This is a genomic window from Salinicola sp. CPA57 (assembly GCF_003206035.1).
GTDB lineage: Bacteria > Pseudomonadota > Gammaproteobacteria > Pseudomonadales > Halomonadaceae > Salinicola > Salinicola socius.
Genome location: NZ_PZJR01000005.1, coordinates 1 through 55,474, shown reverse-complemented (window position 1 = coordinate 55,474; position 55,474 = coordinate 1). Strand labels below are relative to the sequence as shown.

Annotated in this window: 53 protein-coding genes, 1 other RNA gene and 1 pseudogene (1 of these 55 cut by a window edge); 36 read left to right on the top strand and 19 right to left on the bottom strand. The window is 63.0% G+C overall.

Going from position 1 to position 55,474, the window contains the following annotated elements; translation table 11 throughout:
* A protein-coding gene (locus DOM36_RS06705) for a TIGR02444 family protein (protein WP_075568484.1) crosses the window boundary here: on the bottom strand, nt 1-307 show its 5' portion. 206 nt of this gene lie to the left of the window's left edge; only the first 307 of its 513 coding nucleotides appear in the window; the start codon lies at nt 305-307; its stop codon lies beyond the left edge, outside the window.
* Between the two features lie 67 nt (nt 308-374).
* On the opposite strand from DOM36_RS06705, the gene DOM36_RS06700 reads away from it, so the two are divergent.
* Entirely contained in the window at nt 375-2,303 is a 1,929-nt protein-coding gene (locus DOM36_RS06700) for an ATP-binding cassette domain-containing protein (RefSeq protein ID WP_075568485.1), read from the top strand.
* Nucleotides 2,304-2,369: 66 nt separating this feature from the next.
* Nucleotides 2,370-2,600: a ChaB family protein gene (locus DOM36_RS06695; protein ID WP_075568486.1), complete on the top strand. Its 231-nt coding sequence runs from the start codon at nt 2,370-2,372 to the stop codon at nt 2,598-2,600.
* 168 nt (nt 2,601-2,768) lie between these two features.
* Here the strand turns inward: DOM36_RS06695 and DOM36_RS06690 are convergent, their stop codons facing one another.
* On the bottom strand, nt 2,769-3,545 hold the full coding sequence (locus DOM36_RS06690) for an SDR family oxidoreductase (protein ID WP_075568487.1): 777 nt from the start codon (nt 3,543-3,545) through the stop codon (nt 2,769-2,771).
* A 202-nt stretch (nt 3,546-3,747) separates the two neighbouring features.
* A complete protein-coding gene (dtd, locus tag DOM36_RS06685) occupies nt 3,748-4,185 on the bottom strand; it encodes a D-aminoacyl-tRNA deacylase (RefSeq protein WP_075568488.1) in 438 nt (145 codons plus the stop codon).
* On the opposite strand from dtd, the gene DOM36_RS20015 reads away from it, so the two are divergent.
* The 5 genes from DOM36_RS20015 (at nt 4,184) to ehuA (ending at nt 7,857) form a co-directional block, all read left to right on the top strand.
* On the top strand, nt 4,184-4,627 hold the full coding sequence (locus tag DOM36_RS20015; protein ID WP_157958580.1) for a hypothetical protein: 444 nt from the start codon (nt 4,184-4,186) through the stop codon (nt 4,625-4,627). The two genes, dtd and DOM36_RS20015, sit on opposite strands and share 2 nt — an antisense overlap.
* 43 nt (nt 4,628-4,670) lie before the next feature.
* A complete protein-coding gene (gene ehuB / locus DOM36_RS06680; protein WP_075568489.1) occupies nt 4,671-5,555 on the top strand; it encodes an ectoine/hydroxyectoine ABC transporter substrate-binding protein EhuB in 885 nt (294 codons plus the stop codon).
* Between the two features lie 140 nt (nt 5,556-5,695).
* Nucleotides 5,696-6,367, top strand: coding sequence for an ectoine/hydroxyectoine ABC transporter permease subunit EhuC (gene ehuC, locus DOM36_RS06675; protein ID WP_075568490.1), 672 nt, complete (start codon nt 5,696-5,698; stop codon nt 6,365-6,367).
* Between the two features lie 3 nt (nt 6,368-6,370).
* On the top strand, nt 6,371-7,063 hold the full coding sequence (gene ehuD / locus DOM36_RS06670; RefSeq protein WP_075568491.1) for an ectoine/hydroxyectoine ABC transporter permease subunit EhuD: 693 nt from the start codon (nt 6,371-6,373) through the stop codon (nt 7,061-7,063).
* Nucleotides 7,060-7,857: an ectoine/hydroxyectoine ABC transporter ATP-binding protein EhuA gene (gene ehuA / locus DOM36_RS06665; protein ID WP_075568492.1), complete on the top strand. Its 798-nt coding sequence runs from the start codon at nt 7,060-7,062 to the stop codon at nt 7,855-7,857. Before ehuD ends, ehuA begins: the two co-directional genes overlap by 4 nt.
* 12 nt (nt 7,858-7,869) lie before the next feature.
* Here ehuA and DOM36_RS06660 read toward each other — a convergent pair whose 3' ends face one another.
* A complete protein-coding gene (locus DOM36_RS06660; protein WP_110642109.1) occupies nt 7,870-9,111 on the bottom strand; it encodes a cation:proton antiporter in 1,242 nt (413 codons plus the stop codon).
* A 172-nt stretch (nt 9,112-9,283) separates the two neighbouring features.
* Nucleotides 9,284-10,114 (bottom strand): bifunctional hydroxymethylpyrimidine kinase/phosphomethylpyrimidine kinase, encoded by an 831-nt coding sequence (gene thiD, locus DOM36_RS06655; RefSeq protein WP_110642107.1) that lies wholly within the window; start codon nt 10,112-10,114, stop codon nt 9,284-9,286.
* 343 nt (nt 10,115-10,457) lie between these two features.
* Between thiD and ndhC the strand changes: the two genes are divergently transcribed.
* The 14 genes from ndhC to nuoN all read left to right on the top strand — a co-directional run bounded on the left by ndhC (nt 10,458) and on the right by nuoN (nt 25,992).
* Entirely contained in the window at nt 10,458-10,913 is a 456-nt protein-coding gene (ndhC, locus tag DOM36_RS06650) for an NADH-quinone oxidoreductase subunit A (protein WP_075568495.1), read from the top strand.
* Nucleotides 10,903-11,106 (top strand): hypothetical protein, encoded by a 204-nt coding sequence (locus tag DOM36_RS20275; protein ID WP_162618355.1) that lies wholly within the window; start codon nt 10,903-10,905, stop codon nt 11,104-11,106. The genes ndhC and DOM36_RS20275 overlap by 11 nt, the downstream gene beginning before the upstream one ends.
* Nucleotides 11,060-11,737, top strand: a complete 678-nt coding sequence (locus DOM36_RS06645) for an NADH-quinone oxidoreductase subunit B (RefSeq protein WP_075568496.1) — start codon at nt 11,060-11,062, stop codon at nt 11,735-11,737. Before DOM36_RS20275 ends, DOM36_RS06645 begins: the two co-directional genes overlap by 47 nt.
* Nucleotides 11,738-11,821: 84 nt before the next feature.
* Nucleotides 11,822-13,612, top strand: a complete 1,791-nt coding sequence (gene nuoC / locus DOM36_RS06640) for an NADH-quinone oxidoreductase subunit C/D (RefSeq protein WP_075568497.1) — start codon at nt 11,822-11,824, stop codon at nt 13,610-13,612.
* 30 nt (nt 13,613-13,642) lie between these two features.
* Nucleotides 13,643-14,161: an NADH-quinone oxidoreductase subunit NuoE gene (gene nuoE, locus DOM36_RS06635; protein ID WP_075568498.1), complete on the top strand. Its 519-nt coding sequence runs from the start codon at nt 13,643-13,645 to the stop codon at nt 14,159-14,161.
* A 31-nt stretch (nt 14,162-14,192) separates the two neighbouring features.
* Nucleotides 14,193-15,533, top strand: coding sequence for an NADH-quinone oxidoreductase subunit NuoF (gene nuoF / locus DOM36_RS06630; protein ID WP_110642105.1), 1,341 nt, complete (start codon nt 14,193-14,195; stop codon nt 15,531-15,533).
* 14 nt (nt 15,534-15,547) lie between these two features.
* The gene (gene nuoG / locus DOM36_RS06625) at nt 15,548-18,337 is read left to right on the top strand and encodes an NADH-quinone oxidoreductase subunit NuoG (protein ID WP_110642103.1); all 2,790 of its coding nucleotides are present in this window, start codon (nt 15,548-15,550) and stop codon (nt 18,335-18,337) included.
* Entirely contained in the window at nt 18,334-19,317 is a 984-nt protein-coding gene (gene nuoH / locus DOM36_RS06620) for an NADH-quinone oxidoreductase subunit NuoH (RefSeq protein ID WP_075568501.1), read from the top strand. Before nuoG ends, nuoH begins: the two co-directional genes overlap by 4 nt.
* Nucleotides 19,318-19,328: 11 nt before the next feature.
* Nucleotides 19,329-19,877, top strand: coding sequence for an NADH-quinone oxidoreductase subunit NuoI (gene nuoI / locus DOM36_RS06615; RefSeq protein ID WP_075568502.1), 549 nt, complete (start codon nt 19,329-19,331; stop codon nt 19,875-19,877).
* A 247-nt stretch (nt 19,878-20,124) separates the two neighbouring features.
* The gene (gene nuoJ, locus DOM36_RS06610) at nt 20,125-20,751 is read left to right on the top strand and encodes an NADH-quinone oxidoreductase subunit J (RefSeq protein ID WP_110642101.1); all 627 of its coding nucleotides are present in this window, start codon (nt 20,125-20,127) and stop codon (nt 20,749-20,751) included.
* Entirely contained in the window at nt 20,748-21,056 is a 309-nt protein-coding gene (nuoK, locus tag DOM36_RS06605) for an NADH-quinone oxidoreductase subunit NuoK (RefSeq protein ID WP_075568504.1), read from the top strand. Before nuoJ ends, nuoK begins: the two co-directional genes overlap by 4 nt.
* Complete coding sequence (nuoL, locus tag DOM36_RS06600) at nt 21,053-22,918, top strand: NADH-quinone oxidoreductase subunit L (protein ID WP_110642099.1); 1,866 nt, start codon at nt 21,053-21,055, stop codon at nt 22,916-22,918. Before nuoK ends, nuoL begins: the two co-directional genes overlap by 4 nt.
* Before the next feature lie 90 nt (nt 22,919-23,008).
* Complete coding sequence (gene nuoM, locus DOM36_RS06595; protein ID WP_110642097.1) at nt 23,009-24,535, top strand: NADH-quinone oxidoreductase subunit M; 1,527 nt, start codon at nt 23,009-23,011, stop codon at nt 24,533-24,535.
* The gene (gene nuoN / locus DOM36_RS06590) at nt 24,532-25,992 is read left to right on the top strand and encodes an NADH-quinone oxidoreductase subunit NuoN (RefSeq protein WP_232823757.1); all 1,461 of its coding nucleotides are present in this window, start codon (nt 24,532-24,534) and stop codon (nt 25,990-25,992) included. The genes nuoM and nuoN overlap by 4 nt, the downstream gene beginning before the upstream one ends.
* 121 nt (nt 25,993-26,113) lie before the next feature.
* Here nuoN and DOM36_RS06585 read toward each other — a convergent pair whose 3' ends face one another.
* Both DOM36_RS06585 and DOM36_RS06580 read right to left on the bottom strand, forming a co-directional pair.
* Nucleotides 26,114-26,935, bottom strand: a complete 822-nt coding sequence (locus DOM36_RS06585; protein WP_110642095.1) for an endonuclease/exonuclease/phosphatase family protein — start codon at nt 26,933-26,935, stop codon at nt 26,114-26,116.
* Between the two features lie 4 nt (nt 26,936-26,939).
* The gene (locus DOM36_RS06580; RefSeq protein ID WP_110642093.1) at nt 26,940-27,578 is read right to left on the bottom strand and encodes a thiol:disulfide interchange protein DsbA/DsbL; all 639 of its coding nucleotides are present in this window, start codon (nt 27,576-27,578) and stop codon (nt 26,940-26,942) included.
* A 385-nt stretch (nt 27,579-27,963) separates the two neighbouring features.
* Here DOM36_RS06580 and yihA point away from each other — a divergent pair, with 385 nt between their 5' ends.
* Nucleotides 27,964-28,581: a ribosome biogenesis GTP-binding protein YihA/YsxC gene (gene yihA / locus DOM36_RS06575; protein WP_075568509.1), complete on the top strand. Its 618-nt coding sequence runs from the start codon at nt 27,964-27,966 to the stop codon at nt 28,579-28,581.
* Nucleotides 28,582-28,917: 336 nt separating this feature from the next.
* Here yihA and DOM36_RS06570 read toward each other — a convergent pair whose 3' ends face one another.
* From DOM36_RS06570 to argH, 7 genes and pseudogenes are all read right to left on the bottom strand, one after another.
* Nucleotides 28,918-29,652, bottom strand: coding sequence for an HAD family hydrolase (locus tag DOM36_RS06570; protein ID WP_110642092.1), 735 nt, complete (start codon nt 29,650-29,652; stop codon nt 28,918-28,920).
* 11 nt (nt 29,653-29,663) lie between these two features.
* Nucleotides 29,664-30,578, bottom strand: coding sequence for a tyrosine recombinase XerC (locus tag DOM36_RS06565; protein WP_110642090.1), 915 nt, complete (start codon nt 30,576-30,578; stop codon nt 29,664-29,666).
* On the bottom strand, nt 30,562-31,302 hold the full coding sequence (locus tag DOM36_RS06560) for a DUF484 family protein (RefSeq protein WP_110642088.1): 741 nt from the start codon (nt 31,300-31,302) through the stop codon (nt 30,562-30,564). The genes DOM36_RS06565 and DOM36_RS06560 overlap by 17 nt, the downstream gene beginning before the upstream one ends.
* A gap of 68 nt (nt 31,303-31,370) precedes the next feature.
* A complete protein-coding gene (gene dapF, locus DOM36_RS06555; RefSeq protein WP_110642086.1) occupies nt 31,371-32,204 on the bottom strand; it encodes a diaminopimelate epimerase in 834 nt (277 codons plus the stop codon).
* A complete protein-coding gene (gene lysA, locus DOM36_RS06550) occupies nt 32,204-33,466 on the bottom strand; it encodes a diaminopimelate decarboxylase (protein WP_075568514.1) in 1,263 nt (420 codons plus the stop codon). The genes dapF and lysA overlap by 1 nt, the downstream gene beginning before the upstream one ends.
* Before the next feature lie 155 nt (nt 33,467-33,621).
* Nucleotides 33,622-33,732: pseudogene (locus DOM36_RS20625) on the bottom strand (lipoprotein); the annotation flags it as partial.
* Nucleotides 33,722-35,134: an argininosuccinate lyase gene (argH, locus tag DOM36_RS06540; protein ID WP_075568516.1), complete on the bottom strand. Its 1,413-nt coding sequence runs from the start codon at nt 35,132-35,134 to the stop codon at nt 33,722-33,724. The pseudogene DOM36_RS20625 and the gene argH, both read right to left, overlap by 11 nt.
* A 363-nt stretch (nt 35,135-35,497) precedes the next feature.
* On the opposite strand from argH, the gene hemC reads away from it, so the two are divergent.
* The 5 genes from hemC to DOM36_RS06515 all read left to right on the top strand — a co-directional run bounded on the left by hemC (nt 35,498) and on the right by DOM36_RS06515 (nt 41,080).
* On the top strand, nt 35,498-36,448 hold the full coding sequence (gene hemC / locus DOM36_RS06535; RefSeq protein ID WP_075568517.1) for a hydroxymethylbilane synthase: 951 nt from the start codon (nt 35,498-35,500) through the stop codon (nt 36,446-36,448).
* Nucleotides 36,448-37,245, top strand: a complete 798-nt coding sequence (locus DOM36_RS06530; protein ID WP_075568518.1) for a uroporphyrinogen-III synthase — start codon at nt 36,448-36,450, stop codon at nt 37,243-37,245. The genes hemC and DOM36_RS06530 overlap by 1 nt, the downstream gene beginning before the upstream one ends.
* Nucleotides 37,242-38,846 (top strand): uroporphyrinogen-III C-methyltransferase, encoded by a 1,605-nt coding sequence (locus DOM36_RS06525; protein ID WP_110642084.1) that lies wholly within the window; start codon nt 37,242-37,244, stop codon nt 38,844-38,846. The genes DOM36_RS06530 and DOM36_RS06525 overlap by 4 nt, the downstream gene beginning before the upstream one ends.
* On the top strand, nt 38,843-40,066 hold the full coding sequence (locus tag DOM36_RS06520; protein ID WP_110642082.1) for a heme biosynthesis HemY N-terminal domain-containing protein: 1,224 nt from the start codon (nt 38,843-38,845) through the stop codon (nt 40,064-40,066). Before DOM36_RS06525 ends, DOM36_RS06520 begins: the two co-directional genes overlap by 4 nt.
* A 90-nt stretch (nt 40,067-40,156) precedes the next feature.
* Nucleotides 40,157-41,080: an ROK family protein gene (locus DOM36_RS06515; RefSeq protein ID WP_110642080.1), complete on the top strand. Its 924-nt coding sequence runs from the start codon at nt 40,157-40,159 to the stop codon at nt 41,078-41,080.
* Between the two features lie 67 nt (nt 41,081-41,147).
* Here DOM36_RS06515 and DOM36_RS06510 read toward each other — a convergent pair whose 3' ends face one another.
* Nucleotides 41,148-43,616, bottom strand: coding sequence for a mechanosensitive ion channel domain-containing protein (locus tag DOM36_RS06510; RefSeq protein ID WP_232823756.1), 2,469 nt, complete (start codon nt 43,614-43,616; stop codon nt 41,148-41,150).
* A 405-nt stretch (nt 43,617-44,021) separates the two neighbouring features.
* Between DOM36_RS06510 and DOM36_RS06505 the strand changes: the two genes are divergently transcribed.
* The 3 genes from DOM36_RS06505 to DOM36_RS06495 all read left to right on the top strand — a co-directional run bounded on the left by DOM36_RS06505 (nt 44,022) and on the right by DOM36_RS06495 (nt 46,450).
* Nucleotides 44,022-45,791: a hypothetical protein gene (locus DOM36_RS06505; protein ID WP_110642075.1), complete on the top strand. Its 1,770-nt coding sequence runs from the start codon at nt 44,022-44,024 to the stop codon at nt 45,789-45,791.
* A 193-nt stretch (nt 45,792-45,984) separates the two neighbouring features.
* Nucleotides 45,985-46,191: a hypothetical protein gene (locus DOM36_RS06500; protein WP_075568522.1), complete on the top strand. Its 207-nt coding sequence runs from the start codon at nt 45,985-45,987 to the stop codon at nt 46,189-46,191.
* Between the two features lie 67 nt (nt 46,192-46,258).
* Nucleotides 46,259-46,450 (top strand): hypothetical protein, encoded by a 192-nt coding sequence (locus tag DOM36_RS06495; RefSeq protein ID WP_110642074.1) that lies wholly within the window; start codon nt 46,259-46,261, stop codon nt 46,448-46,450.
* Between the two features lie 71 nt (nt 46,451-46,521).
* Here the strand turns inward: DOM36_RS06495 and ssrA are convergent.
* Nucleotides 46,522-46,901, bottom strand: a transfer-messenger RNA (tmRNA) gene (gene ssrA / locus DOM36_RS06490).
* A gap of 76 nt (nt 46,902-46,977) precedes the next feature.
* Nucleotides 46,978-47,457 (bottom strand): SsrA-binding protein SmpB, encoded by a 480-nt coding sequence (gene smpB / locus DOM36_RS06485; protein ID WP_075568524.1) that lies wholly within the window; start codon nt 47,455-47,457, stop codon nt 46,978-46,980.
* Nucleotides 47,458-47,670: 213 nt separating this feature from the next.
* Here smpB and DOM36_RS06480 point away from each other — a divergent pair, with 213 nt between their 5' ends.
* Both DOM36_RS06480 and DOM36_RS06475 read left to right on the top strand, forming a co-directional pair.
* On the top strand, nt 47,671-48,105 hold the full coding sequence (locus DOM36_RS06480) for a type II toxin-antitoxin system RatA family toxin (RefSeq protein WP_075568525.1): 435 nt from the start codon (nt 47,671-47,673) through the stop codon (nt 48,103-48,105).
* Between the two features lie 25 nt (nt 48,106-48,130).
* Nucleotides 48,131-48,427 carry an RnfH family protein gene (locus DOM36_RS06475; RefSeq protein WP_232823755.1) on the top strand — a complete coding sequence of 99 codons (297 nt, stop codon included), beginning with the start codon at nt 48,131-48,133 and terminating at the stop codon, nt 48,425-48,427.
* Nucleotides 48,428-48,465: 38 nt separating this feature from the next.
* On the opposite strand, the gene DOM36_RS06470 is transcribed toward DOM36_RS06475, so the two are convergent.
* A complete protein-coding gene (locus DOM36_RS06470) occupies nt 48,466-48,891 on the bottom strand; it encodes an outer membrane protein assembly factor BamE (RefSeq protein ID WP_075568527.1) in 426 nt (141 codons plus the stop codon).
* A 72-nt stretch (nt 48,892-48,963) separates the two neighbouring features.
* Between DOM36_RS06470 and fur the strand changes: the two genes are divergently transcribed.
* Entirely contained in the window at nt 48,964-49,413 is a 450-nt protein-coding gene (fur, locus tag DOM36_RS06465; protein ID WP_075568528.1) for a ferric iron uptake transcriptional regulator, read from the top strand.
* Nucleotides 49,414-49,575: 162 nt separating this feature from the next.
* Here fur and recN read toward each other — a convergent pair whose 3' ends face one another.
* Nucleotides 49,576-51,249 (bottom strand): DNA repair protein RecN, encoded by a 1,674-nt coding sequence (gene recN, locus DOM36_RS06460; RefSeq protein ID WP_075568529.1) that lies wholly within the window; start codon nt 51,247-51,249, stop codon nt 49,576-49,578.
* A gap of 217 nt (nt 51,250-51,466) precedes the next feature.
* Between recN and grpE the strand changes: the two genes are divergently transcribed.
* The 3 genes from grpE (at nt 51,467) to dnaJ (ending at nt 55,439) form a co-directional block, all read left to right on the top strand.
* Nucleotides 51,467-52,099, top strand: a complete 633-nt coding sequence (gene grpE, locus DOM36_RS06455; protein WP_075568530.1) for a nucleotide exchange factor GrpE — start codon at nt 51,467-51,469, stop codon at nt 52,097-52,099.
* 155 nt (nt 52,100-52,254) lie between these two features.
* Entirely contained in the window at nt 52,255-54,195 is a 1,941-nt protein-coding gene (gene dnaK / locus DOM36_RS06450; protein ID WP_075568531.1) for a molecular chaperone DnaK, read from the top strand.
* Between the two features lie 98 nt (nt 54,196-54,293).
* Nucleotides 54,294-55,439, top strand: a complete 1,146-nt coding sequence (gene dnaJ, locus DOM36_RS06445) for a molecular chaperone DnaJ (RefSeq protein ID WP_075568532.1) — start codon at nt 54,294-54,296, stop codon at nt 55,437-55,439.
* The last annotated feature ends 35 nt before the right edge of the window (nt 55,440-55,474 follow it).

The following is a 55,474-nucleotide window of genomic DNA, read 5'->3' as shown; positions in this document are numbered from 1 at the left end:
CCTGCTTCAGCGCCTGGCGCAACGACTCCAGCCGGGGCCGATGCTGCACCTCGATTTTCAGCGTTCGGCGGCGTTCGCGCAGCGGTAGGGTCATTTCCCGTTGCCAGCGTCTCGCGTCGGCCAGGGCGTGGTCGGCCTTGGGATCCGGGCGCTGGCGGCGTTCGCTCAGCCAGGCGATCCACAGCAATTCGCAGACATCCCAGCCGTGTTCATCCTGCAGCGTCAGGCATTCGGCTTCGACGCCGGGGCGGGCGTATCGCGACAGCGCGTAGGACCATAGCGAGGCAGCGGCGTCGGTGGCTGACATGGCATTCCAACCCGATGGCGGATGGCTGGTAGAATGAGCGCCCATTTGACGCGCCCTGGAGCCCGGCATGATCGCATTTCGCCAACTCGCCCTGCAACGCGGCACCCGACGACTGTTCGAAGGGGCCGATCTGGTGCTGCACGAGGGCCAGAAGGTCGGTATCGTCGGTGCCAACGGTGCCGGCAAGTCGAGCCTGTTCGCCCTGATCCGGGGTGAGCTCGGCGCCGATACCGGCAGCGTGGAGATTGCCGGCGGCAAGCGGATTGCCCACATGGCGCAGGAGGTCTCGGCCATCGAGCGCCCGCTGGTGGAGTACGTGCTCGATGGAGACGTCGCCCTGCGCGAGACCGAAGCGGCACTGGCCGAGGCACAGGCCAACGGCGAGATGCAGCGCGAGGCGGGTCTGCACGGCCAGATCGAGGCGCTCGACGGCTACACGGCACGGTCCCGCGCCGAGCAGCTGCTGGCCGGGCTGGGATTCGCCCAGGACGATCTCTACCGGCCGCTGGCGGCGTTCTCCGGCGGCTGGCGGATGCGTGTCGGTCTGGCCCGGACGCTGTTCACGCCATCGGAGATCATGCTGCTCGACGAGCCGACCAACCACCTGGATCTGGACGCGCTGCTGTGGCTCGAGCAGTGGCTGACGCGCTATCCCGGCACGCTGATGCTGATCTCTCACGACCGCGACTTTCTCGATGCCGTCTGCGATCACATCCTGCATATCGATCAAGGCCAGCTGGTGCTCTATCGCGGCCATTACAGCGCTTTCGAGCGCGCCCGTGCCGAGCGCCAGACACAGCAGCAGGCGGCGTTCGAGAAACAGCAGGCGAGGCGCGCCGAGATCGAAGGGTTCGTCGAGCGCTTTCGGGCCAAGGCGACCAAGGCGCGTCAGGCCCAGAGCCGGTTGAAGATGCTCGAGCGCATGGAGACCATTGCCGCGGCGCGGGTCGATTCGCCGTTTCGCTTTCAACTGCCGTGTGCCGACAAGACCTCGACGCCGCTGCTGTCGCTGGATCAGGCCGCGCTGGGGTATTCCGATCGCACCATTCTCGCGGGGGTGAAGGTATCGATTCTGCCCGGTGAGCGTATCGGTCTGCTGGGGCCCAACGGTGCGGGCAAATCGACGCTGATCAAGACATTGATCGGGGATCTGCAGCCCCTCTCCGGCACGCGTGTGCCGGGAGACAATCTGGTGGTCGGCTACTACGCCCAGCATCAGCTGGAGCACCTGGATATCGGTGCGACGCCGTTCACCCATGTGCAGCGGCTTTCCCCCACCGCCAGCGATCTGTCGATTCGCAATTTCCTGGGTGGATTCGGCTTCCGTGGCGACGACGTGTTCGGCGACGTGTCGCGGTTTTCCGGCGGCGAGAAGGCGCGTCTGGCACTATCTCTGGTCGCCTGGGAAAAGCCCAATCTGTTGCTGCTCGACGAACCGACCAACCACCTCGATCTGGACATGCGAGAGGCGCTGGCCGAGGCGCTGGCGGAGTATGAAGGTGCGGTGATCATCGTCTCCCACGACCGCCATCTACTGCGGGCCAGCGTCGATACCTTCTGGCGCGTCGCCGAAGGACGGGTCGAGCCGTTCGATGGCGATCTCGATGATTACCACCTGTGGCTCAAGTCCCGCGAGGCGGAACGTCGGCGCGACCTGAAGCAGGAAGCGCGCCAGGAAAAAGGCGCGGCGGATGGCGGCGATCGCAAGGCGGCCCGGCGCGCAGCCGCCGAACGGCGCGAGCAGATGAAGCCGCTGCGCAAGCAGCGCGATGCCGCGGAGAAGACGCTCGACAAGGCCCAGAGTGCACTGTCGGCGCTGGAAGCCCAGCTGGCGAATCCGGACCTCTATGAGGCCGGTCGCAAGGACGAGCTGGCACGACTGGTTCGCGAACAGGGCGAACGTCAGGCCGAGGTGGAGCGGCTCGAGAGCGAATGGATGGCGGCGGAAGAGGCGCTGGAAACGCTGGAGGCGGAGCTGATACAGGCGGAATCCTGACCCATTCCCGAGACCTGTCGCGACCGTCTACACTGGGGATGAACGTCGGACTCAAGGAGAGATTTCATGCCTTACGATTTCCGTGACGATATCCCCGACAGCGCGCGCAAGGTGCTGCCACCGCACGCTCGCACTATCTACAAGGAAGCGTTCAACAGCGCCTGGGAGCAGTACAAGAGCCCCGAGGCCCGGCGCGGCGACAGTTCTCGGGAGGAGGCCGCTCATGCCGTGGCCTGGAAAGCCGTCGAGGCGAAGTATCGAAAAGGCGACGACGGCAACTGGCATCCGAAGTCCTGAAGACGGGCTTCGATCACGCCCGCATTGGCGCCGTGGTCGATCAGCGCAGGCTTCGGGGCGCCGTGGTCGATCAGTGCCGGTTTCAGGGCGCCGTGGTCGATCAGCGCCGGCTTCGGGGCGCCGTAGAGAGCAACGCCGCCTGGATGAGCGCAATCCCTGCCGTCCAGCTCACTCGGCGTAGATCATCTTTTTGCTCATCCCTCCATCCACACTGATGTGCTGACCGGTGATGAATCCTGCCTTGTCGCTGGCGAGAAAGGCGACCGTGGCGGCAACGTCGGCCGGCTCGCCGACGCGTCCGACCGGATGCTGGTCTCGATCGATGGCGCGATGCGCTGGCGTATTGCGTTGGCTGGCCTTTTGCCAGGGACCGGTCTCGATCCAGCCCGGACAGATGGCGTTGACCCGGATATCCGGGCCCAGGCTCACCGCCAGCGCGTGGGTCATCGACAGCAGGCCACCCTTGGCGGCGGCGTAGGACTCGCAGTGGGGTTCCGACTGCAGCGCCCGGGTCGAGGCGATGTTGACGATGGCGCCGCGACGCTGGCGCAGGCCGGGAACGGCGGCGCGCGTGCACAGGAAAGCGCCGGTCAGGTGGCTCTCCTGCCAGATCCGCCAGTCCGCGAGCGCCAGCTCCTCGATCGGGCCGCAGACCGGATCGGCGACGCCGGCGTTGTTGACCAGCAGATCCACGCCCGTGGATTGATCGTTCTCCAGCTGCCAGTCCGACAGATGGAAAAAGGCCTCCTTGACCTGCAACTCGTCGCTGACGTCGACGACCATGGTCAGAAGCGTTGCCGCGGGATGGGTCTCGTCGAGTTCCGCCACGGCTTCCGCGTCGCGATCCAGGGCGGCGACTCGCCAGCCCTCTTTCAGCAGTAGCTCCGTCGTGGCACGTCCGATGCCCTGGGCACCGCCGGTGATGATGGCGAGGGGATGAGTCATGATCGTGATTCCTTTCGTCGCGGCTCGCGGCCGCTATTCCCTGTCGTATGTGGCGCCGCCCATTCTGGCGATCACCATTGCTGCCCGAGTCGCCTCAGAACCTACGCTCTGTCTGANNCTCGTAAACTGGTGCGCCAGCCCGGTCCGTTTTCGTCAATTTTTGCCTAGTCTGGTCATCGCTCGCCGATTTTTCAGACAGAGCTTAGGTCTCCAGCATGAAGGTCACCGGACCGTCGTTGATCAGCTCGATCTGCATGTCGGCGCCGAAGCGGCCGCTCGCCACCGCCGGCCATGCCTGCCCGGCCTGCGCCACCAGATAGTGAAACATCGCTTGAGCGTGATCTGGCGACGCGGCGCCGGAGAAACTGGGTCTCAAGCCTTTGTCGGTTGCCGCTACCAGCGTGAACTGGGATACCAGCAGCAGCCCGCCGTCGATCTGTTGCAGGTTGCAGTTCATCCGTGCCTCGCCATCGGCGAACACGCGGTAGTGCAGCAGCTTGTGAAGCATGCGATCGACATGGCTCCGGTCGTCCCCGGCGGAAATACCGATGAACGCGAGTAAGCCTTGATCGATGCTGCCGATCCTCTCCCCCTCGACGCTCACCGACGCCCGACTGACTCGCTGAATCAGAGCTCGCATGGCATTTTGGTCTCACCTGAAATCGGGTTGGACGGTGGGCGAAAGACTATCACGCCGAGCCGTTGATGGAATGATCGAGATTAATAGCCTGCAAAGCGTTATTGAAAGCAGACGCTACGAGAACGTATGTTTATGTTACCAGCGTTTCGGAGGATTTGGGGGTGGCCTGGTCGGGGTGACATTCGGTGGCATGACGAAGCTCGAGCCTGAACGGCGTGCGCCACAGACGGCGGGAAACCGCCCCAGGGCGAAATTGTCATGGTTCAATAAAGCCTTTGACGCCCGCCGCTTGGGTGGTGCTACTATCCTGAAGGATCGAGCTGCCATAAATTGTCATGGTTTAGGGGCGATGGATCATGACAATTCGCGGCATGGCCACGCCAGGCTGGGCGAGACGACAAGTGACAATGCGCCCGTCACCGAAAACTTGAGTGAATCGTGATTCGCCGAGGCGGGTCCGAACCTTGCAGACGGAGATTTGAACGATGCGATACAACATCAATAAAGACGTTATTCATAAAAGCGTTACGACACTGATTGCCGGTTCCGTGCTGTCCTGCCTGGCTGTCGGCGTTGCACAGGCGGCGTCGCTTCAGGAGATCAAGGATTCCGGTTCGATCAAGATCGCCGTCGCCAACGAAATCCCCTACGGCTACATGGACATGAGCGGTGAAGCCAAGGGCGCAGGACCCGACGTCATCCGCCATATCATGAACGAGATGGGCGTCGACGACATCGAGTGGGTCACGACCAACTTCAGCTCGCTGATTCCGGGGCTGCAGGCGAACCGTTTCGATATCGCCGCGGCAGAGATGGCGGTGCTGCCGGATCGCTGCCAGCAGGTGATCTACTCCGAGCCCAACTCATCCTACGGTGAAGGGCTGTTGGTCAAGGAGGGCAATCCGAAGGATCTGCATGCGTTCAGCGACTTCGTCGATGGCGACGCCAAGATCGCCATCATGGCCGGCGCTGACCAGCTCGACATGCTGCAGGCGCTCGGTGTGCCGCAGGAAAACATGGTCACCATTTCCAGCAATGCCGACGCAATCTCCACGGTTTCCACCGGTCGCGCCGATGCCTATGCGGCGACCAGCCTGACGGTCAGCGAACTGGCCAACAAGAGCGATGACGTCGAGTCCGCCGGCGACTTCAAGGACCCGGTCATCGATGGCGAAGAGGTGCGTAGCTGGGGCGCTTTCGCCTTCAACAGCGACAACACCGAACTGCGTGATGCGGTCAACGAGGCGCTGGCGAAGTACAAGCAGACCGACGACTGGAGCGAGACGCTGATGGGTTATGGCTTCAGCCAGGCCGATGTCGACGGCTCCAGCCATCACACCACGGAAGAACTCTGCACCGCGGATTCCTGAGTGTTCTTCTCGGGCGTCTAAACCCGATGTGATCGCGCATGTCCGCTCGATGGTTTCGACCTCGAGCGGGCATGTGCGCCGTCATTGAACGGTGTCGGTACTGCCGGTGTCGTTACATCAGCGAATGCGGAGTCTAGCCGATGGAATGGACGAGCTATCTCGCTCCCTTGTCCCAGGGTGCGTGGGTGACCGTGCAGCTCACGGTCTACTCGACGATTCTGGGCGGTCTTTGTGCCTTTGTCTTCGGTCTCGGCAAGCTCTCCCACAACCCCCTGCTCAAGGGGTTCAGCGTTGCCTATATCGAGATATTTCGCGGCACGTCACTGCTGGTACAGCTGTTCTGGATCTACTTCGCCCTGCCCATCATGGGACAGGCGATCGGGCTCGACCTACGCTTTCCGCCGGTGGTGGCGGGGGTCGTCGCGCTGGCACTGAACATTGGCGCCTACGGTGCCGAAGTCGTACGCGGTGCGGTACAAGCCGTTCCCAAGGAGCAGTACGAGGCGGCAACGGCGCTCAATTTTACCTCCCGCAAACGGCTGTGGCGCATCACGCTGCCGCAGGCGATCCCGGAAATGATGCCGACCTTCGGCAATCTCGCGGTTCAGAATCTCAAGGATACGGCGCTGGTATCGCTGATCTCGCTGGGCGATCTGGCCTTCCGTGCCGAGCAAATTCGCAACTTTACCCAGGACAGCGTGACGGTCTACACCCTGGTGCTGTTCATGTACTTCGGCATGGCGCTGGTCTTGACCGCGTGCATGAAACTGCTGGAACGCTACGTTGGCCGCTGGCGCGCGGCGGGGAGATAACGCATGTTTTTCGGCATCGAATGGGACACCAGTAGCCAGTGGGCCTTCGCAATCTCGATCTTTCCGATCCTGCTGCATGGCCTGGTGGTGACGCTGCAAGCGACCGTGGTCGGCTTTTTCATCGCCCTGGCTCTAGGGCTGGTGCTGGCGGCGCTGAAGAGCGCGCCGACCCGTATTATCCGTTGGCCGGCCAAGTTGGTGACGGAGTTCATCCGGGATACGCCACTGCTGATCCAGCTCTTCTTCCTGTTTTACGTTCTGCCCGAATTCGGGTTGACGCTGCCGGCGTTCCTGACCGGTGCGCTGGCGCTGGGTGTCCAGTACAGCGCCTACACCTCGGAGGTCTACCGCGCGGGTCTGGAGGCGGTGGCCAAGGGGCAGCGCGAAGCGGCGCGGGCGCTCAACCTGGCGTCGTCGCGAACCTTCACCCACATCATTCTGCCGCAGGCGATTCCGCGCATCATTCCCGCACTGGGCAACTATCTGGTCTCGATCATGAAAGACGTGCCTGTGCTGTCGGTCGTGACCGTGCTGGAAATGCTCGGCGTAGCCAAGATCATCGGCGACCGTACCGGTGGCTACCTGATCCCGCTTTCCATGGTGGGTGGCCTCTATCTGGTGATGACCCTCATCGCCTCCTTCGGTGTGCGCTATCTGGATACCCATCTGCCCAAGCGAGGCCTGTCTCTTAAATGAACGACGCCACGAATACTCGCGACCCCATCATCAAATTCGACAAGGTCGTCAAACGCTTCGGCGACCATGTGGTCCTCGACGAGCTCGACTTCGAGGTCCAGCGCGGCGAGAAGGTCACCATCATCGGCCCGTCCGGCTCGGGCAAGTCGACGGTGCTGCGCATCCTGATGACGCTGGAGGAGATCAACGACGGTGTCGTCTACGTCGGCGGCGAGCCTCTCTGGCACCAGCGCAAGGGTGACTCGCTCGCGCCGGCCAGCGAGCAGCATCTGCGCCAGATGCGCAGTCAGCTGGGCATGGTCTTCCAGCAGTTCAATCTGTTTCCGCACATGACGGTGCTGCGCAATCTGACCGAAGCGCCGGTGCAGGTGCTGGGCGTGAGCAAGGCCGAGGCAAGAAAGCGCGGCATGGAGCTGCTGGAGATGGTGGGACTGACCGATCAGGCCAACAAGTATCCTCACCAGCTTTCCGGCGGCCAGCAACAGCGCGTGGGCATCGCCCGAGCGCTGGCGATGCGGCCCAAGGTCATGCTCTTCGACGAGCCGACCTCGGCGCTGGATCCCGAGCTGGTGGGGGAAGTGCTGAACGTGATTCGCAGCCTGGCCGATGAGCACGACCTGACCATGCTGCTGGTGACCCACGAGATGCATTTCGCGCGTCAGGTTTCCGACCGCATCTGTTTTTTCGATCAGGGGCGGATCAAGGAGCAGGGCAAGCCGGAGGAGATCTTCACCGCGCCGAAGGAGGAGCGTACCAGGGCTTTCCTGAAGGCGGTACTCGACCCGGACGATTGATCGAGGCGCCGGTCATCGTCGCCGCCTCGCCAGCTCGCGGCGCCGATCCAGCCAGCTCATCGACAATCCCGATGTCATCCCGTGGAACAGGATCGAGACCAGCACGATGAAGCTGACCAGGGTCCAGGCGCTGTCGATCTGGCCGAAACTTTCCTGGTTGGTGGCATAGGCGAGATAGTAGAACGAACCCACGCCACGAATGCCGAACAGGCTGACGACCGCTCTTTCCCGCGATTTCATCTGCGAACCGATCAGCCCGATCATGCCGGTGAGCGGGCGAACCACGAACAGGATCGCCAGGCCGGCGAAAGCCATCGGCCAGCTCAATCCGTCGAGCAGGGGGCCGGCGAGGCTGCCGCCGAACAGCACCAGCAGCAGCATCATCAATAGCCGTTCGATCTCTTCGGTGAAGTCATGCAGGCGCACGTGATAATCGTGCACCTCTTTCTGTGTGCTGCGCAGCGCCAGCGCACCGACGAACACCGCAATGAAGCCGTAGCCGTGAATCGCCTCGGCGCCGGCATAGGTGATGAATGTGCCGCCCAGCGCCACGAAGCCCTGCCCGGTGCTGGCCAGCGACAGCTTTCCCGAATGAAACATGAACATCGCCAGCAGCCATCCCGTCAGCCATCCCGCGCCGGCACCGGCGACAATGCGCCAGAGTACGTCGACCAGCAACCAGTGCCAGGTCCACTCGCCCAGTTGAGTGCCGTGAATGGCAACGGCAATGGCGAGAAAGGTGAACGGGAACGCCAGCCCGTCGTTGAGCCCGGCTTCCGACGTCAGGCTCAAGCGGACCTTGTCGCTGGGCCCGGAGCGCGGCGGGCCGACCTGAACGTCGGCGGCCAGTACCGGGTCGGTAGGGGCGATCACCGCGCCCAGTAGAATCGCCGTCTCCCAGGGAAAGCCTAGCGCCAGCGCGCAGAGTGCCGCCGTGGCGGCGATGGTCAACGGCATGGTGATGCTGAGCAGGCGGCCGGTATCCGCCCACACGCGCCATTTCAGCGGATCGTCGATCCGCAGCCCGGCGCCGGCCAGCGAGATGATTACGGTCAGCTCGGTGAGGATTTCTGTCGTCTGGGGATAGTTGCGAGGCTGCAGCGCGCCTTCGCCAATCAGCAGGAAAAAGGCCATGCCAATGCCGATGCAGATGATCGGCAGCGACAGCGGCAGCCCCTTGATCAGGACCGGAACCCAGGCGACGAGTAGTATCAGCAGGCCGAAGCCGCCCAGGATTATGCTATGAGGATCCATCAGGCAGCGATCTCCCTTGCCCGTATGAGTGCCAGGCCACGCGTCGCACGTCGATTCACTCGCCGCGCGCCGATACTGGCCTTGACGTTGAAGGCATCCTTGCCTGACGGCATAGCTTAGAGGGAGCTCGGGAATCTAGCTGGAAAAATCGCCACTTTTCGCGCAACGAGGCTTACCACCAGGCGTGGAAGTGATGCGGCGGGCCTTTTCCCTGGCCGACATCGAGACGCTCGCTGGCCTCCAGTGCCCGGTGGAGCCAGCGTTTCGCCGCGTCGATGGCCATCTCGACCTCGGTCTGGGGCGATTGGGGGGACGCCAGATGGGCAAGATGCGCGGCAATCGCGGAGGATAGGGCACAGCCGGCCCCGTGAAGATTGCGCGTCGGCAGTCGCGGTGCGTCCAGCCAGCGCGTACCGCCCGGCATCCACAGCAGGTCCGGACAGCGATCCAGCGGCAGGTGGCCGCCTTTCAACAGGCCATAGGGAGCCCCCAGCGCCGCGAGATCGCCTACCATCGCTGCCATGTCGGCAAGGGTGACGGGCATGTCGGTGCCGAGCAGCGCGGCGGCCTCGGGCAGGTTGGGCGTGATCACGTCGGCCAGCGGCACCAGCACCTCTCGCACGGCGCGCAGACCGTCATCGTCCACCAACCGGTCGCCGCTCTTGGCGACCATGACCGGATCGAGAACGATCCAGCGCGGTCGACGTCGCGTGAGCGCTTCGGCAATCGTCTCCGCCACGTCCCGACTGGCGACCATGCCGATCTTGACCGCGTCGATCTCGACATCGTCGAGCAGATTGTCCAGCTGGGCGCGAATCATCGCCACCGAGACCGGTTCGACGGCTGCCACGCCACGGGTATTCTGGGCGATCACGGCCGTGATCACATTGGTGGCGTAGACGCCCAGGGCCGAGAATGTCTTGATATCGGCCTGAAGCCCCGCGCCGCCAGAAGGGTCGGATCCGGCGATCGTCAAGCCATTGGGAATCGAGCGAGAGACCATGAGGGCATTGCAAGCAGCGGGAAAGCGTCTAGCCTAAAACAAGACGTTGAAATTGCCTAACGACAAAGCGTGCAAAGACGTTTCACGTCACGGATTCACGGAGTAGAGTGCTGATAGGGTGAGCCGGGACAGGCTTCGACACGACTCCCTGGCATGGATTTGATAGGGGGAGTTGTTTGAAGGTTCTATAGACAGGCCGCCAGATTTGGCGACAGGCTGCAATAGGACTAATTAGCAGGCTTGTTACCGCCCCGTCATCATGTAGACTCGTAAACTTACGAACCTGTCGTTTTCGGTTCGTGATTTCGTCACATTCAGGTTTCATCACGTCTGCGAGGAAGGCATGTCCGATCCGGTCTCCGCATGGATTGCCAGCTACTGGGCTACCGGCCTGTTCGTGGTGGCCATCGTTGTGCTTTGCGGATTGATGATCGGCGCCGCCAGCCTGCTGGGCGGCCGCAGCCGCGGACCCAGCAAATCCCTCCCCTTCGAATCCGGAATCGTCGGCGCTGGCTCTGCGCGGCAACGGTTTTCGGTCAAGTTCTATCTCGTTGCCATGCTGTTCGTCATCTTCGATATCGAAGCCGTTTACCTGTTCGGCTGGGCCGTCTCCGTCCGTGAGGTGGGCTGGACGGGATTCGCGGCAGCGGCAGTGTTCATTCTGATTCTGCTGGCCGGCCTCGTCTATGACGCCCGTGTCGGTGCCCTCGATTGGGCGCCTCGCAAGCGGGGCCGCGAAGATGCGTCGAGAGCGCGCGAATTGGCCGCGGTGCCGGGAGTCGAACGCCATGTACGCTGACACGTACGATAAAGAGAAAAGGCGTTCTGAACTCGGCATGCTGGATCGTGCTGACGATCACCAAAAAGATAATGATGGAAGTCTGGCAGCCATGACCGGCCAGCACTTCCTCGACCGTTTTCCTATCTGGTTTGTTGAGGCCCACTATGCAGTACACCCTGACCCGTGCGGAGGGAGGCGATTCCGCGGCTGATCGTTATCCTCTCGGCCAACGCGAACTTGTCGATGACCCGATGAAGCAGCAAGTTCATCGCAATGTGTTCATGGGCAAGCTCGAGGACGTGCTTCATTCGACCGTTAACTGGGGTCGCAAGAATTCATTGTGGCCCTACAATTTCGGTCTCTCCTGCTGCTACGTGGAAATGACCACGGCGTTCACGTCGCCCCACGACGTCGCTCGTTTCGGGGCGGAAGTGATTCGGGCCTCCCCGCGCCAGGCCGATTTCATGGTCATCGCCGGCACCTGCTTCATCAAGATGGCACCCGTCATCCAGCAGCTCTACGACCAGATGCTCGAACCCAAGTGGGTGATCTCGATGGGATCGTGTGCCAATTCCGGCGGCATGTACGATATCTATTCGGTGGTTCAGGGTGTCGACAAGTTCCTGCCGGTGGATGTCTACGTGCCCGGTTGTCCGCCGCGCCCCGAAGCGTTTCTCCAAGGTCTTCAACTGCTGCAGGAGTCGATTCAGGAAGAGCGGCGCCCGCTCTCCTGGGTGGTCGGCGATCAGGGCGTCTATCGCGCCGAGATGCCGTCTCAGCGCGAAAAGCACCGTGATCGTCGCATCGCGGTCAAGGAGTTGCGCACCCCGGATGGCATCTAGTGCGATCGGTCATCTCGATCGCATCTGCCATTGATTCTTGTGGTCTTTCTCGACCATTGATTTTCGCACCGGGGGCCGCCAACCATGACCGCAGCCGATGATTCTCACAACGAGAGCACGATAACTTCCAGCGCTTCCCATGCCGACGTCGTGGCCGAATTGGCGCGACATTTCGGTGAAGCCGCTTTCACGCCGCAGACGACGATGACCGGCATGCCGGTCATCTGGATTTCGCGAGAGCAGCTGCGAGACGTTCTTGTATACCTGCGCCGTCTGGCCGGGCCGTTCTCGATGCTCTTCGATCTGAGCGCCGTCGATGAACGTCTGCGGACTCACCGCCGCGGCCTGCCGCCCTCGGACTTCACGGTCTTCTACCAGCTGCTGTCGGTCGAACGAAATACCGATCTGATGATCAAGGTCGCGCTGCACGAGCGGGACCTGACGCTGCCCTCGATCAGCGATATCTTCGTCAATGCCAACTGGTACGAGCGCGAGGTGTTCGACCTGTTCGGCATCGATTTTGCCGGCCACCCGCATCTGACCCGGATCATGATGCCGCTGACCTGGACCGGCCACCCGCTGCGCAAGGACTACTCCGCTCGCGCCACCGAGTTCGACCCCTATACGCTGACGGTGAAAGGCCAGCAGGTCGAGCAGGAGTCGCTACGCTTCGATCCCGAACAGTGGGGCATGAAACGCGAAGGCGAAGATACCGAGTTCATGTTCCTCAATCTGGGGCCCAACCACCCTTCGGCCCACGGCGCCTTTCGACTCGTGCTCCAGCTCGACGGTGAAGAGGTGGTCGACTGCGTGCCGGATATCGGCTATCACCATCGCGGCGCCGAGAAGATGGCGGAGCGTCAGTCGTGGCACAGCTTCATTCCTTATACGGATCGCATCGATTATACCGGCGGGGTGATGAACAACCTGCCCTATGTGCTGGCAGTGGAAAAGCTGGCCGGCATCACCGTGACCGATCGCGCCAAGACGATTCGGGTCATGATGGCGGAGATGTTCCGCATCAACAGCCACCTGCTGTTTCTGGGTACCTATCTGCAGGATCTCGGCGCGATGACGCCGGTGTTCTTCACCTTCACCGATCGTCAGAAAGCCTATGAAGTGATCGAGGCGATCACCGGCTTTCGCATGCACCCGGCGTGGTATCGCATCGGGGGTACCGCCCATGACCTGCCCAACGGCTGGGACAAGCTGGTTCAGGGCTTCGTCAACTGGATGCCCAAGCGTCTGGCCGAATACGAGAAGGCGATGATGGACAACGCCATCGTGCGCGATCGGACCCGGTTCGTGGCGGCCTTCGACACCCAGCAGGCGCTCGATTGGGGCGTTACTGGTCCCAACCTGCGTGCCACCGGGCTCGATTTCGATCTGCGCAAGAAGCGCCCCTATTCCGGCTACGAGAATTTCGATTTCGAGGTTCCCACGGCGGTCAACGGTGATGCCTTCGATCGCGGCATGATGCGTATCGAAGAGATGCGCCAGAGCGTGCGCATCATTCAACAGTGCATCGACCACATGCCGGCGGGCGACTACAAGGCCGATCATCCGCTGACCACGCCGCCGCCGCGGGAAAAGATGCTGCAGCATATCGAGACCCTGATCACCCATTTCCTGCAGGTGTCATGGGGCCCGGTGCTGCCGGCTGCCGAGTCGATGCAGATGATCGAGGCGACCAAGGGCATCAACAGTTACTACCTGACCAGTGACGGCAGCACCATGAGCTACCGCACCCGCATCCGGACGCCCAGTTTCCCGCATCTTCAGCAGATCCCCGCCGTGATGCGCGGCGGTTTCGTGCCGGATCTGATCGCGCACCTGGGTAGTATCGATTTCGTCATGGCCGACGTGGATCGTTGAACGAGGCCGGTGAGGACGTTGGAGACGAACATGAATCAGACAACCGCCAGCTCTACTACCGCGACGATCGCCAGCGATGCGTTCGCGCTCGACCCGGCCGATCGTGAGGCAATTCTAGAGGAGCGGGCGCACTATCCCTATCCGCAGGCGGCATGCATCGAGGCGTTGAAGATCGTGCAGAAGCGTCACGGCCACGTGCCGGACGGCGCGATTCCGGCGATAGCCGAGACGCTGGGCATCGGGGTCGCCAACGTCGAAGGCGTGGCGACTTTCTACAGCCTGATCTTCCGTCAGCCGGTCGGTCGTCACGTCATCCTGATCTGCGACAGCAGCTCGTGCTTCCTGACCGATTACGAGGAACTGCGCAACGCCTTCATCGCGCACCTGGGCATTCAGATGGGCCAGACCACGGCGGACGGTCGCTTCACGCTGCTGCCGGTGTGCTGCCTTGGCGCTTGCGACCGGGGGCCGACGATTCTGATCGGCGAGGATCTGCATGGGCCGGTGGTGCCGGACGAAATTCCCCGGCTGCTGGAGGCTTACGCATGAGATCCGAGAACATGAGGCTGGAGGGCGAATCATGAGCCGCATTCTGCAATCCGCCAGCGAGCGCCGTGCCGAGACACATCCGCTGACCTGGCGTCTGCATGACGATCAGTCGCCGGTGCAGCTGGAGGAGTACCGCCGTACTCAGGGTTACGACGCAGTCACCAAGATGCTCGAGCAGTACACCTACGAGACGCTGACCGAGGAGGTGAAGAGCGCCAACTTGCGCGGTCGTGGCGGTGCCGGGTTCTCGGCCGGGTTCAAATGGAGCCTGACCATGAAGGGCGAGGACGTCCCACGCGGCTATATCGTCTGCAACGCCGACGAGATGGAACCGGGCACGTTCAAGGACCGCCTGCTGATGGAGCAGCAGCCGCATCTGCTGATCGAGGGCATGATCATCGCCGGCTTCGCCAACCGCTCCAAGCAGGGATACATATTCCTGCGCGGTGAATATTATCGTGCCGCCGCCGCCATTCAGCGCGCCCTGGCCGATGCGCGTGCCGACGGCTGGCTGGGCGCGGACGTGCGCGGCAGCGGCTGGGATTTCGATATCGCCCTGCACACCGGAGCGGGCCGTTATATCTGCGGAGAAGAGACCGCGCTGATCAACTCGCTCGAGGGCAAGCGTGCCAATCCGCGGGCCAAGCCGCCGTTTCCCGGCCAGTCCGGGGCGTGGGGGCTGCCGACGGTGGTCAACAACGTCGAGACGCTGTGCAACGTGCCGGGCATCGTCAATCACGGTGCGGACTGGTTCCAGGCGCTCTCCGGCGATCTCAGCAGCGACGGCGGCACCAAGCTCTACGGCGTTTCCGGCAAAGTCAGGAATCCCGGTCTGTGGGAACTGCCGATGGGCACGACCGGCAACCGGATCATCGAACTCGCCGGCGGCATGCGCGACGGCCTGACCCTCAAAAGCTGGCTGCCCGGCGGGGGCAGTACCGGTTTCCTGCTGCCGGAACATCTCGAGCTGGCGCTCGATTTCGACACCATCGGCAAGACCGGGAGCCGCATGGGCACCGGGCTGCTGACCGTGGTTGCCGACAACCAGAGCATGGTTTCGTTGACCCGCAATCTCGAAGAGTTCTTCGCTCGCGAATCCTGTGGCTGGTGCACGCCGTGCCGCGATGGCCTGCCCTGGAGCGTCAAGCTGCTGCGCGCGCTGGAGGCGGGCGAGGGTGAGTCCGGTGATATCGAGCTGCTCGAGCAGATGGCCCGTGATCTCGGCCCGGGCAAGACCTTCTGCGCCCACGCGCCGGGGGCGGCGATGCCGTTGGCATCCGCGATCCACTATTTCCGTGACGAGTTCGAGCGTGGCATCACCCAGTCCAAGGGTGAAGCGCACGCGGACCCGATTTCGGTCGGCAGCGTGTAGGAGGAGTTCGACGCATGGCCACAATTCACGTCGACGGCAACGACTACGAAGTCGAAGACAGCGACAATCTGCTCCATGCCTGCCTTTCGCTGGGGCTGGACATTCCCTATTTCTGCTGGCACCCGGCGATGGGCAGCGTCGGTGCGTGCCGCCAGTGTGCGGTCAAACAGTACAAGGATGCCGACGACGATCGCGGCATGCTGGTGATGTCGTGCATGGCGCCGGTGAAGGATGACGCCTATATCTCCATCGACGACGAAGAGGCCAAGACCTTTCGTCAGACGGTGATCGAGTGGCTGATGGTCAATCATCCGCATGACTGCCCGGTTTGCGAAGAGGGCGGTCACTGCCATCTGCAGGACATGACGGTGATGACCGGCCACGACCGCCGCCGTTATCGCTTTCGCAAGCGAACCCATCGCAACCAGAACCTGGGGCCGTTCATCGCCCACGAGATGAACCGCTGCATCACCTGTTATCGCTGTACGCGCTTCTACCAGGACTACGCCGGCGGCGAGGATCTCGGCGCGTTCGGAGCGCATGACAACGTCTATTTCGGTCGCGTCACCGACGGCACGCTGGAGAGCGAGTTCTCCGGCAACCTGACGGAGGTCTGTCCTACCGGCGTGTTCACCGATCAGACCCACTCCGACCACTACACCCGGAAATGGGATCTGCAATTCGCGCCGAGCGTCTGCCATCAGTGCGCCAGCGGCTGCAACATCAGCCCCGGCGAACGCTATGGCGACATCCGCCGAATCGAGAATCGCTACAACGGCGACGTCAACGGCTATTTCCTCTGCGACCGCGGCCGTTTCGGCTACGGCTACGTCAATCGCAAGGATCGCCCGACGCGCCCCGAGAGCCGGGACGAGATGGGTATCATCTCGCCACTGGAAGTCGACGAAGCGTTGGATCGCGCTGCCGACACGTTGCGAGCCGCCAGGCGGGTCATCGGTATCGGCTCTCCCCGGGCCAGCCTCGAGAGCAATCACGGGCTGCGTCAGATGGTCGGTGACGCCAACTTCTCTACCGGTATCGAAGCCGGCGAGCTGGCCCGCATCCAGCGTATGGAAGCACTCAACCGCGAGGCCGGTCTGGCCACACCGAGCCTGCGCGAGATCGAGCAGTGCGATGCGATTCTGGTGCTCGGCGAAGATCTGATACAGAGCGCCGCGCGTGTCGCGCTGTCGGTGCGTCAGGCGGTGCGGAGCAAGGGCGCCGAGCTGGGCGAGGCGCGTGGCATCCCCGAATGGAACGCCGAAGCGGTGAAGACCATCGCCCAGGACGCCGGTCATCCGCTGTTTGTGGTGACGCCCGATGTCACCAAGCTCGACGGCATCGCAACCTACGTCGGGCGTCTCGCGCCCGACGATATCGCCCGGCTGGGATTTGCCGTTGCCCATGCCCTGGATTCCACCGCGCCAACCGTCGATGGCCTCGATGCGGCAACGTCACAGTGGGTCGAACGGATCGCCGATGCCTTGCTGGCAGCGAAAAAGCCGCTGGTCATCGCCGGCGAGTCACTGGGTTCGATGGCGATCCTCGAAGCGGCCGGCAACATCGCCCGCGCGCTCGGCCGGCGTCAGCGACCGGATGCCGGCCTGACCCTCGTTCGCCGCGAGGCCAACAGCGTCGGGCTGGGGTTGCTGGGCGGGGAATCCCTCGACTGGGCGCTGGCGCAACTGGAAACCGGGGACGCCGATGGTGTGGTGATTCTCGAGAACGATCTCTACACCCGTTTGCCGGCTAGCCGTGTGGACGATGCGCTCGACCGGGCAACCGCGGTCGTCGTGGTCGATCATCAGCGAACGCCGACCTGGGAGCGCGCCGGTGTTGCCCTGCCGGCCGGGACGTTTGCCGAAAGCGACGGCACCCTGGTCAGCCTGGAAGGCCGCGCGCAGCGCTTCTATCAGGTGTTCGATCCCAGCTATCTGCGTCCCGATACCCGCATCCGCGAGAGCTGGCGCTGGTTGCACGCGCTGCACGCGACGCTGGATCGTCAGCCGGTGGAGACGATACTGCTCGACGACCTGACCCAGGCGGTCGCCGAGGAGGTGCCGATCTTCGCCCCGCTGCATCAGAATACGCCGGAGGCGATGTTCCGCATCCACGGTCTGAAGCTTGCCCGCGAGCCGCATCGCTACAGCGGGCGAACCGCGATGCGCGCCGACCTCAACGTCAACGAGCCGCGTGCGCCGGTGGATCTCGACACGCCGTTCGCATTCTCGATGGAAGGCTATGCCGGCTATCAGGAGCCGCGCCGCGAAGTCGCTTTTGCCTGGGCGCCGGGCTGGAATTCACCGCAGGCCTGGAACAAGTTTCAGGACGAAGTGGGTGGGCACCTGCGTGCCGGCGACCCGGGCAAGCGGCTGTTCTTGGCCCCGAACGCTGGCATCACCGCCGGTGGCGGCGATTATTGCACCGAGATTCCTGCCGCCTTCACGCCGCGTCACGGCGAATGGCAGGTGATCGATCTGCCCCAGCTGTTCGGTGGTGACGAGATGTCGCGTCGCGCCGAGCCGATTCGCGAGCGCATGGCGACGCCCCAGGTGGCGCTGAGCGAAGCCGATGCGGCCCGCCTCGGTATCGTGGCAGGTGAGACGGTTTCGGTCGCGCTCGACGGCGCCAGCCTGACGCTACCGGTACGCCTCAGCGCGGGGCTGCCGCAAGGGGTGATCGGGCTCCCCAGCGGCACGATTCAGGAGATTACCGGTGCATTGACGCCGGGTGTCACGCGCTGGGGTCGCCTCACGCCGGAAGCCTCGGGTCGCCGGGCATCGGTCGAGGAGGGTCGCCCATGAGCTGGTGGACGCCGCAAGTCGAAGCGACGTTGATCGCGATGGTGCAGGCCGTGGTCATTCTGCTGGTCGTGGTCATTTCCGGGGCGCTGTTGAGCATGGTCGAGCGGCGCCTGCTGGCGCTGTGGCAGGACCGTTACGGCCCCAACCGGGTCGGGCCGTTCGGGCTTTTGCAGATCGCGGCGGACATGATCAAGATCTTCTTCAAGGAGGACTGGATTCCGCCCTTTGCCGATCGCACCTTCTTCGTGCTGGCCCCGGCGATCGCGATGGCTTCGCTGCTGCTGTCGTTCATGGTCATTCCGATCACGCCGAACTGGGGGGTTGCGGATCTCAATATCGGCATTCTGTTCTTCTTCGCCATGGCCGGCATCAACGTCTATGCGGTGCTGTTCGCGGGCTGGGCCAGCGGCAACAAGTATGCCCTGCTCGGTGCGCTGCGTGCCTCCGCCCAGACGCTTTCCTATGAGGTTTTCATGGGGCTGGCGGTCATGGGCATCGTTGCCATGACCGGTTCGTTCAACATGCGCGATATCGTCAATGCGCAGGAAAACGTCTGGTTCATCGTCCCTCAGTTCTTCGGCTTCTGTACCTTCATCATTGCCGGTATCGCGGTGACGCACCGTCATCCGTTCGATCAGCCCGAGGCCGAGCAGGAGCTGGCCGACGGCTATCACATCGAATATTCCGGCATGAAGTGGGGCATGTTCTTCGTTGGCGAGTACATCGGTATCGTGCTGATGTCGGCGCTGCTGGTGACGCTGTTCTTCGGCGGCTGGCACGGGCCGCTGCTGCCGCCGATCGTCTGGTTCCTGCTCAAGACGATATTCTTCGTCATTCTGTTCGTGCTGTTGCGGGCGGCGTTGCCGAGACCGCGTTACGACAAGGTGATGAACTTCGGCTGGAAGGTTTGTCTGCCGCTGACACTCGTCAATCTATTGATCACCGGGGCGATGATTCTGCTCATCGATCCGGCGACCTGAGGGGATCATCGATGCTCAATCAGATCCGCAAAATCGTGACCGGCACCGGCACGCAGCTACGCACCCTGTGGATGGTGTTCTCCCACGCCTGGCGCAAGCGCGAGACGCTGCAATATCCGGAAGAGCAGGTCTATCTGCCGCCGCGCTACCGTGGGCGCATCGTGCTGACCCGCGATCCGGATGGCGAAGAGCGCTGTGTCGCCTGCAACCTGTGTGCCGTCGCCTGCCCGGTGGCGTGCATTTCGCTGCAGAAGGGCGAGAAAGAGGATGGTCGCTGGTATCCGGAATTCTTCCGTATCAATTTTTCGCGCTGCATTTTCTGCGGCATGTGCGAAGAGGCGTGTCCGACCTCGGCGATCCAGCTGACCCCGGATTTCGAGATGAGCGAGTTCCGGCGCCAGGAATTGGTCTACGAGAAGCAGGATCTGCTGATCGACGGTCCGGGCAAGGATCACAATACCAACTTCTATCGTGTGGCCGGGCTGTCGATTGCGGGCAAGGACAAGGGCGAGGCGCAGAACGAGGCCGAACCTATCGACGTCAAGTCGTTGATGCCATGAGAATCTGCCTACGATCTGCTACGCGTCGGCCAAACGTTGTTGAAAACACTTTCGAGATGCTCATTTACCCCCGGGTAAACTCCGCCTCCTCAAGTGTTTTCGCCTCGCGACCCACATGGATGTGGGAAGTGCGTTGGCCCGTAGGGAACGGGCATAGCCTTGGCTCTAGCTCGCAAGATCGTAAACAGATTCCAAGCCGGGTGGGACGTGTTAGGGATTTTGTGCTGCCCAAAGCTGGGAGAGAGATATGCAAATTGCGTTTTACTTGAGTGGCCTGGTCGCGATTCTCGCTACCCTTCGCGTCGTCACCGGCACCCACCCGGTGCATGCGCTGCTCTATCTGATCGTCTCGCTGATCGCGGTGGCGATGGTGTTCTTCGCGCTTGGCGCCCCGTTCGCCGGCGCGCTGGAGATCATCGTCTACGCCGGCGCGATCATGGTGCTGTTCGTGTTCGTGGTGATGATGCTCAACCTCGGTGAGTCGGCGGTGGAGCAGGAGCGTGCCTGGCTCCAGCCCAAGGCGTGGGTGGGACCGGCGGTGCTGACGGCGGTGCTGCTGATCGTGATGATCGTCACGCTCGTCAGCGGCGACTACAGCGGCACCATCAGCGGCGAGACCTTGACGGCCAAGATGGTCGGAATTTCGCTGTTCGGTCCCTATCTGGTCATCGTCGAGCTGGCGGCCATGTTGCTGCTGGCGGCGCTGGTGGCGGCGTCGCATCTGGGTCGCAGCGATGCTCACGACGAAGCCGATCTGGCCCGCGACCGTCAGCGCGAATTGAGCGAGCAGGCCCAGGCTTCCGCCCGCCCGGCGCGCGAAACCCCGATCGATGCGCCACAAGACACCCGCAGCACGCAGGAGGGCAAGGCATGACGGGCATTCCGGTAGAACACGGCCTGTGGCTGGCGGCGATCCTGTTCGTGCTGGGGCTGGCCGGCCTGATGACACGGCGCAACATGCTGTTCGTGCTGATGAGCCTCGAGATCATGATGAACGCCGCCGGGTTGGCGTTCATCGTCGGCGGTACCCATTGGCATCAGGCCGACGGTCAGGTGATGTTCCTGATGATCATCACGCTGGCGGCGGCCGAAGCGAGCGTGGGGCTGGCGCTGCTGATGCAGCTCTATCGTCGCTTCAAGACCCTCGATATCGATGCAGCTGGCAGGTTACGCGGATGAATACTTTTCACGAATTCCTGCTGACGCTCACCTTCGTCTTCCCGCTGCTAGGATCGCTGATCCTGGCGCTCTCCTTCGGCCGCTTCTCCGAGCGCGTCAGTGCCACCATCGGGGTGGCCTCGATCGGCCTGGCTGCGCTGTGCGCGCTGTGGGTCGGTATCGATTTCTACGATCAGGGCAAGGCGGCCCAGACGCTGACGCTATGGCACTGGATCTCGGTAGGGGATTTCCAGCCCACCGTGGGCCTGATGCTGGACGGACTGTCGCTGACGCTGCTCGGCGTGATCACAGGCGTCGGCTTCTTCATTCACCTGTTCGCGGCCTGGTACATGCGCGGCGAAGAGGGCGTGACCCGCTTCTTCTGCCACATGAACCTGTTCGTGTTCAGCATGATTCTGCTGGTGCTGGGCGACAATCTGCTGCTGCTCTATTTCGGCTGGGAAGGCGTCGGTCTCTGCAGCTATCTGCTGATCGGCTACTACTACCGGACGCCGGCCAATGGCTGGGCGGCCTTCAAGGCGTTCATCATCACCCGGACCGGCGACGTATTCCTCGCCATCGGCATGTTCCTGCTCTATGTCGAGCTGGGCTCGCTCAATCTGCAGACGTTGCTGGTGCGCGCGCCTGAAATCTGGACCGAGGGTGGCCTGATGCCGCAACTCGCCGCGCTGATGCTACTGGGCGGGGCGGTGGGTAAATCGGCGCAACTGCCGCTGCACACCTGGCTGGCGGACGCGATGGCCGGTCCGACCCCGGTGTCGGCGCTGATTCATGCTGCCACCATGGTGACTGCCGGGGTCTATCTGATCGCACGCATGAACGGCATTTTCCTGATGGCGCCTGACGTGCTGCTGCTGGTCGGCGTGATCGGTGCACTGACGCTACTGGTGGCAGGGTTCGCGGCGTTGGCGCAGACCGATATCAAGCGGGTGCTGGCCTATTCGACCATGAGCCAGATCGGCTACATGTTTCTGGCGCTGGGCGTCGGGGCCTTCGACGCGGCGATCTTCCACCTGATGATCCACGCGTTCTTCAAGGCGCTGCTGTTCCTCTCCGCCGGGTCGGTGATCATCTGTACCCATCACGAGCAGGACATGCGTCGTCTCGGCGGGTTGTGGCGCAAGCTGCCGCTGACTTATGCCGGCTTCATCGTCGGCGGCTCGGCGCTGGCAGCGCTGCCGCTGGTCACTGCCGGCTTCTACAGCAAGGACGCCATTCTAGTGTCGGCGCTCGCGTCCGGTCATGAAATCCTGATGCTGGCCGGACTTCTCGGGGCACTACTGACCTCGATCTACACGGTGCGGCTGATCCTCGGCACTTTCCACGGCAAGCCGAAGAGCGATAACGCCCGCAGTGCCCATGCCGGCAAGGGCCTTGTGCATGGCGTGCCGCTGGTGGTGCTGATCGTGATGTCGACCGCCATCGGCGCGCAGCTGACGCCACCGCTGGACGAAGTGCTGCCGACAGGGCCGGCAGGCGAAGGCATGGGCGTTCATGTTCTGGAGTTCGCTGCGATGATCGTCGCTGTCGGGGGCGTGCTGTTCGCCGGCTGGCTGTTCCGGCGCCGGCGCGATCTGATCCGTCGCGGCATGGCCGATCCGCGCGGCGCCCGGCTGTGGACGTTCTGGCACAACGCCTGGGGATTCGATGCGCTCTACGACTGGCTGTTCGTGCGGCCCTATCAGGGACTGGTCAAGGCCAACCGGAGCGACTGGATCAACTCGCTGTGCAACATTCTGCCGTGGCTGGCACGCGCTTCCCATGATCGCCTGCGCATGACCCAGACCGGTCTGCTGCGTCATTACGCCGTATCGATGGTGCTGGGGGCGACGCTGCTGCTGGCCTTTCTGCTGGTGGGCTGACATGAGCGCACGAACGATGCACAAAACAAATCGCCCGGCCGAGCAGCGCCGACGGCACATGGAATTCACTCTATCGCGGATGGCTGATTCATGACTCTGGTCTGGCTGATACTGATCCCCTTCATTGGCGGGCTGCTGTGCTGGCAGGCCGAACGCTTCGGCGACCGTGCGCCACGCTGGATCGCGCTCGGGACCATGCTGCTCGAGCTGGTGATGGTGCTGGGGTTATGGGTCAGCAGCGATTTCAGCCTGCCGGTGCAAGGTGCCACCAACGCCTGGACGCTGGAGTGGCAGGCCGACTGGATTCCGCGTTTCGGTATTCAGGTGCACCTGGCGATCGACGGGCTGTCGCTGTTGATGATCGCGCTGACGGGGCTGCTCGGCGCCATGGCCGTGGTCTGTTCGTGGAAGGAAATCGTACGCAGGGTCGGGTTCTTCCACCTCAACCTGCTGTGGATTCTCGGTGGCGTGGTCGGGGTCTTTCTCGCCATCGACCTGTTTCTGTTCTTCCTGTTCTGGGAAATGATGCTGGTACCGATGTATTTTCTGATCGCGCTATGGGGCCACAGCGGTTCCCAGGGCAGTTCGCGTATCGGCGCGGCGACCAAGTTCTTCATCTATACCCAGGCCAGCGGCCTTTTGATGCTGATCGCCATCCTGGGGCTGGTGTTCGCGCATCATGCCGCCACCGGCGACTACACCTTCGCCTATGCGGATCTGCTGAATACACCGCTTTCCGAGACCACGGCCTGGTGGCTGATGCTGGGCTTTTTCGTCGCCTTTGCGGTCAAGCTTCCGGTCGTGCCGCTACACGGCTGGCTACCGGATGCCCATGCCCAGGCACCGACCGCGGGTAGTGTCGATCTCGCCGGCATTCTGCTCAAGACGGCGGCGTACGGCATGCTGCGCTTCGCGCTGCCGCTGTTTCCGGAAGCCTCCCAGGCCTTCGCGCCGGTGGCGATGACGCTAGGCCTGATCGGTATCTTCTACGGCGCGATCCTCGCCTGCGGTCAGCGTGATCTGAAACGCCTGATCGCCTACACCAGCATTTCCCATATGGGCTTCGTGCTGATCGGCATCTACGCCGGCACCGAACTGGCCCTGCAGGGCGTGGTGGCACTGATGGTGGCGCACGCGTTCTCTGCCGCCGGGCTGTTCATTCTTTCCGGCCAGCTCTACGAGCGCCTGCATACCCGCGACATGCGTCAGATGGGTGGGCTGTGGGGGCGTATCCGCGGTCTGCCGGGGTTCGCGCTGGTGTTCGTGGCGGCATCGTTGGGGCTGCCCGGCACTGCCAATTTCGTCGGCGAGTTCATGGTGATGTTCGGTGCGTTCGGCGTCGCACCCTGGGTGGTGGTTATCGCCAGTGCCGGTCTGATTCTGGCTGCCGTCTACTCGCTGTTCATCATGCAGCGCGTCTACTACGGTCCCCCCGCGGAGGAGACGCCATTGGCCGGACTGGATCGACGCGAGACGGTACTGCTGTTCGGTATCGTCGCGCTGGTGGTGTTCTTTGGTATCTATCCCCAGCCGCTGCTGGATACCTCCGCCGGCGCCATGCAGGTCGTGCAACACAGCGTTCAGCAAGCCGGAGCAATGATGGGAGGTAGCCAATGAGTCATGCCGCCATGATGGCATTGATGGCCATTTCCCCGCTGATTCTGGTCTGCCTGACCGTGATCGTGGTGATGCTGTCGATCGCCTGGAAGCGCAATCATACGCTGAACGCGATTGTCACCGCCGTCGGGCTGAACGTTGCGCTGCTGGCGCTGCTGTTCGGCTGGAGCCTGGGACCGGTCGACGTCACCTCGGTGCTGGTGGTCGATGATCTGTCACGCTTCGGGGCCGTGCTGGTGCTGATGTCGACGCTGGCCTGCGTCACTCTGGCCCACCACTATCTGGAAGGTTACGAGGGCCCGCGTGACGAGTTCTATCTGCTGCTGCTGAGCGCTGCCGCGGGCGGGCTGGTACTGGTCTCGGCGCGACACATGACGACGCTGTTCTTCGGTATCGAGCTGCTGTCGATGCCACTGTTCGGGATGCTCGCCTACACCTTCCGGGACCGAGGCGCGCTGGAAAGCGGCATCAAGTACATGGTGCTGTCGGCAGCGGCGACCGCGTTCCTGCTCTTCGGCATGGCGCTGCTCTACGCGGTCACCGGCACCCTGGATTTTGCCGAACTCGGTGAAGCGCTATCGGTCAGCGGCAACGACCCCTGGCTGCTGGCCGGCGCGGGCATGCTGCTGGTAGGACTGGCATTCAAGCTCTCCATCGTGCCATTTCACCTCTGGACACCGGACGTTTACCAGGGTGGACCGGGGCCGGCGACGACGTTCCTGGCCACTGCCAGCAAGGTGGCAGTGTTCCTGGTGCTGTTGCGGCTTTTCCAGTCGACGCTGGCCTTCCACGAGAACTGGTGGCACGACCTGCTTGCGGTGATTGCCGTGGTCACCATGCTGGTGGGGAACCTGCTGGCGCTGACCCAGAACGATCTCAAGCGTCTGCTGGGCTACTCGTCGATTGCCCACTTCGGCTACCTGCTGGTAGCGCTGGTGGTCAACGAGGGGCTGGCGGTGGAGACGGTCGGGGTCTATCTGGTCACCTACGTGCTGACCACGCTGGGCGCTTTCGGTGTCGTCACCCTGGTGTCGAGCCCCTACGTCGCCACTGGCGGCACGGCGGATGCCAGCCCGTTGCACCACTATCGCGGCCTGTTCTGGCGCCGGCCCTATCTCACTGCGGTGATGACGGTATCGATGCTGTCGCTGGCGGGGATTCCGTTCACGGCCGGTTTCATCGGCAAGTTCTACATCATCGCGGTAGGTGTCGAAGCCCATCGCTGGTGGCTGGTCGGCAGCGTGGTGGTCGGCAGTGCCATCGGGCTCTACTACTATCTGCGGGTGATGGTGACACTATTCCTGCACGAACCGGGCATGCAGCGTCGGGATGCGAGACACGACTGGGCCGAGCGTGCCGGCGGCATGGTGGTGCTGGGCGTGGCCACGCTGATCATCCTGCTGGGGCTCTACCCGACGCCGATGATCGACTGGGTCAGCTGGGTAGCCGGGTCATGACGGCCGTTCAGTGAAGATGACAAACGCTCGATGACAGAAGCGCCTCCTCGGAGGCGCTTTTTGCATACGTGAGCTGTGTAGTCCGAGCGCATCGGGTCGAATCACACGCTGTCGGGGACAATCAGGAATCCGCGCCACGCTGGGCGCTGAGCCCGATACTGCGACGGCAGGCACCCGGTAGGTGGATATCGACGGCGATGGGGAGATGGTCCGAGAACATCGCTTCCAGCACGCGAGGCTGTTCGGCCTTCAACGACGACGACAGCAGGATATGATCCAGTGCCCGGCGGGGTTGCCAGGCGGGATAGCTGAGCTGCGGCTTGAGCGGATTGAGATCCAGCGCGCGGCAGAAGCGCGGATGCGCCAGCAGTTGCTCCTGGGTGCAGTTGAGATCGCCCATGACCACTACGTGATGCAGCGGCTGGATGATCTCGCCCAGGTAGTCGAGCTGACGCAGCCGGCCGCGCTGGCTGAGCGCCAGGTGTGCGACGAAGACGTGCAGCGCGTCCGGGCCTTCTCCGTAGCGAGCGTGAATCGCGCCGCGCCCGCGCATGCCCGGCAGTCGATGCTCGTCGACCCGGTTGGGGGCGAGACGCGATAGCAGACCATTGCTGTGCTGAGCGACGCGGCCCAGATTGCGGTTGAGCTGCTGGAAATGAAAATCGAAGGCCGATCGGTTGGCGAGATATTCGACCTGATTGACGTGATTGGAGCGAAAGCTGCCACCGTCGACCTCCTGGAGTCCGACGATATCGTAGGCCGATAGCGTGCTGGCCACGATATCCAGGCGCGAACTGCGCTTGGGGTGGGGCAGCAGATGTTGCCAGCTTCTCGTGAAATAGTGGTGATAGGCCGACGTATGAATGCCGACCTGCAGATTGCAGGTCAGCAGTTTCAGCGCCGGCGAAATCTCGCTGGCAGGGGTCGAGGCGGCTAGAGACATGGCGTCACTCGCTCTCGGTGCGTTCCTCGCGGACCTTCTCGATCAAGGCGCTGGCGATCTTCGGCATGTTTTCCAGCGAGCCGGCGGAGTTGGGCGTGACGACATAACGGCCATCGACGATCAGATCCGGAACGCCCATCAGCTTATAGCCACGCATCTTGGCCGAAGCCTGCTGGATCTCGCTTTTGACGCCAAAGGAGTCGAGCGCCTTGAGCGCTTCGTCCTTGCTGACGCCGTAGCTGGTGAAGAACTCGGCGATCTCGTCCTTGTCGGTCAGACGCTTGCCACCCTTATGGATGGCATCCATGAAGTCCTGGCGCATCTCATCCTCGATCCCCAGTTGGCGGGCAGCGTAGAACGCCGTGGCATGCTGCTCCCAGACCTTGCCCAGCGGGGCCGCCATGCGATCGAAGGTGACGTCGTTCGGAAGCTGATCCACCCACTCGTTGAGCGGCTTTTCCAGCGCGTAGCAGTGAGGGCAGCCGTACCAGAACACTTCGGTGACTTCGATCTGGTCCGCGGGAACGTCGGTCTTCATCGGCTCGTCGACGACTTGATAGTCCTGACCTTCGACGATATCCGCCGCCATCACTGCGCCCGAGAACGTCAGCCCGGCCAATAGCGCCACAAAAGACTTGATCATGCGTTACTGCTCCTGAATGTATGTCGAAAATCTTGTTGGTGAAATCGAGTTCGATGGAACCATCGTAAGATGACACCTTGCCTGATGAAACCGTCATTCGAGGAAACGACGGTTCCGAAAACGAAGGCCCTATGAATCGGCGCCCGGTAGGGGTACGGGTATTGGAGCCGCGAAAAGCGCCGAGGTTCCCTTGCTAGCCTGCTACCGACCGGTTTCCGTTAGCCTGACAGAAATGGCCGGAAAAGCGTAGGGTGCCAATCGCTCGTCTTCGGGAGCGAAAACATCGGCGCTGGCGGTCGAGCGCGTTACACGCCCGCGCTCATCCGACGCGGAGCACGCGTGCTACACTGCGCGGCGCTACCGTCTCAAGATAATCGAGCCTGCCATGACTGCCACTCCCGAGCGCCGTAACTACCAGACGGCGAGCTTTCTGATCAGCGCCCCGACGCTGGCCAAATGCCCGCTGGATCAGGGCGTCGAGGTTGCCTTCGCCGGGCGCTCCAACGCCGGCAAATCCAGCGCCATCAACGCGCTGACCCAGCAGCGGGCGCTGGCGCGAACCTCGAAGACACCGGGGCGGACCCAGTTGATCAACTTCTTCACGCTGCAGAACGACGATCAGCTGCGGCTCGTCGATCTGCCCGGCTATGGCTATGCCAAGGTGCCGGAGGCGATGAAGAAGGAGTGGCAGGCGCATCTTGCCGACTACCTGCATCGCCGGCGCTCGCTGGCCGGGCTGATCCTGCTGATGGACGTGCGGCATCCGCTCAGTGATTTCGATATCCAGCTGCTGGAGATGGCGGATGATCGCGAGCTACCGGTGCACATTTTGCTGACCAAGGCCGACAAGCTGAAGCAAGGGCCGGCCAAGGCCTCGCTGCAGCAGGTCAAGCAGCGCCTCGCCGAATGGGAGGACCTGGTCAGCGTGCAGCTGTTCTCCTCGCTGAAGCGCCAGGGGCTGGATCAGGCTTATTCCGTGATGGATCGGTGGTTGGCCCGTTGAAGTTCCCTCGGGTTAGCGACTCATTTGAGTTTCCCGCTTACCACTGACCGAGCACTGGCCTCCCTTTTGTTCGTTGATGCGAGGGGCAGGCCCCTCGCGCTCCCCTTTTTGACGCCCAGGGCGGCGAAACCCTTCGCGCGCCATCGCTGAGCTCGGGTCGGCGCGAAAGGGCATCCTGCCCAACGCACCTCTTGCATCATCCATGATGCAAGACCCGGCTCATCGATTCCGCGCGTAGCGCCGCCCTGAACAGGCGTCGAATGGTGGCCAACTCCAGCAATGTCGTGAGTCAGGTGCCGTTGGTCCCGTCGTCGGGGAGGCTCTGGGAAGTTGCTATCAGCGCGTTTGTTCGTCCAGCCGGGCAACGACCTCCGGCAACTCCCTCACATGCGTCACGCGATGCACTCGCGGCGGCAGTTCCCGTTCGCCCTCGTCCTTGGCGTCGATCCACACCGCATGCATGCCGAGACGCTGAGCCGCCATCACGTCCTCCTCCCAGTTGTCGCCCACGTGCAGGGCGCGATAGGGCTGCGTGCCGAGTTGGGCCACGGCCGACAGGAACGGACGCGGGTCCGGCTTCGAGGCGTGCATTTCGCCGGCGAGAATGATCACGTCGAAATGGTGATCCAGCGACAGCCGGCGCACGTCGACGTTGCCGTTGGTGATGATGCCGAGCCGGTAGCGCCGTGCCCAGGCGTCGAACATCGGGACCACTTCGGGGTAGAGCGCGACCTCATGGCGCAGCGCCATGAACTGCTCGAAGCCGGCGGCCGCCCACTGCGCCGCTTCGTCGGAAGGGAGGCCATGTTCGGTCAGCAGTTCGCGCATGGCGCGCTCGCGAATCCAGCTGTGATCGCCGCGGCTGAGCGGAAAGCGCGCCATCAGCGATGCGCGGATGGACTGATAGGCTTCCAGCGGAAAGGCCTCGGCCAGCGGCGTTGCGTCGGCCCCACGATGGGCGTCGATCTGCTCGGCGAGCCACTGATAGTGCGTGGGCTCGGCGTGTGCCATGACCGGGCCGTTGTGCCACAGCGTGTCGTCGAGATCGAAGGTGATGGCGTCCAGCGGCATGATGGATGATCCTAGGGGTTGTCTGAACTCTCGCTGGCGGGCGAAGCCGGCTTGCGTCGCGCGCGGGGATGAGCCTGATCGTAGACCTCGGCGAGCTGCTGCCAATCCAGGCGGGTGTAGATCTGCGTGGTTGAGAGATTGGCATGGCCCAGCAGTTCCTGTACCGCGCGCAGATCCTGACTGGACTCCAGCAGATGGCTGGCGAACGAGTGGCGCAGGCGGTGAGGATGAAGATGCTCCGGCAGACCCCGCTTGCGCGCGGTCTCGGCCAGCCGGCTCTGGATCGACCGATGGCCCAGGCGCCCGCCGTGCTGGGCGACGAACAGCGCCGTCTCGCTCTCTCCCGCCAGGGTGCTGCGAAATCCGAGCCAAGCCTGGATGGCCTGGCCGGCGCGTTGGCCCAAAGGTACCTGGCGCGGTTTGCCGCCCTTGCCCACGACCCGCACATGGCGCTCGTCGAGGCTGGCGAGGTCGAGCGCCGCCAGCTCGGCCAGGCGCAGGCCGCAGGAGTAGAACAGCTCCAGCATGGCCTGGTCGCGAAAGTCCAGGGGATCGCCGTCGTGGGGCGTGTCCAGAAAATGACCGAGCAGGTCGACATCCACCGGGCTGGGGAGGTGGCGCGGCTGACGGGGCGCCTGTGTCAACTGTACCGGGTTGTGATCCAGCTCGCCTCGATGGACCAGCTCATCGGCGAAACGGGACAGCGCGGCGCGACGTCTTGCCAGCGTTCTCGGGGCCATGCCGCGGGCTCGCTCGTGAGCCAGATAGCGCCGCAGCAGGGTGACGTCCAGCTGGCGCCAGGCGCGCACGTCCTGGGTTTCGAGATAGGCGATCACGCCATGGATATCGCGGCGATAGGCGTCCACCGTTGCCGGGCTGGCGCGCTGCGCCAGTCGCTTCAGAAAGGCATCAAGCGCGGCCTGCATGGGTGACCTCGGTACGCCGCAACAGCCGGCTGACCACCTCGCCCAGATACTCGGTGAAGAGCGTATCCAGGGTCGCCCTGAAATGTTCGCCATCGTGGCTGGCCAGGAGCAGAAAGCCCAGCGACTCGCCCTGGGTCAACCGGGTGATCGCGCAGGAGCCGGATTCCCGCGGAGGGGTGCAATGCGGTAACAGGGCCTCCCAATCCTCGCGGTTCAGTGTGGTGCAGCGACTGGTCTGTTCATTGAGCAGCAGTTCCAGCCGTCGGCGTGCATCGTCGGTCAAGGCGAAGCGCGGTGGCTGCCAGGCGTTGGTGTCATGGGGGGTGGCATGGCAGGCGGGCGGGGCGTCCAGCCACAGACCGATGCCCTGGGTGCGAAAGCGTTCGGCCAGCTGCGTCGACAGGGCTTCGGCCAGGGCATCGGCGCTCTCGGCCTCAATCAGGCCGAGAACCAGCTCGCGGGTTCGGCGATACTGGGCTTCGTTGTAGCGCGCCGACTCGAGCAGATTCTCGAGCCGCCATTCGGCATCCTCGGCCCGATGGCGCAGGTCGTGGACCAGCCGCTCGAGCAACGAGACAGCGCCGGGGATGTGTGGGTGCGGCACCTTGAGTTGTTGTAACAGCCCCTCCCGACCAACGAAGAAGTCGGTGTGCTGTGCCAGCCACTCGGCGACCCGATCGGGGTCCAGAGTCTGGCGGGGCTCGGGGGCCTGGGCGCGTGACATGCGTTGTTCTCCTGTGAATCCCTGACGAGGCGGCAGTCTGTCCCGCCGACTCTTTTTGTTAGGCTTTCCTAATTCAAGGCAATGCGTCCCTCGAAGACACGTTCGGCGGGCCCGGTCATGAACATCGCCGCCTCCGTCCCTGCCCATTCCAGAGTCAGCCTGCCGCCCCGCAGTTCCACCTCGACGGGGCTTTGCAGCAACCCCCGGCGAATGCCGCAGGCCACCGCCGCGCAGGCGCCGGTGCCGCAGGCCAGCGTTTCCCCGACGCCACGCTCGTAGACCCGCAGGCGGATCGCGTGGGGAGAGTCGATCTGCATGAAGCCGACATTGGCCTGGCGGGGGAAGCTGGGGTGTCGCTGCAGACTGGGTCCCAGGTCGTCGACCGGGGCGCTATCGACATCGTCGACCTGCAGCACGGCATGGGGATTGCCCATCGAGACGACGCTGAGCGCGACGCGCTGGTTGCCGATCTCGAGGTGATGCAGGAGCTCGTCGCTATCGGCCACGAACGGCACGTCCGCCGGCGCAAAGCGGGGCGTGCCCATGTCGACGCGGACTCGGCCGTCGTCGTCGACCCTCAGCGTCAACGGCCCACCCAGGGTCTCGACCTTGAATTCACGCTTGTGGGTCAAGCGTTGGTCGATGACGAAGCGGGCGAAACAGCGTGCACCGTTGCCGCAGTTTTCCACCTCGCCGCCGTCGGCGTTGAAGATCCGGTAGCGGAAATCCATGTCCGGCTTGCGCGGCGGTTCCACCAGCAACAGCTGGTCGAAACCGATGCCGAAGTGGCGATCGGCCAGCTGGCGGATCTGCTCGTCGCGCAGGTAGGCGCGCTGACTGATCAGATCGACCACCATGAAGTCGTTGCCCAGGCCGTGCATCTTGGTGAAATTCAACAGCATCAGCCTTCCTCCGGCAGCCGGGACTCGAGTGCCCACAGCGATTCGAGGCTCTCGCGGCGACGTACCAGATGGCTCCTGCCGCCGTCCACGAGGACTTCGGCAGGGCGGCCACGGCTGTTGTAGTTGGACGCCATGGCGAAACCATAGGCGCCGGCCGAACGTACCGCCAGCAGGTCGCCTTCGGCGATCGCCAGTTGGCGCTCCTGGCCGAGGAAATCACCGCTTTCGCAGATCGGACCGACCACATCGTAGACGGCGCTGTCGCGGAACGGACGGGTGTCGACGCGCTCGATGCGTTGCCACGCCTGATACAGCGACGGCCGGATCAGATCGTTCATGCCGGCATCGACGATAGCGAAATTCTTGGTCTCGCCGGGCTTGAGGTACTCGACCCGGGTCAACATCACGCCGGCATTGGCGGCGATGGAGCGGCCGGGCTCGAGCAGCAGTGTCAACTCACGACCTTGCAGGCGTTCGCGCACGGCATGAACGAAGTCGCCAGCCGCCGGCGGGCGCTCATCCTGATAGGTGACGCCCAGACCGCCACCGATATCCAGATGCTCGATCACGATACCGTGATCGGCGAGTCGATCGACCAACGCAAGCAGTCGATCCAGCGCATCGAGATACGGCGAGAGTTCGGTCAGCTGCGAGCCGATGTGGCAGTCGAGTCCCACGACCTTGAGATTCGGCCGTTGGGCTGCCCAGGTGTAGAGATCGAACACGTCTTCCGCGGCCACGCCGAACTTGTTGGCCTTGAGTCCGGTGGAGATGTACGGATGGGTTCTGGCATCGACGTCCGGATTGACCCGAATCGAGATGTTCGCGACCTGGCCGCGCTCGGCGGCCACCCGGTCGAGACGCTCGAGTTCCGGGCGCGATTCGATGTTGAAGCACTTGATGCCGACCTCCAGCGCGCGGGCCATTTCGTCGGCCTGCTTGGCAACGCCGGAAAACACGACCTTGGCCGGATCGCCGCCGGCAGCGATGACTCGCTCGAGTTCGCCCACCGAGACGATGTCGAAACCGGCACCGAGGCGGGCAAGCACGTCGAGCACGGCCAGGTTGGAGTTGGCCTTGAGCGCGTAGCAGACGAGATGCGGCATATCGCCGAGGGCATCGCTGTAAGCGCGGAAATGTCGAGTCAGCGCGGCACGCGAATAGACGTAGCAGGGCGTGCCGTACTGCTCGGCCAGCCGATCCAGGGCGATATCCTCGGCGTGCAGCACGCCGTCGCGAACGGGAAAAGCGTCGAACGTCACGGTAGCTCCTCGGCGGTCGGCGATGTGGCTGCCGGCGCCGGGCTGGCCTGGGGCGCTGCCGGTTGCCGCTGCTGCGCATCGGGGCCGCTCTGGCCGGGCGTCTGTTTCGACGAGGCTGACTGCGACGTCTCGTAATCGCCCTGCGGGTCGTAGGTCTTCGAGGACTCGCTGTCGCCGGGCATGTAGAGCGGGCCCTTCTGGCCGCAGCCGGAGAGGGCCAGCAGCATCGTGCTCAATGCCGCGATGATGAGTGCATTACGCGACATGATGGCGCTCCTGGAGGGTGGCCAGGGCATCGCGCGCGCGCTGGGCGGCAGCGCGAACCTGATCGGGCGCGGTCCCGCCGATGTGGTTGCGGGCGGCGACCGAGCCTTCCAGCGTCAGCACCTCGAAGACGTCCTCGCCGATCACGTCGGAGAAGCGCTTGAGTTCCTCGAGCGACATCTCCGAGAGGTCCTTGCGCTGTTCGATTCCGTAGGCGACCGCCTTGCCGACGATCTCGTGGGCATCGCGGAACGCGACACCGGCCCTGACCAGATAGTCGGCCAGGTCGGTGGCGGTGGAAAAACCGCGGCGCGCGGCCTCGAGCATGCTCTCCGGCTTGGCTACCAGCGCCGGCGCCATGTCGGCGAAGGCGCGCAGGCAGCCCTTGACCGTATCGAGAGTGTCGAACAGCGGCTCCTTGTCTTCCTGGTTGTCCTTGTTGTAGGCCAGCGGCTGGGACTTCATCAGCGTCAGCAGGCTCATCAGGTGACCATAGACACGCCCGGTCTTGCCGCGTACCAGCTCCGGCACGTCCGGGTTCTTCTTCTGCGGCATGATCGAGGAGCCGGTACAGAAGCGGTCGGGCAGGTCGACGAAATCGAACTGGGCGCTGGCCCACAGCACCATCTCTTCGCTCATGCGCGAGAGGTGCATCAGCAGGATGCTGGCGAAAGCGGTGAATTCGATGGCGAAATCGCGATCGCTGACCGCATCCAGCGAGTTTTCCGAGGGACGATCGAAGCCCAGCAGCTCGGCGGTGACGTGACGATCGATGGGATAGGTGGTGCCGGCCAGCGCCGCAGCGCCAAGTGGCAGCACGTTGACCCGCTTGCGACAGTCGAGCAGACGCTCGTGATCGCGCGTCAGCATCTCCTGCCACGCCAGCAGATGATGGCCGAAAGTCACCGGCTGCGCGGTCTGCAGGTGCGTGAACCCGGGCATGATGGTATCCGCTTCGCGGTCGGCCAGTTCGATCAGGCCGCTGCGCAGACGCGAAAGTTCGGCGGCCACGGCATCGATCTCGTCGCGCAGATAGAGCCGGATATCGGTGGCGATCTGGTCGTTGCGCGAGCGTCCGGTATGCAGCTTCTTGCCGGTGATGCCGATCTTGTCGGTCAGCCGCGCTTCGATGTTCATGTGGATATCTTCGAGCGCGATCGACCACTCGACCTCGCCGCGTTCGATCTCGGCCTCGATGGCGTTGAGACCATCGATGATGCGGTCCCGCTCGTCGTCGGTCAGCACGCCGACCTGAGCCAGCATGGTGGCATGGGCGATCGAGCCGCGGATATCGTGATGATAGAGACGCTTGTCGAACGGGATCGAAGCGGTGAAGGCGGCGACGAATGCGTCGGTGGGTTCGCTGAAACGTCCGCCCCAGGATTGGTTGGTTGCCTGCGTCATCGAAAATCGAGCTCTGCGTGGTCTGCGGATTGAAGGGTCTGCGAGACGGGTCCATTCGCCCGCCCATGAAGCGCTGATCCGAGTGTATCAGAGACGGCGTTGGCAGAGGACGGTGTTGACACCGCACGGTTCAGTCCAGAACGGCCGGCAAGGTAGGCGAGCCCTGGATGGAAAACGATACCGGCCCCGGAACCTGGGAACCGACAGGGTCGCCCGCGCCTATCGGTCGTGGTCAGTTTTTACTCACTCCGTGACTGCTTTATCATGTAAGCCAAGTTTCGCGAATGCGAACACCCACTTGGTGACAGGCCGAGGTACCACTGGCGGTGCCGAGGGTGATAGCCATCCAACTCGGAGAACGGCGTGCTCGACGCTAATAGATTGAGAATCGCAACCCGCAAGAGCGCATTGGCGCTGTGGCAGGCCGAACACGTCAAGACGCTGCTGGAACAGTTCCATCCGCATCTGAGCGTCGAACTGGTGCCGCTCTCCACCCGCGGCGATCAGATACTCGATACGCCGTTGGCGAAGATCGGTGGCAAGGCGCTGTTCGTCAAGGAGCTCGAGGAAGCGATGCTCGATGGGCGGGCGGATCTGGCCGTGCACTCGATGAAGGACGTGCCGATGCAGTTCCCCGAAGGCCTGGGGCTTTCGGTGATCCTGGAAAGTGGCGCGCCCACGGACGCGTTCGTCTCCAACGATCATGCCAGCCTCGATGCGCTGCCCGAGGGCGCCCGTGTCGGCACCTCCAGTCTGCGCCGCGGGCTTCAGGTCAGTGCCCGGCGCCCGGATCTCGAGGTGCTGCCGCTGCGCGGCAACGTTCAGACTCGGCTGGGCAAGCTCGACGCGGGAGACTTCGAAGCGATCATCCTGGCCACCACCGGATTGCAGCGGCTTCAACTGGCAGACCGAATCACCGCCGAACTGACGCCGGAAGAGAGCCTGCCGGCGTGCGGTCAGGGCGCGCTGGGGATCGAATGCCGGCACGACGATGCCGATTTGATCACCCTGCTGGCGCCGCTGGATCATATTCCGACGGCGACACGGGTGCGCGCCGAGCGAGCGCTGAATACCCGCCTGGACGGCGGCTGCCAGGTGCCCATCGGCGGCTATGCCGTGCTCGAGAACGATGGCGACACGCTGTGGTTGCGCGGTCTCGTCGGGCACCCCGACGGTTCCGTGGTGCTGCGTGCCGAGAGCCGGGGATCGGCTTCGGAGCCGGAATCGCTGGGCATCCGCGTGGCGGAAGATCTGCTGGCGCAGGGAGCCGGCGAGATTCTGGCCGAAGTCTACGGCGGCGCCGACAGCGAGTGATGCCTGCTCGCGTACTGCTGACGCGTCCGGGACCGCGCGGCGAGGTGCTGGCTCGGGCGCTCGAGGCTTGCGGTATCACCACGACCGCACTCGACGTGCTGCGCTTCGAGTCGGTGGCGCTATCGGCTTCGGCTCGCGCCGCGCTGCTCGACCTCGATCTGTTTCACGGCATCATCGTGGTCAGCCCCCAGGCGGCGACGTGTCTTGCCGAGGCCATTGCGTCATACTGGCCTCAGTTGCCCCAAGGCCTGCGTTTCTACGCCGTCGGCGAGGCGACCGCGCGGACGTTGCATGCGGAACTGGGTGTGCCGGCGGTCATTCCCGCGCGGGGGGAAGGCGAGGACAGCGAGGCGCTGCTGGAAGTGGCCTCGCTCAAGGCGGTGGCCGGCAAGCGGCTGTTGCTGGCTCGCGGCGAATCGGGCCGGGAACTATTGCGGGAACGACTGCGTGAGCGCGGCGCCGATGTCGAAACCGTGGCGCTCTATCGGCGTCGCTATCATCCACCGTCTCCACCCATGGACAAGTGGCTGGAGAGTGGGGATTTTGCCGCGCTGGTGGTGACCAGCGGGGAAATATTGCAACATTTGGTCACATGGTGTGGCCCAGTTGCGTTGAACCAACCGCTAATCGTCTCGAGTCAGCGGTTGGCTACACTGGCGGGAACGCTGGGGTTCGGCTCGCCTCATGTGGCGTCGGGTGCTTCACCGGCGGCACTGAGCGCTGAGATCCGCGCGGTGCTCGATCCGCGGGGCGCCACCTCCGATCAGGGTGATCACGAAAAAGGCAAGCGTAGATGAGCAAGCAGAGCAAAGATCAGCAACCGTCGTCGGCATCGGCTGCCGATACCGAGCAGGCCGCGGACGGTACGGCCAGCCCGAGCGGGAAAGACCCGAAAGCCGCTCCGGTCGTGACGCCAAGCACGGACAGCAGCAAAAGCCATTCGTCATCACCTGCCGACTCGTCCTCGCGGCCCGGTTCGACCACGCCAGAGCCGGCCAAGACCGAGCCGGCCAAGACCGACCCAGTCAAACCCGATGTCGTTCAGCCAGCCGCCACGGAGCGTGCGACCGGCAAGTCGTCAGCGAGTGCAGCCGCAACGAACTCGTCGACCAAGGCCCAGCCAGCTGCTGGCGCCAAGGCCAGCAAGTCAGGCAAGACGAGCGCTTCCGCAACGACCCCCACCTCGGCGGCCGCATCCGGCGCTTCCCATCAGCCCAGCGCCTCGACCGGCAACCAAAGTGGTCAAGGCGGCAAGCCTGGCAGCGCTTCGTCCGCGGGTGGCGCTGCCACGCCGCCGGGCGGCACGCCGCCAACGAACGGCGAAAAGCGCGGCCGCGCGGGCAAACTGGGTCTGCTCGCCCTGATTCTGGTCATTCTGCTAGCCATCGCAGTGGCTGTCGTCGGCTTCCAGGGATGGCAGAAGCTTCAGCAGCAGCAGGCGCAATTGAGCCAGATCGGCACCAACAGCACCACGCTCGACCAGCTCGAATCGAAAGTCGGTGAGCTCGATCAGAGTCGTCAGCAGAATCTGAAGATGATGCGGGGCGAGTTCGATCAGTACCGCCAGAATCTCGACAACACGCTGGACAAGGTGCTCAAGGAACTGGCCCAGCAGCAGCAGGCCGATCCGCGGGAGTGGCTGCACGCCGAGGCCGAGTATCTGCTGCGTCTGGCCAACCAGCGGCTGCAGCTCGAACGCGACGTCAACGGCGCCAAGGCGTTGCTGAACGCGGCCGACGAGCGTCTGCGTGAGGCGGACAACCCGGCCCTGGTGCCGGTTCGCCGTGCCATCCAGTCGGAGCTCGCTTCGCTCGATTCCGTGCCGGTCATCGACCGAACCGGCCTTTATCTGGCACTGATGGCGCAGCAGGAGCAGCTGGCACGTCTGCCGCTGAAGCAGGACATCGAAGAGATCGCCGCCGGCCAGGGTGATGCCAAGCCGACCGGCGGCTGGCGCCAGCAGCTGGCAACGCTGGGTAGCGAGCTCAAGGATCTGGTGACCGTGCGGCGTCACGATCAGCCGCTCGAAGCGCTGATCACGCCCCAGCAGGAGTCCTACCTGCGTCAGAACGTGCGGTTGCTGCTCGAGCAGGCGCAGCTGGCGTTGCTGAAGTCCGAGCCCAAGCTTTATCAGGCCAGCCTCGACAAGGCGATCGAACTGGTCGAGGGCTATTACGCCACCGACAACGACGGCGTGACCAACGCGCTCGACAAGCTCAAGAGTCTTCGCGACAACGAGGTTCGACCGGAGCTACCGGATATCAGCGAGTCCTCCCAACTGCTCAAGCGCTTCATCGAACAGCGCTTCGGCAACGGGGGTGGCCAGGGTGGTTCTCAAGGCGGCGCTCAGAATAGCGGGTCACAAAACGGCGACTCGCCACAGGGAGAGAGCGAATGAGAAAGCTGATCCTGCTGATCGTCTTCGGTCTGGCGGTCGGCGCGCTGTTTGGGCAACTGATGCAGTCGCTGCCGGGCTACTGGTTCATTCGCGTCGGCGACACGTCCGTTCAGACCTCGTTCTGGTTCGGCTGCGTCCTGTTGCTGGCCGCCTTTCTGGTGTTGCACTTCCTGCTGCGCGCGCTGGTCCGACTGCGTCGTCCGGTGAGCCGGATCAAGGTGTGGAATAGCCGCACCCGTCATCGGACGGCAATGAAGCGCACTGTTCGCGGCCTGGTGGCGCTGGCCGAAGGCCGCTGGAAACGTGCCGAGAAGTCTCTCACCAAGGCCGCCGACGATTCCGGCACGCCGCTGGTCAACTATCTTTCGGCAGCCCTGGCGGCACACTATCAGGGCCGCTACGAGCAGGCCGACGTGCTGCTCAAGCGGGCCCATCACAGCACCGAAGGGGCGGACACCGCGGTAGGACTGGTGCAGGCGCAGCTGATGCTGGATCGCCAGCAGTTCGAGGAGGCCCTGGCGACATTGACGCGACTGGAGCAGCAACTGCCGGAGCATCCGCAGGTACTCAAGCTGCTCAAGCAGGCCTATCTCAGCGTCAACGACTGGGATGGCATGCGTCGTCTGTTGCCACGTCTCGACAAGCACCGCCTGATCACCGAAGACGAACGTCGCGAACTCGACCAGCGTGTCTATCGCGAGCTTCTGGTGCAGGCCGCGCAGCAGCCCGACAATCTGCCGCGCGTTCGTTCGCTATGGGCGGACATGCCGGACAATCTGCGCGGCGAGGTCGAACTGGTCGGACTCTATGCCGAAGCGCTGATCCAGGGTGGCGAAGAGGGCGATGCCGAGCGCCTGCTGCGCAACGCGCTCAAGGAGCACTGGGATACGCGGCTGGTGCTGCGCTACGGGCTGCTCAACGTCGATGCGGCTCGCCAACTGGTCTATGCCGAAAAGTGGCTGCAGGAGCGGCCCAACGACCCGGACCTGCTGCTCACGCTGGGCCGCCTGTCACTGCGCAACGCCTATTGGGGTAAGGCGCAGGAGTACTTCGAGGCAAGCCAGCGCCAGCGCCCGAGCGGTGTCGTCTGCGCCGAGCTCGCGCGGCTCTATGCCAACCTCGGCGATCACAGCAAGAGCCAGCTCTACTATCGCCAGAGCGTGACGCTGCTCGACAAGTCGCTGCCGGCGCTGCCGCAGCCCAGCGACATGACGCGCTGAACCGATTGACGATCGATTGCTCTCCTGGGCGCCTGCGGGCGCCTTTTTTGGTGCGGTAGATTGCCGCCGTTCAGTTCACGGAGAACCTGCATGCATTACGGTATCGATGTCGGCGGCACCAAGACCGAGATCGCGATCTACGACCGCCAATGGGTGTGCCTCGACCGCTGGCGCGAGCCGACGCCCTCGGACGATGGCGCAGCACTGCTGGCCATGTTGTCCGAGATGGTTCGGGAAGCGGATCGTCGCCAGGGTGGTCGAGGCTCGCTGGGGCTGGGTTTTCCGGGGGTGGTCGATGACCGAGGCTATCTGATCGCGGCGAATCTACCGGGACTGCGCTCCTTCGTGCTGGAGGCGGCGCTGGCGACCTCTCTTGATCGTCCCTTCGTGATCGAGAATGACAGCCGCTGCTTCGTGGTATCGGAAACCGGGCCCGGCGGGGCGGCAGAGGGCGTGGTGCATGCCTTCGGCGCGATTCTGGGAACCGGGGCCGGCGGTGGTGCAATGGTCGCCGGCCGCCTGCTCGCGGGAAGCGGCCGGTTTGCCGGAGAGTGGGGGCATCTGCCACTGCCGGCGGCGGCGGCCAGGCGCTACGATCTGCCCCTGTTGCGCTGTGGCTGTGGTCTCGAAGCGTGCCTTGAAACCTATATTGCCGGGCCGGGGCTGGTGAGGCTGCATCGTCATTTCGGTGGCGAGTCGGCGACCGCCGAAGCGTGGCATCAGGCGTGGCTGGCGGGTGAACGCGCGGCGCAACAGGCCCACCGGTGTCATCTCGAACTGCTGGGCGGCGCCCTGGCCAATGTGGTCAAGCTGCTGTCACCCAGTGTCATCATTGTCGGTGGAGGCCTGTCGACGCTGGACGAGCTGATGGAAGCCTTGCCGGCATCGATCGCGGGACAGCTGTTTCCAGGTGTCGAGGTGCCCGCAGTCGTGCGCTCCCGCCTGGGCGATGCCAGCGGCGTGCGCGGCGCGGCCATGCTGGGTGCCGAGGCGTCGAGGCGTGTCCACGTTTGAGGCGAGCACAAAAAGGCCGCCCGCAGGCGGCCTGTAAAGCGTTTCACGACATCAGCAGGCTTCTGGCTTAACGCTCATCACCGTTGTCCTCGTCGACGTCATCGTGGCTGGGCTTGCGATGCGTCTCGTCCGGGATGGGCGTATCGGGCGTGCTGGTCGCGTCGTTTTGCGGCTCGTCGGCGACTGCCCCCGGGATGTCACGCTTTTCATCACGCAGCACGCGCAAGTGGGCGGGTGGCGCCATGCCATCACGGTCTTCGCCGAAGTAGAGTGTGGTGTGCGGGAACGGAATCTCGATACCGGCTCTGTCGAAGTAGAGCTTGACCAGGCGGTTGTAGGCACGGCCGACGCCCCACTGATCGCCCGGCGTGGTCTTGATCACCACGCGAATGTTGACCGAACTGTCGGCGAGCGCAATGACACCGGCCACGGTCATCGGTGCCAGTAGCTTGTGACCATGCTCCTCGCTTGCCTGGAGTTCCGCGTAGGCCGCTTCCAGCTGCTCGATGGCGTAATCGATATTCTCGCGGTAAGCGATTCCGTACTCGCCGACGTGATTGCCGAATTCGCGCATGTAGTTGGATACCGTATCGACCGACGAGAATGGCACGATGTGATAGGTGCCCGACAGGTCGCGGATGGCGACAGAGCGAATGCTGACTCGCTCGGCGGTGCCGGTAACGCCGCCCACGGTGACAACGTCGCCCGTGTTCATGGCGTTCTCGAGCTGAATGAATACGCCGGTAATGACGTCTTGCACCAGCTTCTGCGAGCCGAAACCGATTGCCAGACCCAATACCCCGGCACCCGCGATCAGCGGTCCGATATTGATGCCGATTTCCGACAGCACGATCATCAGCGTCATGACGATCAGCGTGATCGCCAGCGCGTTGCGGAACAGGCTCATCAACGTCTTGGCGCGAGCCGTCGGCGCGCCGCCGCCGGTATCCGGATTCAGGAAATTCTCGATCAGACTGGCCAGACCGATCCAGACGGCAGCTGCGACGACCAGAATCAGCATCACCTGAATGATGGTGGCAATGGTGTGGGCGCCCGCTTCCGTGGCATACCAGGCGGCGAGATCGAAGACGTGCCAGGCATCCAGTAAGTAAAGCGCCACGGCGATCAGGATGATCGCGCGGATGACCTTGAGGAAGGTCGGAATATAGGAGTTCAGGCGAGTTTCCAGCAATGGCAGTTTGGCCCGAAGGTTGTCACCGAGATCGATGCGCTGACCGATGAGCTGGGTCAACAGGCCGGAGATCAACATGCCGATACCGATGTAGATGATCGTCTTCAATGTCGCGATCAGCACGAACGGAAGCGCGGTTTCCGGGTGCAGCAGCGTGACGCCGAATACCATCACGGTATAGAGCAGTGCGATGATGAACCAGATTCGGGCAAACAGGCGGAGCGCGACCCGCGACAGCGACATCGAGGCCTCGTCGGCGCGCTGCATGATCAGGTCACGGACAGGGATGCGCTTCTTGAGGATCACCGAGACGGAGACCAGTAGAGCGATCACCATGATCAGCACGCCGACGGCCTTGCCGAAGGCCATCGACAGGGTGGTGTTCACGATCGGGACCACGACCAGCATGCCATAGCCGATGAAGCCCGCCAGAGTCGCCAGGAAGCGGTTGCAGTAGCGTGCCTGATCGGCGCCGATGGGCAGCAGTCGCAAACCCTCGTGGCTGGAGGCAAACAGCACGCGCAAGGCGCACTTGAACAGTTCGATCATCAGGAACGCGTTGAGGAACAACGAGAAACGGGTATCGAGACTGCCGCTTTCCCCTACCAGGAACGTGGCCACCAGATTGCCGGCGACATAGGCGAGCACGACCGCCACGACATCGACGATCGCGGCGAGCACCACCGCCACGATGACCCGCAGCAGATGGCCTCGATTATCACCCTTCATCGACCACTGGCTGAACCGGTTGAACAGCGGTGTAGCGATGCGCCGTAAAATGAAGAAAGCCACGACCGTGGCAATCACCACCATTGCCAGATTGATCGCCGCGCTCAGGAAAGCGCCCATGTCGAACGCGGGTGCGGCGCTGCTGGCGGCGGCATCGCCGCTGCCGAAGAAGCCTCCGATCATCGCCACCAGGCCGTTGAGCTGGCCACCGATATCGCCTGCGATCCCGCTGGTGAGTTGCGCCATTCGTCGCGGAAAGGACGCCGTGGAATCGACGTTATCGTTGCTCGCGGCGACGGCCGGTTCCGACTCTGCGGAGTTCTGGGAAGTCTCTGCGGGGCTGGTGTCAGTGGCGTTCCCATCGGCTGCCTGGGTGGCGTCGCCCTGGGCATCGCCGGAGGATTCCTGCTGGGATGCCAGCTGTCTCAGCTGATCGATAAGAACCTGTCGCGACTGGGCGTTTTCCAGCAGATCCGCCATGGTGGAATAGGCGGGGCCATCCTGGGCGGTTTGCCCTTCGGATCCACTTTCCTGGGCCAGCGCGGGGGCAGCGAATATCAAAAGTAACAGCAATAGCCAGCGACTGAGCCAGCGATCGGGGCGAAGGACTGTCAAGCTCCAATCTCCTTGTCTTGTGAGCGGATCGGTCCGGCGGCACTCTGCCAGCCTAAACATCGTTAGGATAACACTTTATCGCTAATGGCAAATTCGTGCGGCCATCGAGACAACGGCGATCAGATGAGGCTAGCCGATCTGGTCGAGTTTTCCAGAATCGGAGCGGCGGTTGTGAGCATTCGGTACTGACTGGCGGCGCCTCTTCTACCGGCCTTTACGAAAGAGCACCGTCGGTTCGCTAAGGAGAAACGATGAAATCGCTGGCGCCGAGACGCTGACAAAGTTCATGCCCGGCGGGCGATGTCGAGTCAGGTCTGCGCCGGGATATAGTGATCATCGATCGAGAGTCCATCCCGCCATCCGCGCGCTCTCGCTGTCTTCCGCTGCCAGTCATCAGAGGTCGCCATGAGTTCATCTTCCTTTGCCGAGCGCATCGAGCAGGCACCCGAACGGGTTGTCGAAGCCGAAGATCGATTGGCGCATCACGATTTTGCCGGCGCCATCGCCTTGCTCGAGCCGGCCTACCAGGCGGGTGATGACAGTCCGGATGTCGTCAGGGGCCTGATGTTGGCCTACCAGGGTGCTGGGGATACCGCCGGATACGAAGCGATGATGGGCGTTACGCTGCAGAAGTCGCCCGAACCACCCCTCAAGCTGGGAATTGCCCACGCCGAGGCGGCGATGACCCGGGCGGACTGGTCGGTAGCGGCAGACAGGTGGCAGTTCGTCATCGATCGTTGTGCCGGCTTCCCTCATCAGGTCCACGTGCGGCAGGCACGAGCCTTTCTCGCCGCTCGGCAATTCAGCCAGGCGCTGCGTGCGGTGAATCTGGCCCTGGAAAAGCAGCCCGGCAACACGACGCTCAGCGATCTCAAGGATGTCATTGCCAGTCAGAAGGCGAAGAAGTTCCAGCTGGCGGCGCACAAGCTGGCAGCCCCGGTTGCGATACGGTGGGAGGCCGGTGAAGGTCAGAAGCAGATCACGACGCTCGAGTCGTTCCGTCACTATCGAATCCGGGGCTGGATCGATGCCCGGCGGGACCAGCGGCCGGAGCTGACCGTTTCGACTAACGGCGACATCACCTGCCTCGGACTCACGGCGATTGAACCGAGTGCGCCTTACCAGGAGGCGGGATGGATGTTCGAGTACACGTTCGATCTCTCGCACGAGCTTACCCTGGGCGTTCGGCTCGAGGGCGGCAAAGCCTATGACTGTCTGCGTTTTTCGCTGGCGCCGGTCATGGAGGTTCTCGAGGGACGCGAAGGGTGGCTGTTTCTGGCCAACGATACCAACGCGAGTATCGATCAGTTTACCGGTAAAAGGCGCCTGGAAAGCAGTCAGGAACAGGCCTGGCAGCAGTTTGCCGCCCAGCTCGCGCCACTACAGCAACAGCGCTCGCTGTTGTTCCTGATCGCCAACTCCAAGGAGAAGGTCAGGCCGGAATGCTATCCGTTCGAGAAGGCCGATATCACCACGACCGAACAGGTGTCGGCGATCCTCAAGCAGGGCGAGATCGATTACTGCAATCCGGTCGCGGCGATGCAGGCGGTATCGGATAGCTACTATCCCACCGACACCCACTGGAGTGGCCGCGGCGCTTATCTCGCGTTTACCGCCTGCATGCGATATTTCGGGTTCGACGACGAGTTCGACTCGCTATACGCCTTCGAGCAGCGGGAGGTGGTCGGCGATCTGGGATCGAAGATGGATCCTCCTGCCAAGTCGCTTTCCACCGTCGCCGTTTTCCGGGAGAAGAGCGGCGTGTCCTGCCGCTTTTCCAACTACCTGCCGGGCACCGGCAACATCACGATTTTCGAGAATTCCAAACCGATCCATGCCAGAACGCTGGTCATCTTCGGCGGTTCCTCGGCGGGTGCGGGCGGTTTCGCGATGCTGTTTGCCAACATTTTCCAGCGGGTCGTCGTGGTCAATCTGCCAGGCAGCCATGTTCAGGAAATCATCGATCATGAAGCCGCGGATTACGTGATTCTGCAGACCAATGAACGTTATCTCGCCACGCCCGGCAGGATCGTCAGGAGATTGGTCGAGGCGAATCTCGATCAGGCCGTCAAGGCGCTGCCGGCGGCCGAAAGGATCAAGCTGCTGGAGAGAATGAATCGTCACGCACCCTGTCAGCCTTATCATGGCCACATGACTGCGCTGCTGGCTGAGTGATCGGGTGGAAGGTGTCGGCTGTTCGTCCATGTTGCGGAGACAAGGCGGGAGCCTGACAGCCAGCGGATTGGCGTCGCGAATATACGATAACCGTTCTTATACGATAATTGTACGATGCAAGAAATTCTGTCAAGGTATCGCCTGACGACACCGACCTGTCGGTGAATCATGACGACGCCAAGGAGGGATTCTCATGCATCATCGTCTCGATTGCCCGCGCTGTGGCAGCCAGCAAGCCACTTCTTCCAACAGCGAGCTGGCCTGGGACGAGGTCTGTTGCGCGGCCTGCGGCGAGTTTCTTGAGACTCGCCAGTCGCTCGAGGAGCGCAATGCGCCGCTTTTGATCGAAACCTGCCTGAAGTCTCAAGCACTGGCTCGGGATATGGGTCTTCGAGTCTGACCGGTCACACCATGTCGCTGACCTGACAAGATCGCCGCCCATGGGTGGCCAGTACCAAGGAAGGAAGATGCTTAAAGTCACGCTGGATCTACGCTGTAACGTCTGCGGCGGCGAGCAGTTTCTACTGCCGACGTTGAGCGAAACGTCCGAAGACGTCCGTTGCGCCAGCTGTTCCGCTTTCAAATGCAAGAGCAATGACCTGGAGCGGGCAATGTCTACCGCCCAGCGTCAAAAGGCAGCCTTGGCGATAGTCGCCTGAGGGTTTCTTTCATTCCACGCTGTGGAAATTGATCACAAAAAAAAGCACCCGTTCGGGTGCTTTTTCATGTTTGGTGGAGGCGGGGGGAATTGAACCCCCGTCCGCCGGCACTCGCCCATCAGCTCTACATGCTTAGTTCCGTCTTTTGATTTAACGCAGTGCACTCCGACGGGCAGGATGGCACCTTGCGATCTCTCTAAGGTTTAACGAATGTCAGGAGAGCGCTGACATCCGCGGTCCCATCAGCTTTAGCTCATATCCCCGCCGCGATGAATGGGCACATCGCTTTGGGGCCAGACTAACAACTAGCAGTTTTTACGCTGCCAGTGCGCCTTGAGCATAGTTTTCGTCGTTTGCGACTATTCATTTGCAACGTTGGATTTACGAGATACGTTACGCTCTCGGCATGCACCTCAGGGATTGTCACCAGCGTCGAAGCCATGTCGCCCCCGTATAACTCGTTCATTCTATCAGATGGCGACGAGTCCACGCCATATCAAGTGCTGTCCCGAGTATTCAGCGCACGATCAGGCGTGGTCACGTATGACGCGTGCCTTCTCGCGATTCCAGTCGCGCTCCTTCTCGGTGGCGCGCTTGTCGTGCAACTGCTTGCCGCGCACCAGTGCCAGCTCGCATTTGACCAGATTCTGCTTCCAGTAAAGCTTGAGTGGTACGCAGGTGTGCCCCTTCTCCTGAGTCCGGGAGAAGATCCGGGCGATCTCCTTGCGGTGCAGCAGCAGCTTGCGCGTTCGCGTCGGGTCGGCGAGAACGTGCGTGCTCGCCGTGTTGAGCGGCATGATATGGCTGCCCAGCAGCCACGCCTCGCCATTCTTGACCAGAATGTAGGTGTCGGTCAGCTGAGCTTTGCCGGCGCGCAGGCTCTTGACCTCCCAGCCGGCCAGCGACAGGCCGGCCTCGAAGGTCTCGTCGATGTGATATTCGAACCGAGCCTTCTTGTTCTGGGCGATCATGTTGCTGCTTGGCGCGTTGCTTTTCTTCTTACCCATGACACCTCTTTACGGCGATATCCGGTATGCCCTCGGGCGGTGTGATGAATGGCCTTCACGCTGGCTATGCACTTCACACGCCAGACGCGGGAGAGAAGCGTCGGCGAGGCATCGTGTGAAGTCTAGTTATGAGGGCAGCCGTGATACCATTCAAGCATCGAAAACGGTGCCCCATGATACGCATGTCGGGGCGATAAATCAGTGGAGACCCCTATGCCCAGCGTGAATCGGTCCGCATTCGTTCGGCATACACCGGAACAGATGTTTGAACTGGTCAATGATTTCGAGCGCTACCCTGAGTTTCTGCCCGGCTGTCGACGAGCCAACGTCGTCGAACGGGGAGACGACTACCTGATCGGCCGGATGACGCTCGCCAAGGGCGGCGTGGAGCAGAGCGTGACCACCCGCAACGATCTCGAGCGGCCCGAACGTATCGATCTTTCGCTCGTCGACGGGCCTTTCAAGCGCCTCAGCGGCCAATGGCACTTCCGGGCGATGGGGGAAGATGCCTGCAAGATAGAACTCGAGATGAACTTCGAGTTCAGCAATCGGCTGCTGGGGATGGCGTTTGGTCGGCTGTTCCAGCAGGTGGCAGGCCAACTGGTCGATGCGTTCACGCGCCGCGCCGATCAGGTCTACGGACGCTAGCGCAGGAATGCCAGGGAGGAGCGTGATGGCAAACATCGAAGTCGCTTTCGCAACGCCCGAGCATCAGGTGATCGTGAGTCTCTCGCTCGTGCCCGGGATCAACGCCAGGCAGGCAGTCATGCAGGCCAGCCTGTCCGAACGGCACCCGGCCTGGGCGCACGTCAACTTCGCCGAGGCGCCGGTGGGCGTCTTCGGTGTTCGCCTGGCCGCGCCGGAGGATTACCAGCCGGCCGCCGGAGACCGTCTCGAAGTCTACCGGCCCCTCGAGATCGATCCCATGCAGGCGAGACGCGAAAGGGCAGCCAGCGCCTCAGCGCGCTGACTGCCCTCTCATCCGCTCGAAAGGCGGCCGGCGGCGTTCTAGATGCCGCTGGGGCCGATCTGTGGCACCGGGGCCGCGCTGTCGCCGGCACCTTCCACGGCGGGGCCCGGGCCGTCGTCCTGGTTGAGTTCGACGTTGGAGTCCATATCGCCGGATTTGGCGATATCGGCCAGCTGATCGTTCTGGAAGGTCAGCGTCAGGCGCTTCTGCACCGTGTCACCGTAGGCTTCGTCGAGGTAGAAGACGTAGTCCCACTGATCCGATGAGAAGGGGGCTTCCATCAGTGGTGTCCCCATGATGTAGGCGACCTGTGCACGACTCATGCCGAGGTGGAGCTGAGACACCATATCCTTGGTGATGAGATTGCCTTGGGGGATGTCCCTTTTATAGACGCCAAAGTAGCTGCAGCCGGTGATGAGCGACACAGCGAGGATGAGTACAGTCGTTCTGATCAGATTTTGCATTTGGGCCCGTCTTTCACTATCGTTGCGTGGATTGATCATACCCGACACAAGACGCTACTGCGAAGAGCGACCATGGCCGACGAAAACCAAGAATTGCGTAAGGCGGGGCTGAAGGTCACTCTGCCGCGCGTCAAGATTCTGCAGATCCTCGAAGCGACTCGGATGGAAGAAGAGCTTCACATGAGTGCCGAGGACGTCTACAAGGCGCTGCTGGAATCGGGAGAAGATGTCGGATTGGCGACGGTCTATCGCGTTTTGACCCAGTTCGAAGCAGCAGGACTGGTCGTTCGACACAACTTCGACGGTGGTCATGCGGTTTTCGAGATGTCCCAGGAAGAGCACCATGACCATATGGTGGATCTGGAATCCGGTGAGATCGTCGAGTTCTTCGATGAAGAGATCGAACGCCGTCAGCGCGAGATCGTCGAGGAACACGGGTACGAACTGGTAGAGCACGCCCTGGTCCTCTATGTTCGCCCGCGGGGATCCAAGGCCACGCGTCAGGACGGTATCAAGAAGTAATCGCGCTATCGGCGCCAGGACAGAGAAAATCGGCTGCCGACATGTCGACAGCCGATGAAAGGACGCCAGACCGTAATACGCCGACCTCAGGGTCGGCGTTTTTGCGTTGGATTCTCCAGTTCGCAGGGAAAAGGTGGCGGCACGGCGGCGCCGACGAGCGCGTCAGTGAGCCGAACTCTGGCTGGCCGCCAGCATTTCGCGGGCGTGGGCCAGTGTCCGATTGGAGAGCTTGACCCCCCCCAGCATCCGCGCCAGCTCGCGCACCCGCCCGGCGTCGTCCAGCTGGGCCATCTCGGTATGCGTTTCGTCGTCGCTCGAGCGCTTCTCGATATGCAGATGCTGATGAGCCTGTGCGGCGACCTGCGGCAGATGGGTGACGGTCATGACCTGGGCGTCGTGGCCCAGCCGGCGCAGCAACTGGCCGACGATTTCCGCGGTGGCGCCGGAGATACCCACATCGACCTCATCGAAGACCAGCGTCGCCAGGGTGCTGTGACTCGCCGCGACGACCTGAATCGCCAGACTGACGCGAGAGAGTTCGCCGCCGGAAGCGACCTTGGCCAACGGCCGCGGCGGCTGACCCGGGTTGGCGCTGATCTGCAGGCTGACGCGATCCAGCCCGTGGGGTTGAGGTGTCTCCAGCGGCGTGACATCGACGGCAAAGCGCGCCTTGTCCATCCCCAGAAATGCCAGCTGCTCCTGAACCTGCTGGGCAAAAGCCGTGGCCGTGCGCTGACGAGTCTCGCTGATCTTCCTGGCGTCGTCGCGATACTGCTGACGCAGGTCGTCGAGCCGGGTTCTCAGCGTTTCGAGATCGTCGTCGCCACTATCGAGCGCCTCGAGTTCTCCACTCAGCCGGCGATGCAGATCATCCAGCTCTTCCGGCATGACGTGATGCTTGCGTGCCACGCGATGAATTTCGGCGAGCCGTTCGTCGACCCAGGCGAGTCGCTGCGGGTCGAGCTCGTTGGATTCGACGAAGTGATGAAGTTCGCGGGCGGCTTCCTCGAGCTGGATCTGGGCGTCGTTCAGCATTGTCAGCGCTTCGGACAGGCTGCCGCGGTCGCTGCCGGGAACGCGAGAGAGACGTAGCGTCGCCTGCGAGAGTAGTGTCAGCGCACCGTTTTCATCGTGATCGCAGCTATCGGCGGCGAACTGCGCCTCGAGCAGGCTCTCCTCGAGATGCGCCAGCGTCTCCTGTTCCTGCTCCAGGCTTTCCAGTTCCTCGGCCTGCAGATCGAGCTGGTCGAGCTCCTCGACCTGGTAGCGCAGCAGCTGGCGCTTGGCCTGGCGTTCCTCGTCGTTCTCGCTGCGCTCGCGATACTGCCGGCGCAGCGCGTGCCACTGACGATGCAGATCGCCGAGCTCGGCGACCGCCTGGTGATGGCCGGCCGCGTCGTCGAGCAGGCGCCGATGGGTGTCCTCGTTGAGCAGGGCCTGATGGGCGTGCTGGCTATGCACGTCTATCAGGCATTCACCCAGCTCGCGCAGGTCCGCGATGGTGCAGGGCTGGCCGTTGATCCACGCCTTGGAACGGCCGCTGGCGGTAACGACGCGGCGCAACAGGCAGTCATCCGTGGCCAGCTCGCGTGCCGCCAGCCAGGCCTTGGCCTCTTCCCGCTCGGCGATGTCGAAGCGGGCGCTCAGGTCGGCGCGATCGGCGCCGTGGCGAACACCGCCAGCATCCGCGCGCTCCCCAAGGCAGAGCCCCAGCGCCCCGAGCAGAATCGATTTGCCGGCACCGGTCTCGCCGGTGATGGCGGTCATGCCGGCCTGAAACTCCAGGTCCAGCGTGTCGACGATAGCGAAGTCACGAATGGCGAGTTGAATCAGCATGCTGCCTCCCGAGTCGATGGCGGCTTTACGGTATCTGGCGGTGGGGGATACGCCCGCCGGCAATCTGTTTGTTTATACAGTAGTCCAAAATCCCCTTCAACGACTCTTGTGACCCGCCATGCGATCGGTGCTTGAGATCTGAATCGATAGCCCCATATAGGCAGACAACTCCGACGCTTGTCGAATTGCTGTCACAACACCTTGCCAGGAGAGATTCATGGCTAGAGATCCGCAAAATCCCGTAGACGAAGAACTCGAGCGCGCAGAGCGCGACGGAGAACCGCAACATCAGTCCACCAACGACGCTTTGGACGGTGATCTGGAGCAGTTCGCGGAATCGCTCGAACACGAGGCGGATGACACCGAAGGGCTGGCCAACCCCGAAGCAGAGGTTCTGGCGGCCAGGGTCGAGGAGCTCGAGCAGGCGCTGGCGGAGGCCAAGGATCAGTCGATGCGCGCCGCTGCCGATGCGCAGAATGCCCGTCGCCGCGCCGAGCAGGACGCCGACAAGGCGAAGAAGTTTGCCCTCGAGAAGTTCGTCAAGGAGCTGCTTCCGGTGGTCGACAGCCTGGAAAAAGGGCTGGAAAGCATGCAGGACGTCGACGATACCCATCGCGAGGGTGTCTCGATGACGCTCAAGATGCAGCTCGACGTGCTGAGCAAGTTCGGTGTCGAGCAGCTCGAGCCGCAGGGCGAGCCGTTCGACCCGCAGTTCCACGAAGCCATGACGATGGTGCCCAACCCGGAGCTGGATCCCAATACCGTGATGGATGTGATGCAGAAGGGCTACACCCTGAACGGTCGGTTGATTCGCCCGGCCATGGTCGTGGTCAGCAAGGCGGCGGGCTAGGGAGCGGATGCCATCGGTTCGAATCGACGCTTCCGCTGAATCGTCGACGAGGACTTGAAAGGCGCCAACCAGCCCCCACATAGCAGTCAATCGCGCAGCAAGCGCCGTCATCAAAACGAATTGAGTCGTCAACGAATAGTTAGAGGTGAGGAATTATGGGACGCATCATTGGCATTGACCTGGGTACGACCAACTCCTGTGTGGCCGTGCTCGATGGTGACAAGACTCGTGTGATCGAGAACGCTGAAGGCGGCCGCACGACGCCTTCCATCATCGCCTATACCGACGACGGCGAAACGCTGGTCGGTCAGGCGGCCAAGCGTCAGGCGGTCACCAACCCCAACAACACGCTGTATGCGATCAAGCGTCTGGTGGGCCGCAAGTTCAAGGACGATGTCGTCCAGAAAGACATCAAGATGGTGCCCTACGAGATCGTCGAAGCCGACAACGGCGACGCCTGGGTCAAGGTCAACGGCAACAAGCTGGCGCCGCCGCAGGTCAGTGCGGAAGTGCTGAAGAAGATGAAGAAGACTGCCGAAGACTATCTCGGTGAAGAAGTGACCGAAGCGGTCATCACCGTTCCGGCCTACTTCAACGATTCTCAGCGCCAGGCGACCAAAGACGCGGGCCGCATTGCCGGTCTCGAGGTCAAGCGCATCATCAACGAGCCGACGGCTGCCGCGCTGGCCTACGGCATGGACCGCGCCACCGGCGACCGCACCATCGCAGTCTACGATCTGGGCGGCGGCACCTTCGACATCTCGATCATCGAGGTGGCCGATGTCGATGGTGAAAAGCAGTTCGAAGTGCTGGCCACCAACGGCGACACCTTCCTGGGTGGCGAAGATTTCGATCTCAAGCTGATCGACTATCTCGTCCAGCAGTTCAAGAGCGATTCGGGCATCGATCTGTCCGGCGACAGTCTGGCCATGCAGCGCCTGAAGGAAGCGGCCGAGAAAGCCAAGATCGAGCTCTCTTCCGCGCAGCAGACCGAAGTCAACCTGCCGTACATCACGGCGGACAACACCGGTCCCAAGCACCTGGCGATCAAGGTCACCCGCGCCAAGCTGGAATCGCTGGTCGAAGACCTGGTGGCTCGTTCACTGGGTCCGTGCAAGACCGCCATGCAGGATGCCGGCCTCTCCAATAGCGAGATTCAGGACGTGATTCTGGTCGGTGGCCAGACTCGTATGCCGATGGTCCAGAGCAAGGTCGCCGAATTCTTCGGCAAGGAAGCACGCAAGGACGTCAACCCGGACGAAGCCGTGGCCATGGGCGCCGCGATTCAGGGCGGCGTGCTGGGCGGAGACGTGAAAGACGTGCTGCTGCTCGACGTCACGCCGCTGACGCTGGGTATCGAGACGCTGGGTGGCGTGATGACCCCGCTGATCGAGAAGAACACCACGATCCCGACCAAGAAGACGCAGACGTTCTCGACTGCCGAAGACAACCAGACGGCCGTGACCATTCACGCGCTGCAGGGTGAGCGCAAGCAGGCCGGTCAGAACAAGTCACTGGGTCGTTTCGATCTGGCCGACATTCCGCCGGCACCGCGCGGCGTGCCGCAGATCGAAGTCGCTTTCGATCTGGATGCCAACGGCATTCTGCATATTACGGCCAAGGACAAGGCGACCGGCAAGGAACAGTCGATCGTGATCAAGTCCTCCAGCGGTCTCTCCGATGACGAGATCGATCAGATGGTCAAGGATGCCGAAGCGCACGAGGCCGAGGACAAGAAGTTCGAGGAGCTGGTCCAGCTGCGCAACCAGGCCGATGGCATGATCCACGCTTCGCGCAAGACGATCGAAGAAGCTGGCGACAAGGTCGATGCCGACGAGAAAAGCAAGATCGAGACCGCGATCAGCGAACTCGAGGAAGCGCTCAAGGGCGACGACAAGGATGCCATTCAGGCCAAACTGGATGCCCTGACCGAAGCCTCCGGCAACCTGGCTCAGAAGATGTATGCCGAGCAGGGTGAAGGTGCCGAGGCCGAAGGCCAGCCGGCAGACGACGCCCAGGCCAGCGGCAAGAAGAAAGAGGATGACGTGGTTGACGCCGAATTCGAAGAAGTCAACGACGATCAGAAAAAGCAATAACCACGACGTCTGACGCCGTGTGATCGGCAGGAGCGCGGGAGCCATCATGACTCCCGCGTTGCTGTTTGCACGGTGCCGACACGGAGGCGGACTCAGTAATGTCCCAACGTGACTATTACGAAGTACTAGGCGTCGACAAGGGCGCCGACGGCAAGGATATCAAGAAGGCGTATCGCCGGCTGGCGCAGAAGTATCATCCGGATCGCAATCCGGAAGATCAGCAGGCGGCGGAGAAGTTTCGCGAGGTCTCCGACGCCTACGAAGTGCTTTCCGACGACCAGAAACGTGCGGCCTACGACCAGTTCGGCCATGCGGGCGTCGACGGCCAGGGCGGTGGCTTCGGCGGCGGCGGTTTCGGCGGTGCCGGGGCTGGCGGTTTCAGCGATATCTTCGGCGATGTGTTCGGCGATATCTTCGGCGGCGGCGGTGGTCGGCGTCATCCGAACGCGCCCCAGCGCGGCAGCGACCTGCGCTACAACCTCGAGCTCGATCTCGAGAATGCAGTGTTCGGCACCACGGTCGATATCCGCGTGCCACGTCACGTCGAGTGCGAGCACTGCGATGCCAGCGGCGCCGAGCCGGGCTCCAGCAAGGAGACCTGTCCTACCTGTCATGGTCAGGGTCAGGTGCGGATGCAGCAGGGCTTCTTCGCCGTGCAGCAGACCTGCCCGACCTGCCACGGCAGCGGCCAGAGCATCAAGGTGCCGTGTCGCAAGTGTCATGGCGAAGGCCGCGTTCGCGAGACGCGCACGCTGTCGGTAAAGATTCCGGCGGGCGTCGATACCGGCGACCGCATCCGGCTCAACGCCGAAGGGGAGTCCGGGCTCAACGGTGGTCCCGCGGGCGATCTTTACGTCCAGGTCGAGATCAAGGCGCATCCGATCTTCGAGCGTGACGGCCGTCATCTGCATTGCGAAGTGCCGATCAATTTCGTCGATGCCGCGCTGGGTGGCGAGCTCGAAGTGCCGACGCTGGAAGGCCGGGTCAAGCTCAAGATTCCGCCCGAGACCCAGACCGGCAAGCTGTTCCGGCTGCGCGGCAAGGGCGTCAAGCCCGTGCGCGGCGGCCCGGCGGGCGATCTGCTCTGCAAGGTGGTGACCGAGACGCCGGTCAATCTCAATGAAGAGCAGAAAGATCTGCTGCGCAAGTTTCAGGACAGCCTGGGCAGTGCCAGTCGCCACTCGCCCAAGAAAGAGGGCTGGTTCGATGGCGTGAAGCGCTTCTTCGAGGATATGAAGCCGTAAGGTTTTATCGTCGCCGAGCGAAAAAGGCCTCATCC

Excerpts from the sequence above, each read along its gene's own strand:
- thiD (WP_110642107.1), bottom strand. The coding sequence starts at position 10,114 with ATGGTCTCTCGCTCGATTCCCAATGGCTTGACGATCGCCGGATCCGAC.
- yihA (WP_075568509.1), top strand. The coding sequence starts at position 27,964 with ATGACTGCCACTCCCGAGCGCCGTAACTACCAGACGGCGAGCTTTCTG.
- ndhC (WP_075568495.1), top strand. The coding sequence starts at position 10,458 with ATGTCCGATCCGGTCTCCGCATGGATTGCCAGCTACTGGGCTACCGGC.
- DOM36_RS06525 (WP_110642084.1), top strand. The coding sequence starts at position 37,242 with ATGAGCAAGCAGAGCAAAGATCAGCAACCGTCGTCGGCATCGGCTGCC.
- DOM36_RS06495 (WP_110642074.1), top strand. The coding sequence starts at position 46,259 with ATGCTTAAAGTCACGCTGGATCTACGCTGTAACGTCTGCGGCGGCGAG.
- dnaK (WP_075568531.1), top strand. The coding sequence starts at position 52,255 with ATGGGACGCATCATTGGCATTGACCTGGGTACGACCAACTCCTGTGTG.
- DOM36_RS06530 (WP_075568518.1), top strand. The coding sequence starts at position 36,448 with ATGCCTGCTCGCGTACTGCTGACGCGTCCGGGACCGCGCGGCGAGGTG.
- DOM36_RS06505 (WP_110642075.1), top strand. The coding sequence starts at position 44,022 with ATGAGTTCATCTTCCTTTGCCGAGCGCATCGAGCAGGCACCCGAACGG.
- DOM36_RS06565 (WP_110642090.1), bottom strand. The coding sequence starts at position 30,578 with ATGCAGGCCGCGCTTGATGCCTTTCTGAAGCGACTGGCGCAGCGCGCC.
- DOM36_RS06515 (WP_110642080.1), top strand. The coding sequence starts at position 40,157 with ATGCATTACGGTATCGATGTCGGCGGCACCAAGACCGAGATCGCGATC.
- nuoH (WP_075568501.1), top strand. The coding sequence starts at position 18,334 with ATGAGCTGGTGGACGCCGCAAGTCGAAGCGACGTTGATCGCGATGGTG.
- argH (WP_075568516.1), bottom strand. The coding sequence starts at position 35,134 with ATGACGCAGGCAACCAACCAATCCTGGGGCGGACGTTTCAGCGAACCC.
- nuoE (WP_075568498.1), top strand. The coding sequence starts at position 13,643 with ATGAATCAGACAACCGCCAGCTCTACTACCGCGACGATCGCCAGCGAT.
- nuoG (WP_110642103.1), top strand. The coding sequence starts at position 15,548 with ATGGCCACAATTCACGTCGACGGCAACGACTACGAAGTCGAAGACAGC.
- DOM36_RS06580 (WP_110642093.1), bottom strand. The coding sequence starts at position 27,578 with ATGATCAAGTCTTTTGTGGCGCTATTGGCCGGGCTGACGTTCTCGGGC.
- nuoL (WP_110642099.1), top strand. The coding sequence starts at position 21,053 with ATGAATACTTTTCACGAATTCCTGCTGACGCTCACCTTCGTCTTCCCG.
- nuoN (WP_232823757.1), top strand. The coding sequence starts at position 24,532 with ATGAGTCATGCCGCCATGATGGCATTGATGGCCATTTCCCCGCTGATT.
- DOM36_RS06520 (WP_110642082.1), top strand. The coding sequence starts at position 38,843 with ATGAGAAAGCTGATCCTGCTGATCGTCTTCGGTCTGGCGGTCGGCGCG.
- nuoK (WP_075568504.1), top strand. The coding sequence starts at position 20,748 with ATGACGGGCATTCCGGTAGAACACGGCCTGTGGCTGGCGGCGATCCTG.
- DOM36_RS06500 (WP_075568522.1), top strand. The coding sequence starts at position 45,985 with ATGCATCATCGTCTCGATTGCCCGCGCTGTGGCAGCCAGCAAGCCACT.
- ehuB (WP_075568489.1), top strand. The coding sequence starts at position 4,671 with ATGCGATACAACATCAATAAAGACGTTATTCATAAAAGCGTTACGACA.
- DOM36_RS06695 (WP_075568486.1), top strand. The coding sequence starts at position 2,370 with ATGCCTTACGATTTCCGTGACGATATCCCCGACAGCGCGCGCAAGGTG.
- ehuD (WP_075568491.1), top strand. The coding sequence starts at position 6,371 with ATGTTTTTCGGCATCGAATGGGACACCAGTAGCCAGTGGGCCTTCGCA.
- dapF (WP_110642086.1), bottom strand. The coding sequence starts at position 32,204 with ATGCTGTTGAATTTCACCAAGATGCACGGCCTGGGCAACGACTTCATG.
- recN (WP_075568529.1), bottom strand. The coding sequence starts at position 51,249 with ATGCTGATTCAACTCGCCATTCGTGACTTCGCTATCGTCGACACGCTG.
- nuoJ (WP_110642101.1), top strand. The coding sequence starts at position 20,125 with ATGCAAATTGCGTTTTACTTGAGTGGCCTGGTCGCGATTCTCGCTACC.
- ehuC (WP_075568490.1), top strand. The coding sequence starts at position 5,696 with ATGGAATGGACGAGCTATCTCGCTCCCTTGTCCCAGGGTGCGTGGGTG.
- DOM36_RS20015 (WP_157958580.1), top strand. The coding sequence starts at position 4,184 with ATGGCATTTTGGTCTCACCTGAAATCGGGTTGGACGGTGGGCGAAAGA.
- nuoF (WP_110642105.1), top strand. The coding sequence starts at position 14,193 with ATGAGCCGCATTCTGCAATCCGCCAGCGAGCGCCGTGCCGAGACACAT.
- DOM36_RS06660 (WP_110642109.1), bottom strand. The coding sequence starts at position 9,111 with ATGGATCCTCATAGCATAATCCTGGGCGGCTTCGGCCTGCTGATACTA.
- smpB (WP_075568524.1), bottom strand. The coding sequence starts at position 47,457 with ATGGGTAAGAAGAAAAGCAACGCGCCAAGCAGCAACATGATCGCCCAG.
- DOM36_RS06470 (WP_075568527.1), bottom strand. The coding sequence starts at position 48,891 with ATGCAAAATCTGATCAGAACGACTGTACTCATCCTCGCTGTGTCGCTC.
- nuoC (WP_075568497.1), top strand. The coding sequence starts at position 11,822 with ATGACCGCAGCCGATGATTCTCACAACGAGAGCACGATAACTTCCAGC.
- grpE (WP_075568530.1), top strand. The coding sequence starts at position 51,467 with ATGGCTAGAGATCCGCAAAATCCCGTAGACGAAGAACTCGAGCGCGCA.
- DOM36_RS06560 (WP_110642088.1), bottom strand. The coding sequence starts at position 31,302 with ATGTCACGCGCCCAGGCCCCCGAGCCCCGCCAGACTCTGGACCCCGAT.
- DOM36_RS06480 (WP_075568525.1), top strand. The coding sequence starts at position 47,671 with ATGCCCAGCGTGAATCGGTCCGCATTCGTTCGGCATACACCGGAACAG.
- nuoI (WP_075568502.1), top strand. The coding sequence starts at position 19,329 with ATGCTCAATCAGATCCGCAAAATCGTGACCGGCACCGGCACGCAGCTA.
- nuoM (WP_110642097.1), top strand. The coding sequence starts at position 23,009 with ATGACTCTGGTCTGGCTGATACTGATCCCCTTCATTGGCGGGCTGCTG.
- fur (WP_075568528.1), top strand. The coding sequence starts at position 48,964 with ATGGCCGACGAAAACCAAGAATTGCGTAAGGCGGGGCTGAAGGTCACT.
- DOM36_RS06690 (WP_075568487.1), bottom strand. The coding sequence starts at position 3,545 with ATGACTCATCCCCTCGCCATCATCACCGGCGGTGCCCAGGGCATCGGA.
- DOM36_RS06645 (WP_075568496.1), top strand. The coding sequence starts at position 11,060 with ATGCAGTACACCCTGACCCGTGCGGAGGGAGGCGATTCCGCGGCTGAT.
- ehuA (WP_075568492.1), top strand. The coding sequence starts at position 7,060 with ATGAACGACGCCACGAATACTCGCGACCCCATCATCAAATTCGACAAG.
- DOM36_RS06475 (WP_232823755.1), top strand. The coding sequence starts at position 48,131 with ATGGCAAACATCGAAGTCGCTTTCGCAACGCCCGAGCATCAGGTGATC.
- dtd (WP_075568488.1), bottom strand. The coding sequence starts at position 4,185 with ATGCGAGCTCTGATTCAGCGAGTCAGTCGGGCGTCGGTGAGCGTCGAG.
- DOM36_RS06570 (WP_110642092.1), bottom strand. The coding sequence starts at position 29,652 with ATGCCGCTGGACGCCATCACCTTCGATCTCGACGACACGCTGTGGCAC.
- DOM36_RS06585 (WP_110642095.1), bottom strand. The coding sequence starts at position 26,935 with ATGTCTCTAGCCGCCTCGACCCCTGCCAGCGAGATTTCGCCGGCGCTG.
- DOM36_RS06700 (WP_075568485.1), top strand. The coding sequence starts at position 375 with ATGATCGCATTTCGCCAACTCGCCCTGCAACGCGGCACCCGACGACTG.
- dnaJ (WP_075568532.1), top strand. The coding sequence starts at position 54,294 with ATGTCCCAACGTGACTATTACGAAGTACTAGGCGTCGACAAGGGCGCC.
- DOM36_RS20275 (WP_162618355.1), top strand. The coding sequence starts at position 10,903 with ATGTACGCTGACACGTACGATAAAGAGAAAAGGCGTTCTGAACTCGGC.